Source organism: Legionella bozemanae, assembly GCF_900450575.1.
Taxonomy (GTDB): Bacteria; Pseudomonadota; Gammaproteobacteria; order Legionellales; family Legionellaceae; genus Legionella; species Legionella bozemanae.
Window position 1 is genome coordinate 1 of the sequence record NZ_UGGY01000005.1, and the last position, 57196, is coordinate 57196.

Sequence of the window (57196 nt, forward strand, 5' to 3'; positions counted from 1 at the left end):
ATGAATAATATTAGCCTTGTAGGTATTGATTTAGCAAAAAATATATTCCAATTGCATGGGATAGATAAGCAAAGAAAAACGATCATAAAGAAAAAAATTAATAGAGCTAATTTGATGGATATTATAAGAAACATAAATCCTTGCAAAATTGCAATGGAAGCTTGTGCAGGATCAAATTATTGGGGAAGAATCTTTAGAAGTATGGGGCATGAAGTAATGTTGATTAGCCCGCAGCATGTTAAACCTTTTGTTCGAGGAAATAAAAATGACGCGAATGATGCTCAAGGTATAGTAACCGCAGCGATGCAGGATGGTATGCCATCGGTTCCTATTAAATCACTAGAGCAACAAGACATCCAACTAATTCATAGAAGAAGAGAAGAGCTTGTAAGAAGAAGGACGGCCTTAACGAATCAAGCGCGAGGTTTTTTGACAGAATACGGTATTGTCATGAGGCAAGGAATGACTTTCTTTACTAAAGAAATCCCAGAAATTTTGGAGAATGCTGGTAATGAATTAACACAAATAGCTAGAGAAGAAATTTATGAAATTTACCAAGAAGTATTACATCTAATTAGGCTAATTTCTCAATATGATAAAAAATTAGAAAATATATGTCTTAGAAATGAAAACTGTAAACGCCTTATGAAATTAAAGGGTATTGGACCCTTAACGGCTTCTTTATTAGTAGTAAAAATAGGCGATGCTAAAAACTTTAAAAATGGGCGCCATTTCGCAGCTTTTGTGGGCCTTGTGCCTAAAGAACATTCAAGCGGAGGAAAACAATGTTTAATGGGAATAAGTAAACGAGGTGATATTACTTTAAGAAATCTTTTAATCAATGGCGGACGTTCAGTGGCAAAGATTTCCGATAAAAAAATAACTCCTTTAAACTCTTGGGTAAATAGAATAAAACAAGATAGAGGGTTTAATAAAGCATGCGTTGCGATCGCTAATAAAAATGCGCGGCATGCCTGGGCAATAATGTATTATGGTGAAGAATATAAATATCAATTAGCAAGTTAGTTTTATATATTTTGTTTGTAATTAAAGAAAAGTGATTATCTAAGTTTTGCAAAATGCGATGATGAAAGTAAGGTAAAATCTACTCTGTTTATACCTGAGGAACTTGCTGAGCTATTATGTTCGACGGCGCGATAAAGGAGACAGAGGACGAATCACATCAAGGTATGAGTTAATTTAATACTCTAAAATATTACCGGATATACAAATGCAAACCTCACTACATTAGAACATATTGCAATCCCGGATGAGTCCATATACAAGTTCCGGAGCGCTAGGCCTATTCGCAGCATTCCTATTCCATCATCATTATTTGATAACACACCAAGAAAATTAATCAAAAAATATTACCAAAGAATCATGGAGGCCTCACCCAGCAACGTTCTTGAGTTTGTCCATAATGCACGAGTGGCTTCTATGGCTTGCTTTGTCTACATGCGATCATAGTTATTGACGGATGATGTAGCCGATTTATTTATTAAATTAATTCACAATATGAAATCATCAGCAGAGGTTTATGTTAATAAAAAAATCATCTCTGAAGTCAAAAAAGTTAACGGTAAGTTTGATATTTTATACTTAATTGCAGAAGCGGCTCTTGAAAATCCGAAAGGTGTCATTGAGGATGAAATCTATCCTTTAGTGAATCAGGACACTTTAAAAAAATTGGTAATAGAGCTGAAAAATAAGGGGAACAGATGGTATCAGAACCAAGTTAACCTCAAAGTGCATTCACTGTATTCACATGCTCACCGCAAAGCGCTTCTGCAACTATTAAATGCATTTACTTTCAAAACCAATAGCCAAGAAGGACGTGATTTATTGGATGCGATTGCATTCATTAAAAAAATCAGAAGTCGACTGATACCTATTATCCTGATGCTGCACTTGTCCCTATAGCTAATGTTATTCCTGTATCATGGAAGTCAATGGTTTTTGAAACGGATGATTTCCCTGTTACTGTTGCGATGGTAGAGGATGGTCCCACAAGTGGTACCGAAAAACAGGCCAGTCTCGTCAAAATTAACCGATTTCATTATGAAGTCGCTGTCCTTGAAAGTTTACGAGAAAAACTACGTTGTAAATTAATCTGGATTGAGGGTGCCTATCGTTACCGTAATCCCGATGATGATTTACCCGCTGATTGGGAAACATCTCGCGAAGCTCGATACCTACAGCTTGGATTACCTCTAGAAGCCTCGGATTTTATTAAAAAGCTTAAACGCGAGCTACACCTTAATTTACAAAACCTAAATGACACCATTTTGCATAACAAGAAAGTTAAAATCTTGGATAAAAATGACGGCCATATCAAAGTAACGCCATTAAAGGCACAGGCGTTACCCCCGTTTCTTGATACGTTACAGCGAGAAATTAATCGTCGTTGGGTTTTACCGCATATCCAGCCCAAACTGGCAATGAACTTTAATCTGTTCTCTAAATTCCCAAATATTCTCTAATTAATTCAACTTGGTGTTTTGTTGAATCCATACCATTTATAATGAAATCGGCTTTACTCTTAAACTCACGATCTTCAAATAAAGGTCTTGATTCACTTAAGTAAAATTCTAACTCGTCTAAAAGATCTTCTTTAGTTTTATCAGTATTTTTATAGTTTCTAAGTACCCAGCGACACAAAGATACATCTAATGGCACATTAATATGAATCCAAGTATCAATATAGATGCCAGTCTGCTGGTGAAAACGTCCTAAAGGTGCATCAAAAATGATATATTGCTTGGGATTAACAACACTATTCTTTACTGGATGAATAACTGCTTCCCCAGATTTAAGGACTTTAAGAACTTCAGCTAATTTTGGATAGTCCCATTCAGTGTAATTTTCTCCCCTTTTGTACCAATCGATATAATCTTCAGGTCCATTTGAGATCTCATCAAAATCATCCCAAGATATAAAAGGACTATGTAAATAACTGGCTAATTCTAGGGTAAGTGTTGTTTTTCCAGCGCCCATGTTTCCACTAATACCAATGATATGAGGGGTTGAGATTTTATTCATTTTCTGTAAAGTCTTTCGACAACTCTTCTTCTATCTGCTCTATTGTGGGTAATGCAGTCTTAATATCATTAGGCAATGACTCAGTAAGTTTATACTCTGCAAGTCCAATTGGTTTAGTCATATCGCGAAGAGCATACTCAGCAACAACCCCAACTTTTGAACGACATAAAATTAACCCTATAGAAGGGTTGTCCCCTGGTTGGCGTAACAAATCATCTACAGCTGATAAATAGAAATTCATTTTACCGGCGTATTCTGGTTTAAACTTACCTGATTTTAAATCAATCACAACAAATGCCCTTAACTTGATGTGGTAAAACAACAAGTCGATATAAAAATCTTGATCTTCAATTTGAAGATGGTATTGACGTCCCAGAAAAGCAAAGCCTTCTCCAAGTTCAAGCAAAAATCGTTCAATATGAGCAACCAATCCTTTTTCTACTTCTCTTTCATGAGCATCTTTCCCTAAACTTAAAAAATCAAATAAATATGGGTTTCGAAGTGTTGCTTGTGCAAGATCAGAATGAGGAGATGATAATTTTTTGTTAAAGTTAGTAATAGCTTTCCCTTCTCGTTTATATAAATCGGATTCAATTTGCATTGATAATACATTTCGAGACCAGCTGTATTCTTTTGCTTTTTGGATGTAGAATTCTCTTTCCTTTTTATCTGGCACTTCATACATCAGTGTAATGTTATGCCCCCAGGGTAATTGGTCAATAGCTTGTTGACCAATTTCATCTAGGTTATATTCTTCAGCGAAACGTCGCATATACTTTAGGTTTTGCGGACTAAACCCTTTCATTTCTGGAAATTCACTACGTAAATCACGACTTAGCTGCGTAATAATTTTAGCCCCCCACCCATGTTGCTTCTGAGAATTGATAATTTCTGTTCCAATATGATGGTAAAGCAGAATAAGTTCTTTATTTACACTCAGAGCCGCTCTGTACTGACTTGCAGCAACTTTCGTCTTAAGATCATCCAAGAATTGAGTGTAATTGATACCAGTAATGTTCTTTTCCATATTAAGTTCTCTTTGGTAATTTCATTACCATTAAATGAGTTTTATGGCCTGTAAAAAAACCGCCTTGCATCGAGTATTCACCTACTGGTTCGAATCCAGCTTGCTCATAAACATGCTTAGCTCTAGGATTGTTTTCATCAGGATCAATGAAAAAAGTATCAGCCAGATTATCGATCTGATTGTGGTAGAATGCAGTAAATTTCTTCAAGGTTGGTGCAGCCAATCCTCTTCCTAAAAAATCCCTATTCCCTATGCCAAAATCAAGAGAGACGGTATGCCCATCTTTTGATAAATAATATTTATGAAGATCAGTTACATCATTTTGTGACTCTAATATTTCGTCGCTTAGCAGAAAAGCAAATGGCTCATTATTAACAAACCCTACCCAATATTTAGTGGTACCGTAAAAATAGTGTTGCTTACGTCCATAGATAAAGTTGAGTATGTCATCTTTATGTTCTTTGCTGTTATCCCAAAAATCTTGTATATGGGGTAAGCTAAGCCAGTCAAATATAATTTTTTCGTGTTGAAGATTAGCTTTCTCAAAACATATTGAGTCGATTAAATTTTGATTCATGAAAAATCCCTGCATTTATTGATAAAAGCTTTTAGTGATAAATACTTGCCATAGCCTAAGTGTGTTGCAATAATCTTTTGAATAGGAACACCCAGTTGATATAGATGTAAAATTTTATCTTTGTCTTTATCGTACATTGAGGCTTGTATTATCCCTTTCGGTTTACCAAGCTTAATACCTTTAGCAACTCGTGCGCGTAACCCTTCCTTGGTTCGTTCTGAAATAAAATCTCGCTCCAATTCAGCCAACATTGAAAAGATCGTGATGAGCACTTTATTTGCCACATTATTCTTGGCATTAGGATTTAAATCCAGATTTTGTTTGATAAGTATCAACCTGGACATTTTATCATGAATAATTATTTCTATAGTATTCAACGTTTCTTTTATTGATCGACCAAGCCTTGATAATTCAGAGGCAATAACCACATCATCAGGTGATAATTTATCTAACAACTCATCGATACGACGTAACTTAGTAGACTTACGGGAGGACATCTCTAATTCAATCCATTCGTCAACCATGAGTTTTTGCTCAATGCAGAAACGACTAATGCTGTTTTTCTGACTTTCAACACTTTGATCCTGAGTACTCACCCGAACATATCCATAAATCATGCTAATGCCACCTAATTTTCACTGGGTTTTGTATTAAGGTATTTTGCACATATAACACCATCATATTGTTAATCGTTTATAATGCACCTTAATGATATAATTTATCGCCTAATAAAACGAGCGTTAAAAGAATTAAATTTGATGTCCCGGATGTACCTTAATGGCAAAGCTTGAAATAATGACCCCTGCAGAACAAATTATTTTTAATAGTCCGCCAAATTTTTCCCCTGATGAACAAAATAAATATTTTTGTTTACCACCAGAGTTAGCCGTCTGGCTGAAAAGCGTGGATAGCGTCACCAATAAAGCTGGATTTATTTTATTGTTTGGGTATTGCCTGGTAGGAGCGCGATTCTACCAACCAAGACAGTTTTATGAATCTGATCTCAAGGCCATATGCCAGCTATACGGCTTTGACAACAATGAAGTGCAACTAAAAAAATATAATCAGCGGACGTTTAATTACCACAAACAGATAATTCGTGAATATCTGGCGATAAAACCCTTTGATGAAGAGGCGAAAACATTATTCAGGGAGAGTATTCATGATCGCGTTGCCCGTCGCTACCCACCAAAACAGATTTTACAGGATGTATTCGATCTGCTGAAAGCCAGGCGTATTGAGATCCCCCGCTATAATCGATTTGCCCTGAACATCACAGAGATAATCAGTGATTATGATAAACATCTGATTCATTTGATTGAGGATCAATTATCCGATGGTCACAAAATCAGTATGGATGCTCTTCTAAAAATAGATGATGCTGATTCTTCAACCATTGCCAGACTTAAAACCATCAGTCACTCAAGAAAGCCAAAGGAGATTAAGAAAAGTATCGAGGATTTTCAACTAATCCAAAGTATTTATAACAGTGTTAGTCCCTTGCTCGATAAACTAAATCTGCACAATGACACCGTCAAGCATTATGCAACCTGGGTTCGCAAGGCCAGTCTGTTTCAGATTAATCAGCTTCAGCCTGATAAACGCTATCTCCATATCATTTGTTTTCTGGTTCATCAATATCAGTTAAGACAGGATAATTTTGCAGATATTTTACTCAACTGTGTGAAGGCAACAGAAAACGCCGCTACAAAAAATGAAAAGGAACAGATCTTTAAACAGAAAGACCAGCAAAAGGAAACCCTGCAATTATTATCAGATGCAAGAATATCCTATAAGGCTCAACTGAAAAAAATTGAAAAGCTGGCAACATCACCTGTTTTAAGCGATTCGGAGAAAGTTCAGCAAATCAGGCAATTGCTGGAGGACTATCACCAGCACCTGGAAATCTATCCACCGGAACCAAAACTGGATGAATATACAAAACAGGCACTTGATGAAATGAATGCACAGAACTATTACCAGATATTGGAGGATTTGTCCCTTAAATTACAGAACAGGGTGGCTGATATCTTGCGCAATATTGCATTTGATATCCCGGAAAATCAGGATATTCCTGCCATTTTAGTGGCCATCAAACACTATCAGGCCAAAACAGGTAATGTGGGGAAAGAGGCGCCAGTCAGCTTTTTATCTGAAAATGAACAGGCTGCACTTTATTCCAGTGAAGGTAAATTCAGGATCTCCCTTTATAAGGTGTTGCTGTATTTTTATACGGCTGATGCTTTAAAAGCGGGTGTTATCAGTCTGAAGCCAGCCTATCGCTATCTGTCACTGGAAAACTATTTACACCCCAAAGAACATTGGCAGGCTAACAGGAACAGGTTACTGGAAGAAGCAGGGTTACTCGATTTTGCAGACATTGATCAATTAATGGAAACCCTTCATAAAAAGCTCCACGGGGCATACCATAAAACTAATCGCCGTATCAAGGCAGACAAAAATCCTCACATCAAATTTGATTCAAAGGGACGAATGGTGCTGGCAACACCCAAAGTCGAAAAAATAAATACGCAGTCAGTATCTTCTCTGTTTGCTGATCAGAAATATACATCGGTACTAAAAATGTTGAGTGATATTCAGCGGTTAACTGGTTACCTTGATTGCTTTCGCCATCACAGCGTTAAAGACAAGAAGATCTTGCCCAAAACATCCATATTTTATGCATCGATTTTAGGAATGGGATGCAATATAGGCATCAGCAAGATGGCCAATGTCTCCAAAGGGATTACGGAAGATGCCCTGGAAAACTTTGTAAACTGGCACATGAGTCTTAATAATATTAACGCAGCAAATCAATGCATTCTTGAGCTGCTCGGCAAGCTATCATTAGCCAGCATCTATCAAAAAAATCCTGGTGAATTACATACATCCAGCGATGGACGAAAAGTCAGCGTAGTTGTTGAGTCATTGAACGCCAATAAATCATTCAAATACTTTGGAAGCGGCTCAGGATCTTCACTTTACAGCTTTATTGATGAGCTAAACCGCCTGTTTTATACTACGTCCATCAGTAGTTCTGAACGAGAAGCAGCCTATGTTGCTGATGGATTATTACATAATCTTTCGATCAAGAGCACAATCCATTCCACTGATACACATGGTTATTCTGAAGCAATTTTTGGGATATTGAACATGCTTGGGATTTATTTTGCACCCAGAATTAAAGGTCTGAAGAAAGCCACCCTATACAGCTTTAACTCCAGAAGCACCTATGAAACCAAAGGATATAAAATACTCCCGCATCGCTATATTGACACTGATTTAATTAAAACCCATTGGGATGATATTTTGCGTTTGATGGTTACGATTAAACTTAAAGCCACAACGGCATCACAACTGTTCAAGCGTCTCAGTTCATATTCAAAACAACATCCATTGTACTGCGCCATAAAGGAATTTGGACGGATTATTAAAAGTCTGTTTATTCTTCGATATATTGATGATGTAGAATTACGACAGGCTGTTGAAAAACAGTTAAATCGTATTGAGTTATCGAATAAATTCTCAAAAGCCATTCTGTTTGGTAACAACCAGGAAATTCAATACAGCAGCAAGGAGGAACAAGAAATGGTTGTTGGTTGCCAGCGCTTAATCCAGAATGCAATTGTATTATGGAATGAGCTATACCTTTCGCAAAAATTGGCTCTGTTAGAGGATGAAGCAAGCAGGAAAGCACTACTAACCATTATTCGCAATGGATCGACTTTAATCTGGCATTATGTCAATTTGCATGGGGAATATGATTTTACCCAGGATATTGAAGAGCAGGGTATGGTGTTTGATATGGACAAAATATTGGCACTTAAAGTCGCTTAGCTATCTCATTGCCAGTTTGGGCTGGATATGCGGTGAAACCCGTCGTTGGTCAACCATTAATTTAATCGATATTTTAAAGGAATCTGATTTTCGTGTTAATTTTACCAAGCAATTTCACTCGGTAGGCAATCGAGAAATTTTAGATGGAGAGCTCTTGCAAAAAAGACTGCTTCTTTGTCTTTATGCTTTAGGCAGCAATACAGGGTTAAAACGAATTAGCGCTGTTAACGAAGATGCAAGTCATTCCGATTTTAAATAACATTTATTCAAAATTTAATCCACTATACAATGAATTTATTTTTACAATATGACCCTAGAGTCTCTCAATTATAGACTTAATACTTGTCGCAAACCATCATCAAGAGAATTTAAATCATCATCTGACAGCGTACCTATGAAACTCTTTAATCTACTTTTATCAACAGTTCGAATTTGATCGCAAATAGCCGTTACCTGTTTATTAAGACAATAGACTGATATTGTTATGGGAGGTCTAGCTTTTGCTGATGTGGAAAGAGGAACTACCACCACTGTATGCCGCGCCTGATTTATTGGTGTTGCGCCTACTAATACACAAGGACGTTGTTTATTAATTTCAGATCCAGTTGTTGGATTAAGATCAATCCAATAAATATCACCACGATTCATCAGTTAGTCCATCTTTAAGGGTGACATCCCATTCGGTCATTTCATGATTTAACTCATTATCTTGCTCAACAGCAACAGCACATTCATAAAGTGCTTTTTCACGCTTTTCTATTTCCTTCTCTATTAATTGAACAATAACTCTACTGCGTTGCTTTTGTGGTATAGAAGCTCGCATTCTAGAAGCAATTTTATCGGGTATTGAAATAAGAACTTTAGTCATAATAACCTCCAACCATATACAATATAGTATATCCTATATCTTATATTAATCAATAGTGAAAATAAACGGGACGGCCTGTTGAAAAATATGCTCAAAGTTGGATAAAAATTAGAGTTGTTCCATAAAGGACAAAAAATACCAACCTTTTGATATTCAAAGCCATAGCCGCAAAATAGGCCTGAATTTGAGTGTTTTCTGATCCTCTGTATTGAGCTCGTTTTAAATCATGGTAATTTTTTAATTCATTCATGATTCCTTCTAATTTCCACATTCGTTCCTATAGTTTTTCCTTAAAATATTGTTGTTCCATTTCGTCTTTCATTTGCATATAAAGCTCAGCATACTTATTCCGAGTCACATATCGAGCTGACCCTTTATTTTTGAGCTTTGCTAAACAATGTGGGAGCAGGAACAACAACTATAGAAGCTACTTTTAATAATGTGAGTGGAAATGCATCGCTGAACGTGTCTGCAGCAACGCTTCTTTCAATTAACGTAACACCTCAAAATCCTTCTATTGCGATTGGCGTTAATCAAAAATTTACTGCAACCGGTACATACAGTGATGCGTCTACTAAAAATATAACCAGGACAGTAACCTGGACTTCTTCAAATACTGCAGTTGGAACAATTTCAAACGCACTATTATCAAAAGGCGTTGCTACCGGAGTTACGTCAGGTTCGACTACGATTCAAGCCATCAAAAATGGCGTTAGTGGGTCTACAACTTTGAATGTGAATAATAGTGTAAATAACTGTGTTGTTCAACGTAGGGAAGATTCGAGCAGTTATTGGTTAGGCTATGATATTTTTTCTAACGGTGCGCCAATGATATTAAATTTTAGTGGAACAGGTATTAATTTAACTGAAATTATTGTACAAAACGGAGTATTTAGTAATGTGCAAGTTTTAGATCAAAATCAATTATTAATCGGAACAAAGCCTGAATGGGTCTCTATGACAAACCCAGGGTTTATAGATTTTTATGGCCCAAGTTATGGCCCTTATGAACCGTTCAACTCGCCCACGATAGCAGCTTGTCAAATCGTGAATTAAAAATTAATCGAAATATAGTAAATTTAGAGAAATTAATGATCGCGGCAGGTAGTATAGTCACCTACCGCGATAGCTCCCTTTAAAGATAGGAGTAAAGGTTAAACGCTGTTGCTGCTTCATCATCCATCACTCATTCGCAATCAATTGCTTTAACGCAATGAATAGGGCAATGCAAGGTGGAACACAGGAGTGAAACGACGAGTAGACCTTGTGTTGATTATTCATGAAGTTAATATCCACAGCGAATGAGTGATGGATGATGAAGCACTTCTATAAAATTACTAGTTCTTGATCTCGATACCCAACCATTTTACCCTATATGAAAGGCCTAGAAAAACATTAGGATTTCAAACTCCTAATATGTGTCACAACAATTAGCTTAAAGCGTAGTTGCATTAGCTAGTTGAATCTGCTGTTAATGTAGTCAACGATAAATATCTTTCTTTGTTATTCCTTATTAAGATTAAGCTCTTTTTCTATAATTTTTTGCATCTCTTCTTTCTTTGGCAGCTCTAACATATATTTAGACACGAATAAGTTATTGTCCATACCAGCGAGAGCATATTCTGCTAGGGCATGATTTTTATCTGTACATAATAAAAGAAAAAGATTGGATAATTTGAGTATTAGGAGAATATCAAAAAAGACACAATGAAAAGAAAAAAATGCATAGACATAAATTTTCTCAGGTATCAAAAAAATTATCTCCTAATTAAAACTATAGCTCCCCATTTTTATATAGACGAGTAAAGCTCTTCTTTTTTCCTATCTCCTAGAGCTCATCATGTTAGCCAACATATCCCATATATGTTTAGTTACCAAACTCTAATGGTTCAATTAGGCATATTTCATTATATATCTCTAATAATAAGCGTTTAATTTTTCCTCTTGAATAACTCAATATATTTGTACCCTCATAGTTGTTTTCTGTCACCAAACAAAATATTTGCAAAAAAGCATTTTTATAAAATTTTTCATTTATCAGATCTAATGTGTTGTGATTTTCCGCATCTTCCATTTCATTTAAAACCAAAGGCTCAAGTCCATCGATACAAATAAATGTACAATGAATTGATTCTTGGAGAAGATAATATGATTCCTCTATAGCTTTTGTAGTTAATTCAATATCTTTTTGTATACTATATATAGCCGTTCTCAATAAACTCATAATTTTTAATTTATTATTGAAACGAGTTTCTTTCGACTCGTTAATTATTTCTTGTCCTGCTAAATTCAATGCTTTCATTTTAAATTTAAATCCCTTTCTAAAAACCATTAAAAATATGTGAATTACTTTCTCTTGAGATCTCGGTAGAAGTTTTCATGAACTCCCAGTGCGAATAGGATCCTTAATGCTGGATCCCATTCATAAGCTAAAAGAAATTGTTGATGATTAATTTTAAATTTATACACATATACTCCAATTAAATCACCTTTTTTCTCTTCTCCAATTTTAGGATTATTGACAATTGTACGTATAGCCTCATTAACGATGGACTTATGTGAGGCTGGCAATTTTTTATAGACCTTCTTAAACGCTGGCATTTGTCTTATTTCGATATCACTCACTTTCGCCCTCGAATTGAAAAGGCTCAGCTAAAGACTTATCTTGAAGCTTAGAAAGCAAAACATCTTTTATAAACTCAATTGGTAAATCAGGATTATCCAAGGCACACTTTCCCAACTTAGCCCAATATTCTATTTGATTCGGAATAGAACGAAATTCTGCAGCAGCAACTTTTTTTGCCTCATAATAAATATTTTCATCAATTCTTATTGGGATTCCCATTATTTTCACCTACAATAGTATTGTTTTGCTACATTTGTAGTATAGCATAGTTCCTGGCTAAATAAATTTAAATCGAATATTTTTCTTCTGGTAGATAAATCGAGGTTTACTACTTCCCTCACAATTATACCGAAAGGATGAAACATCCCTATTCATCAGAGCAACAAGTTAATTATCATGCCAATTAAAAATTTATAGCTGAAAAAAATTTAATAAAATTTAGAAGCAAGTATATAAATTTATTAGTAACTAAAAAAATGATGGAAGAAGAAAAGTGATAATGTAACTTTTTTGTATCTCATTTATTATCTAAGTTGTGAAACGAGATTGTTTAAATTTTCTTAATATAAGATCGAGATACGGATTGTGTTTTTAAATGAAATTGTGTGATTTCAATTGTCTAATTATACTGAATATTGTGTTTTACACGCCACACAATAATCTATCCTAGGCCCGTATTGTTTTGTAACAACACGAAACTTCTTAAAATCAGCATCCCAACACCGGCAACAATATACTCCATCATCTCCTTCAAACTTATATCTTCCATGAATAAATTGGGGTTTATTTTGCGAATTAAGGTATGCAAGTTGTTCATTCAATTTCTGAATTTTTTGCTCTTTCTCAAGAATAGCTATCTTTAAATCCGCGGCTAAAAGCTTTTGGGATGCCTGTGTATCAATCAAACCGGCTATCATTAAATTTAATTCCGCTTTTTTTAATGAATGAACTGACTCTTTAATACTCTTCGCAAGATTTATAGTCGTATCAATCGCTGCTAATAAAGCACTAACCATAGCGATATCTGTCATCTATTCATCCTTTTCACAAATTCCACAAAAATATATTACAAAGTGCTCGTTAAGTAAAACTTATTTATAGATTATGGACTGACGAAATTGATAATCATCTTACGTTCCAAAGTCAATTTTACATATTTAATAAACACTTTTCCTATTAATCAATTAAATAGACAAAAACTACTCGCTCGCTATATGTAACTTTGATATGGGTGTTTGGGACACATTTGTTTTCCTAGCAACATTCTACTGGGAAGAAAAACGGGAGTTTTATTAACTTATTAAATAATCTCTAAAATATTCCTAATAATATTGAAATTGCCAGGTAACGAATATGGTTAAATATTCTTAGTTAATTTATTATCTAATTTATTGAAAGGTACTTAGGCAATTGAGTCGCTCTCTTAAAAATTTAATTGAAATTATCTCTTTGACTGACTCCAAAAAAAATTGGCGTGAAAAGTGTTAATAGGTTCATTAACACTTCCTCAGACGGAAAATTAATTTTTCGTATTTTGGCTCCTGGCAGAATTTTAAAGAAATTTAATTCGTGAGAGAGCTTATACTGGACTTGAAGCAACAAGGGTTATCGGCGGAAATGGGGAAGGCATAAAAAATTACCTCAATACAAAAAACCATTAGCTCGGGGAGTTTTATAATGGGAAAACAAAGAAGCATAGATAAAATATGTAAACTTCTTAGAATTCCAAACGAACGTTAATATAAATATATAAATCAAAATCCTAAAAAGAAGAATCTAGAATATTGAGTATTATATGAAGAAAAAAACTCCTGAAATTAAAATTGTTCTTGATACAAATGCGCTTTATACAAAAGATGCTTATTATTTATGCAAAAAAGCTATAGGTGATTTGATCACAGAAGAATCCGGCAGAAATGATATTAATATAGCTTGGCATTTACCTCAAACCGTAATAAATGAAAGAAACTATCAAATGATAGTTGCTATTGAGCAATTGTGGCCAAATATAGAAAAATTGCAACAAATACTTGGCCATAACCTTAATATCACAAAAGATCTTTTAATTAAGAGGATTCAAGAATGCATAGAGGATCAAATCAAAGCATTTAACATCAGTGTTATTGATATTGATGAGTCTCAAGTTAATTTAAAAGAACTCATCCAAAGAGCTTGTTTTAGGCTTCCTCCTTTTTCTTACGGGAAAGAAGAAAAAGGATTTCGAGATGCACTAATTGCCGAAACTTTTTTTCAATTTCTTAGTAATACTCCTAAATCAGTAGATAAAATTATTTTTGTTACAAATGATGGTTTGTTAAAAAAACATCTTGAAGATGGTATTAAAGATAGAAAAAATGTTCATATCCTCTCTGAAATTGAAGAGTTAATAGGACTTTTAAATACACTTGCATCACATTTGGATGAAACTACAATAAAAAAATATCAACAATTGGTCTCAAAATATTTTTTTGAGGAAGAAAATAGGGAGTGTATTTATTATAAAAAGAACATTTCGCAGCAGATTCAGGACAAATTTAAAACTGAACTATCAATGATACCCGAAATGAGCTCTTTAAAAAGGAAAAATAATACTTGGTATATAAATCAACCTCAGTTTTTGGAAAAAAATAAAACAACTATAAAGTGGGCAACCCGGATTGAAATGCAATTCGAATTATATACTGAAGAGGTTGTTCCAAAAGTAAAGGAAGTAAGAACCTCACCTTCCATTTTTAGAAATGACAAAGGTCTTTTTAGTATTCCACCAAAGGGTTTTGTATCCATTTTTGACTCTACGTCTAATGATTATGAGGTAAAGAAGGAAATTACTTCCCAAGGAAAAACTATATTTGAAGTTCAATGGGAGATAAGAGTCTCAGCGAAAAATAAATTAACTCATTTAAAGATATTAGACATAAACTATATTGATACAATTTGGGAAGTTATCTGAATTAGTTCGTATACTCTCAGAAACCTACGATAGGGTCTAACCTATCAATAAGGTCTCCTTCGTTGCTTTTTTTATGTATTTCATATATTCGCTCCAGTAATACTCCTTACGGCACTATACCCACGGACATCAATTTTTAAAACGACTGAATCACCCTCTTTTTACCAATGGCGAGGATTTTACGAACTTTTCATGCGAGGAAAGAAAATCAAAACACTATATATATGCGCATATTTGTTTAACATACACCATATATAGTAATAAAGGTATTGATTTGTACATTCTGTTTATGCAAGAATAGTAATGTTTCCCATAATTGAAAAGGAACTCAAAATATGACCTTAAAATTAAATGATGTAATTAAACAACCTTTAGAGGCTGTGAAAGAAAACACCAATAAGGGTGCAAGTACTTCAGTCGAATTTGATCTTCTTATCTCTGAATCTACAGAGGATGGACTGTTAATTACCCCTACCCTAGGACAACATCAAGATGGTTCTAGATTAAAATTTAAACTAAGCACTCCATTAAACAATTAATTATCAACTGCTGGGCTTCATGCCCGGCTTCTTCCCAAAAGACTCGGCAAATCTTATCGCATCCAAACAAAGAATAGGGGCTGATAAATCCTACGTGAATTTTAATACTAGTTAGAAAAATTCTAAAAAAATTAGCTTTTTATCAACAATAATGCTTTTGAATAAAAATTTCATCTCTTCTTAACTCATCCTTTATGCAAAAAGCTCCTCTATAGACTCTTGCATTTCTTCTTGACTGGGCTTTGAGTAACGAAATATTTCTTTAATAGATACATTTCCACTCAGCTCCTGAGCATAATGAACTCCATGTTTATCAGTGACTTTCTTTAAAAAAGTATGCCGTAACTGATGAGGGGTGAATTTAAATTTTTCATCCTCAGACACAAAGGCCAAGGCTTGCTTTAGTAAACGTTGACAAACCCGATATACATCTAAGGTTTGTAAACGTGTGCCATACCGTGTAATAAACAAAGGCTCATCAACAACAGTATTTCGTTTTTCTAAATACTGCTCCAAATACTCCCTACTCTCTTGAGGTAAAGGAATTTTTTGGCTAATACGTTTTGATTTATGACGTAGCACTTCATACAGCCCTTTCTGTCGGTATTGCCCCACATTTAAAGACACCACTTCTGATTCACGAAGACCTGTTCCCATAAGCACATAAAATAAAGCCGCTTCCATCAATGGATTTTGGTTTTTACGGGTACAACTTTTAATACGTTGCTCACAGGCAGATTTTAATCGCATCATCTGCCTTGAGGATAAACCATTCCAATTGGGAACTTCGGGTTGTAAATCTTTGACTTGAGTAAGGGGATCGCCCGCTAATAAAGGACGTTGTTGATGAAGCCACCGTCCCACATGCCGAATAGTGGCCATAGTTCGATTAATTGAGGTTGCTTTATAGGGCTTTCCCGTTTTTTCAGAAATAGTTTTAATTAAATTTTTTTGGAATTGTTTACTAACAGCGGGCGTCCAACTATCTACACAATCATTTCCTACTTCAGATTGAAAAAATTGAAGGAACTTTGAGAGATCTTTCTTTTTGGCACTTTCAGTTTTCGCAGGAGACCCTTGCACATGTACCGTATAATAATAAGACACCCAAGCAGATAGTGAATGGGTATCAAAATGAACATCTAAAGGATGGAAAATCTTATCTATCACAAACTTTTGATTTTTCGTATTTTGATGCTCCAGTAAATCCATGATGTCCCTTTTTGATTTTTCCGCCATTATACCCTATTTGTGATAGATAAGGTACGTTATCCATCACAAATTATATTTTGTGACCAACTACAGAACAAAGAACAAAATATAATCTTTGTGATCTTATTAACAGTCATATTGATTAACACTATTCACAATGAAATTATTATGATAAATTTGTTTACATAATAACAAAATGTAAAAGGAAATTACATAAACCCCATTAATCCATTCGATCAAGATGCTATTTGTGAAATTGCACGCATACAATTTAAAATGCATGCATTAATAGAATTAGCTAAAGTAAAAGAAGATAAAGGACAACTTCTTGACGCTCTAGACCTATACCAAGAAGCACAACATGAATCTTACCATGTTGGAGAAGGGCCTAAAGTTACAATAATGAATGAAAACATTGATCGAGACAATTGGCACCAACTCAATAATAAAATCGAGACTCTAAATAAGATAATCAAGTGCTAGTATTTGATTCATCTGATACACCGTTAGTTATTTTGGCTTTTCTTAACGGTGTATTTAAATTTGACAACAGCAAGCTTTACCTCAATAGTTGCTTCCGTTTCAGATGACTCCAATTCATCTGGAACAATCAGATCCGAAATCAAATCACCAGTTTTTTGTATTAGCTCTTGATATTTAGGAGAATTTTGGGGTGTCTGTGGTAATGTTTTAATTGTTCGTGATATTTCGCGAACTTTAGAAAAGGTTTCGATAATAGAAATAGTTGTTTCTGTAGCCTTTGGGCTTTTTAAAATAGTAGCAAGCATGTACATGCCTTTCTCAGTAAACACTTTGAGCAATGTCGTTGAATGTTTTAAATTTTTATGTAAAAGGTAAAAAATGGAAAAATTCAGAATAAAGCATCCAGCTGTCATCACGGGTATCCCTGCCCGCCTGCTTCGCAGCATGAGTAAAATCATTGATGAGAATAGTGGGCGTATAATAAATGATGGAGATATTTTCTCTAAAGTATTGGGTACGATGCAGCCAGTATTTTTCTAAACAGGAAAAGGCCAGATTTATGGCGATTAAATCAAATTGCTCCTTCTGGATAAACGTTACTATTTCTTCTGCTTTGTCAACGTGCATGACACTATACCCCAGATAGCGAAACAAACGCAGGACAAGGACGGTAGTTGATGGATTGTCATCAATCAACAAAATATGTGGCGGCCAATTGAATGTGCGTTTCTCCATGGATAAGTTCCTTTCTTCAACAACACTCTGAAAATATTCCAGGAAACGCACCACGCACGCTGCACGAGCATATTCTGAGGGGAGAAATCAATAAAACGACAGCGGTGCTCTATTGATTCCTAACCAACAGAACATGCCCTGCACACATCATAAATGAGCACCGGTTAAATTGTAACCGATAATAAATATGATAGAATGTACTTAGCCATGATTCTAGTTCCAGCTAGGATTATGGTTAGTGCAGCGCTGGTGTTGATAGCACCGGCGCGGCACGCTTCAAGGTTAGTTTAGGTCTCTTTTCAACAAAAAGTCAACCAATCAAATGTGTTGGAACGAACCAATGAATTCCCAGGTTTTTTAATTTCACCCTGTAATACTATGGTTTAGGTGCGCTCTTTGTTCGCTAATAATGCCACAAAATAATTGCTACCACATAACGTGTTAACTTCCTCAAGACTCATGATTCAATCCAATAAAGGCAATTGAATGGGTTCATGAATTCGTTCTTGCTTCAATTTGATTCCGATACCTAACAATCTTACTGGTATCCGTTTTCTCAAAAAACCTTCGTTTTTGAAACATTGAAGATCTACTGCGTAATATTGCGAAAATTGCAGGTGAATGGAATTCAAATCGACTTTATCGTTGGTCTGATGGCACAGGAAATCTTCTCAAAAGCTGGAGGAAGATAGTAGATAACAATGTGTTAGTCGATGAAAGGCTTGGGTTGAAATTTTGCTATTTGGAAAGGATGTATAAATTTTTTAACCATTTTATTATCAGCTATCCCCACTCTTTAATAGATTTTCTAAATTTGTTCAGCGTCAGTTATCGTTCACAAAATAGATCTACTTTCAATCCTGCCCAAATATTTACATTAAATAAAAACTCTTGTAAGGTCATCTTCATTTTGATTTATAAGAATTAGCATGACTCACATCAAAAATTATTTACCTAATAGCGAAGAAGAATTGAACCAAGCTTTTATCAAAACAATGATTGATGCCACTCCTTTTAAGATTGGTGATAGCGTAAAAATTTCAGAGCAGAATACTGATGAAAAATGGGTGATTACTGATTTTTCTGTTACAGCGGACGGTGAACCAGCCGCTTTATTAGAAAATGATACATTTCATACTTTTGCTCTAATTAGAGACATTCACTTCTATTATTGCTAAGAGTACACATGACTAATAGCCATGGTGAATAATAATGAGTGTTTATGTGTTCAATACAGAAGCAATACAAAGTTTGTCCTCTGTAATTTGTTTTCATACAGGCAAAGAGCTGCTACCTCCTCTGTTGTTACAAATCACCTTTCGTAATTTTTTCCTAAAGGACTATGATGCCTGGGATAGAAGCGCAGACGGTGAAATTTCAATTGAAAAAATTGTTGATACTTTGACTCAAAACGTTTTGAGCTATGAGAAATTTCCCTTCATTGCTCAACTGGATATCCGTTGTCGCTGCTATGATTATCTAAGAACTAATAACTTATTACGCTATCCGAATGTCATTCCCTTTCAATCTGTGCCTTATCGCATGCCATCATTTTCAAAAGACTGGCCTAATCAAATGGCAACAATAATTCCCTTTCCCCCATTGATTTGATTCTTAAGACTACAACTCGCTATAGTTCTTCTATGTCAACTCTCAGTAAAAAATAGTGCACATGCCTGAGAAAATCTATTGAGTTTATATTTTGCGATGCAGCAATCAAAGCTATTACACAGGATATACAGACAATCTTGAAAAACGCTTTCAAGTAGTCAGGAACCTCTTTTTCCATTAAACCTTTATTAAATATTTCCAACGCATTAATAAAGTTATTAGGTTTTTTCGGAAGTTAGCTAATAGCACAAGAAGGATAGAAGCTTCTGTAAGGTTCATATAACGTGTGTTCTGCATCCAATTCCTCAAACCATCTGGTTATTATTGCAATCTTTGCTTAATACAATCATTATTGCAGATATCAGCCCATTCTCGAGGTTAGAGGCTCTATTTCGCAAGAGATCATCTAAACTCCACACAAGTCCCATTACATTGGAGCCTAAAATTGTGCGACTCCACGCGAAAACGCGTAGAGCCGACATGCGTCATTCTTATTTCAATCCGTACCCTAGGCCCATGCCATAATACTCACCATGATCCCGTGATTTCGCTTCCTTGACGAGGTGTTTTTGAGTCTCAAGAAATTGTTGTCTTGCTGTAGATACATTGCTGATGCCCTCTTGCGTCACTGTTTTATTATGATAATATCCTGCTTCAGTTACGCTTTTTTCCCATTCTTTTATCAACTTTAAATTATGTTTATCATCTATTTTATACGAGTGATAAGCTCTCTCAGCGGATTCAATTTTGTTGTAATAATAGTTCCAATCATGTTTTTTAAACATATTTTTTCTCTCTTTGTTATTAATCTAAATTCCCGAGAAAATTATATCTAAGTGCTAACTTCGGGTCTAATATTTAAACGCAACGACATTTTCCTACTCACACTCAGTTTATTATACTTCCATTCGCATTTGCCCCAATCCTGTAATTAAACCCACAAATAAGAACCTATTTGGTACTCATCGTTATAAAATGGCCGCAAGTAACCAACGTAAGCACCTGCTCTTTGCATGGAGCCAGTGGCAAGAAATTGTTGCGCGGGCGAGGTTTGCCTAAAATTTTAAATAGAACTCTTTTTGACCTGATTTGCCTTCGTATTAACAACTTGACAGTGCCAAAAAAAACTCAACAGAATTTGATAAAAAATCTGAGGAAGTTAATAGACGGGCTACTGATTTCTTAGAAAATAATCCGTCAGTCTTCTCATTACAGGAAGATACTAATGTCACAATAAGAAAAACACCAAAGTGATTCTTCTTATCGAGAAGCCATCTTTTGTGATACATTTTCTTGCCAATTGAGAATGTAAGGATTTTCATATCCTTCAATTGCAGCAACGTGCAATGCCCATTGTTTTTCCCAGGAACTTGGAGGAAATGTTTTATTCCAAACCATAAACAATTGTCTTTGTGATGAGCTTAAGGATAATCTATAATATTCCGCCATAAATAAATAAGCGCGTTCCACAACTCCTTTGGCAGAATCTGGCGGCTCAGCCCGCCGCAATTTTTTATCAATTTTCATCGTACACCCCAGATAATCGGGCTGTTCAGGCAACACACTAAACCGATAGTTCGAACGCGCCTGATTCACCACCCATACTTCGGGCCACAAGTTATAAAGCTCAGCTTCCACATGGCGAAACTGTTCATCGATTTTTTCACAACATCGTCGCCCTTTATAGGGTTTTCCATGTTTGTCCTCGCACATGAGTTCACGCCAACAGGCAAATTGCTGCCCAAAGTGTTCGGCAGCCATAATATGCTCCCACTCAATGCGATGTGCTCTTTTGATTGAATCTGCTGCTTGCATGCCACAACTGGATAAATTGACTTCTTTATCTTCATAACTGCATTGGCAATATATGGTTTGTGGGTGTTTCTGAAATAATTGCGCTGCAATTTTCTTAGATTGTGAAAAGGAGCCTGGGGATTGGGCATAACTTAGAGAGATACAGCACAGTAACAATAAGAATCGCAGCATAAGATACTATGAAGAAAAAATAGGTGTCATTATAAAATGGTTCTTTGTTTTTTCTATAGAAAAACTATCGCGGATAAAGACATCGAATAATAAGCCTTGAATGCCTTCACAACCTGGTCGTAAATCTCTGAAGTAGCCGTTTTTCCTATTAGAAAATATCAGTGCCTTGAAACAGATTAAGTATGATTCAGGTTTGCATACACCACAATACCACCTATTTTTTTTGCATCCAGAGCTATCAATAATTGCTTGAATCCTGAATACAAAATATCCCAAGCGTGTTGACCAAATTGCTGCTCAACCTGCTCACGCTTTTGTTCAAACGAACGCAATAACAACTTATACCAGTGTATAAAGTACTCACTGAGATCAATGCTTTCATTAAATCTCCATCCAGTTTCAGAGAGCTGTTTTTTTAATTCGGGTAAATAAATTGGATTAAAACGAGAGGCTGTTTTTGACCATGGAAAGGGGCTTTGAATTGGTGTCGCATCGGGTCTTGAGTAATCAAATAAAACGAGCCTCCCGTGGGAATCTGAAAGCTGTGATAATTTTTTTAACGCAATTTCTTGAGATGTAAAACAAAAAAGGGCACTGAAGCTATAGATACATTGAAATGATTTGTGGGCAAGCTTAGTGCTGTTCAAAATATCTTCGCATATAAATTGAACATCAGGATAGCTCGTCTTTGCGCGATCAATAAGATCACTATCGATATCAACGCCTGTAACTGTACCCCATCCTTTTTTTTGTACATAATGAGCAGTTCCACCTAATCCACATCCAACATCAAGTAAGCGTGCTTCACTGTTTTTAGCAATAAGTGACAAGGAAAGCTCGATTGCTTCAATTTCACCAGGATGCGCAAAATCCCCCTCTCTTAGCATTGCTAATATCTGTTTCGTATATTCCATTTTGCAACCCCACTGTTATCCCACAGAGTGATCAACAGAAAATGTGAATAACTTTATATTTGAGCATCAGTCATCAAATTCATTTTTTCAATCACTGAATCTATTCTTGAATCTGGAGTGTAACTTTCTCGCCGAATTTCGAATAGATACTTCTATTCAATTTTTCAAAAAAGTAGATTTTATACTCATGATCTTTCATTTAATTTGTACATTATATTTCATATTTAGATATCAATTAAGATAACTTACTAGGTATCTAATAATGTATCCCAAAGGCATCTCTAAAGATATCTAATTAAAATAATATTTTATTGACAAAATCCAATAAAGATATCAATAAAGATATCGCTAAATGAATTTTTAATGACTCATAAAGGTATCTTATAAGTATTACAATGGATATCAATGATAGACAATCAACTGCGTAAAATAAAATATTTAAATTGCTGTTGTTTAAATTTTAAGATCTTTATAAATCTTTACATTTGCTTTAATAACATGGAGATATCGCGAATAATACCTAAAGAGATACCTATTGCAATGCGCAGATTGATACCCATAGCGCTACCCATATGTTTAGGTATCTATATGGGTAGCGGTTAATGTGTCATTAAGAAACACAAAAGATCATCTTTAGGTATCAGCAAACTTTATAAAGGTACTTGTTTAAGTATCAATTTAGGTATCTCTTAAGGAATCACTTAAAACACCAAAAGTATAACGCTACAGGTATCGACGCTGATTATAAAGGTATCTATTTGAATAACGCTAAAGATATCAATCTAATTATGCGTAGAATTTCCTGAGGTTTACCCAGAGGGAATTCGTGTATCAAAATATACAGTAAATATAAAAGTAATTGATTTTTATATAATTAACCTATTTACTTGGTTTCCGATTTAAGTATATTATTGATTAAATTATCAACTTGGCCAGGGATAAAAATAATGAATAATCGCATCGAACAGCCAAAAAGATCTATATCTGATGTTGCTGAATATCTTGGAATTTCAACACAGGCAGTTCATAAGCAACTTAAAAGTAAAAATATAACCTGTGAAAAAATAGGCAATAAATCATATATAACTTATTCAAGTGCTAAACAAATTTTCAATTATAGTTTTAAAAAGAAAAAAATTGCTGTCCAGATTGTAAAAGGTGGCACTGGTAAAACAACATCTATATTTAATATTGCAAGTTGTGCCAATACTTATGGAGCAAAGGTATTGGTCATTGACGCCGATCCACAAGGAAATCTGACTGATGCAAATGGAATAGATGCAGATGAACTCCCAGTTTTAATAGATGTAATAAAATCAGAATGTTCGATTGAAGACAGTATTGTAAATCTTGCTGAGGGTTACGATTTAATTCCTAGTAGGATTGAGAATGTGATACTTGATAATGAAATTGTAAACAAGAGACTTCCACTAGATAAGCTATATGAAAATATTTTAAAACCAATTCAAGATAGATATGACTTCATTTTTATAGATTGCCCACCAACTATGGGGCAAGCAGTCACTGCCGCAACTCTTTATGCAGATATTATATTAGCTCCACTTAACCCAGATAAGTTTAGTGCGAAAGGATTAAAAATTCTTAAACAAGAAGTAGATACGCTAAATAGAAGTTACCATAAAAATATCAATTACAAAGTCTATTTGAATAAATTTAGTGGAAAAACGATTTTATCAGATAAAGCAATAGTATCTTTAATATCCGACCCAGAGTTAGAAGGAAAAGTACTGTCAACCACAGTACAATATGCTCAAGAAATTCCAAATGTAACTGATGATAATAAAAATGCTTTTAGCTCGTTAAAAAAATCCAGTGTACGCGATGATTTTGATAGTTTAACTCGTGAATTATTACAAATATCACCTATTCAAGTGCTCAAGCAGGAACTAAACAAATCAACGAATGAAAGTATGGAAACTGCTTAAGAAATAGGGAGCTTGAGTTATGCCAAATTTAGAAGACGTTCTAAAAGAACGCAATAAAAAGAAATTTGTTAAGAAAAGTTATAGACCTTGGGATTTATCAGGCGATAACGGTACTACCACTAATGATGCACCCAATAACGCTGATGAAAAGTCTTCTGTTCCTGAACAAAGCAGAGAAATGGATAACTCATTTCAATTATTGGAATTTAGACATGAGAAGCCAGATTTAGATATTGATTTAGGTAACAATGAGGTAACAATAGAGAAACAGCAAGATAACAATAGTGTACCTATAGAAAACAATATAGGTAGCAATAAGATAGTCCCTCAAGCATCAATTAGATACCAAATAGATAGCACAATAGATGCCACGTCGTTATATAACAGAATATTACGTTTGACAGGTATTCAAAAAAGTATTTTAAACTTCATTGCTGATGTATGTACGATACGTAATAGTTTAGAAACAGGACCAATAGAAACCATTACTATAGCCACATGGTCTAAAACCACCATTGGTACAGTAAAAACCTCATTGAATAGACTAATCAAAAACGGCCTGATAATTAGAAATATGGGGAAGAAAGCCCGAATGGGTTATTTAAATCTAGGACTAACAGAGGAAGTCTTCGATACAATTCTGGAGCAAAGACAGAAATACAACAACATTTCAAACTCAGCGGAGTTTATAACAGCCTTTAGATATCAATTAGATAACAATGTTCCTAATAATAGTAATAATATATTAAAAAATACTACTACTAAAAAAATAGAAGTAACAATTCCAGAAGAATGGCAAAAAATTGACTTCGAGCCATTGATTCATATTGGATTCTCTAAAACTCAAATTAAACAACTCGTAGAAAGAAACGAGCCTGATGTAGTTCAGGAGTCTATTAACCACTTTGCTTATGGATTAGATAACAACCCTAAGTATAAAAAATATGAAGATCCGTTAACTGTATTAATGGGAGTTTTAAGAAAAGGGCAGGGGTGGTTTGAAAAAGATTATCGTTCACCAAAAGAAATTGCGATGCAACAACTTTTAGAGATGAGAAAAGCACAAACAGAAAGGCAAAAACAACTTGAGGAAGAAACTTTTAAATGGGCTCTCAATAATTGGCATGAAAATCTGTCGTCAGATGAGATCGAAAAAATTGCGCCTAACAACAGGAAAAATGGAGATATTACACCTCAATCAGCGAAACTTAGTTTGCATTTTAAGGAAAATGTTTGGCCTAAATTAAAAAAAGAACTGATACCTAATTAGGTATCCAATTGGTTATCTAATTTGATACCTAAATTATTTCTTATTGATAATAAATAGTTATCAAAAATCTGATCCAAAAATGATAAGGTATAGTGATAAGTAGATAAGAAAATATAGGCTGATTATTGTTGAATCTGCTAGTTTTTGTTTCATTCCAGAGCAATTCTTCGGAATAAAAAAACAATAATTTACACTGATGAAGTCAATTATGCTCTTTATTACTCGTTAAGAAAAAATTTCTAGTATAGAAGTTCATCTATCTTAGTTTATACAAAGTAGTAAAAATAATAACTAAGTGAATAAAGCATGTTAGAGGCAACTTGATAAACTCTATTGCATTATCTATCATGAAACTAATTTTTCTTTAATGCTATAAGAATATATGACTGTAGACTGCATAAATATCAGTAATGTTTTAAGTCGACTACTTAAATCCCATAATATGAGTGAGTCGGAGTTTAGTCGTCAGTCAAATATTCCACGAATTACAATAAGTCGTCTAATAAACAGAAGAACTCCAGATCCAAGATCTTCAACTTTAGAAGCAATTGCAAAGTTTTTTAATATATCGTTGGATCAACTTTTAGGTAAAAAACCTTTAAATTTACATTCAGATACAAAAAAAATAGATGATATATCGTATATCCCCATATTAGAATGGCAAGATAGTAGCAATTGGATAGATAAATATAATAATTATCTATCTTCGGGTAGAGTAGTATTTGTTTCTGGTAAAAAAGATAGTTTATTTGCTTTGAAAACAAGCGGCGATGCAATGTGGCCTAACTTTCCTGAAAATACAATATTAATTATTGATCCTATAAAAGAAGTTAAAAATAAGAGTTTTGTTTTGGCCTATATAGAGAAGGAAAAAGAAATTTTATTTAGACAAATTTTTATTGAAGGGAGTTACAAAATATTAAGAGCCATTAACAGTATTTTTCCACCAATACAAATAGAAAATAATGACCAGATTATTGGTGTAATAATAGAAACACGACATTGTTATGATTAATGTTCTTTCTAAGAAAACAAATGTATTTATGTGAAGATGCTCTTCTTAAAAAAGAAGATTTATATTACAAATTGCTCTCCTTATTTCATATGGGAAGCATATTAATTGGAATGGCCTTAACTTCAAGAATAGTTTCATTAACCTTACCCAATATAAGTCACACACTTTATATAACTGGTGGAATTTTTTTTATCCCAATTGTCTTCTTTATACAAGATATTGTTACGGAGATATTCGGGTATGACAATGCGCGTGTGATGTTAAATACAAACATATTGGTTTTTATAATTTATGTGTTGATTTTGGTTGTTTTATTGGTATCAATAAATAATATAAATAATTCATATGAAAATTTTTATTCAGTAGTTAATACTTTGCCTCGCCATGCTTTATCTTTTGTTTTATCTTTGTATGTTGGAGGCAGGATAAATAACTATGTTTTATCAAAAATGAAATTACATTTTAATCAAAAGTTTCTTGCCTTTAGATTTATATCTTCAACTGCGATTGGTGAGGCATTTTTTCAGTTCATTGCAGTTTTTATATCTTGGTATGGATCATTTACTTCTCAAGATATGTTTCTTATCGCATTTATCTCATATACATACAAAATCTTATTTGAAATTTTAGCTACACCTTTCAACATATGGATTTGTAATTACTTAAAATCTTTAAAATTAGAGAGAGTTCAGAATGTTTTATGATCCAAAGACAAACAATTTTTATTTATCCAGTAACAAGATTTTTGATATGGATACTTTTAACTGGGTTGAAGTGAATGAACTACCTGACACATTAGAAATATGCACATATGAGGGTGCGGTAAAAAAATTACAAAATTCTAGTAATAAAATTAAACAACCGATTGGAGTTATAGGTGCAAATATGCCAGAAGAAGACCAATATCAAAAAGCTTTTGAAATTGGTAGAGAACTTTCTAATTTAGGGCTTATGGTAATATGCGGTGGTAGAAAAGGTGTGATGGAAGCTGTTTGCAAAGGAGTTAGAGAAAATAATGGTATTAGCATAGGTTTATTGCCTGAATATACGATAGAAAGCGCAAACCAATATGTTTCAATTCCCTTAGCAACTGGAATAGGTTTTGCGCGAAATGCACTTATCGCCTCATCTTCTTTTTGTTTAATTGCCATTGGAGGTGGTAATGGCACGCTATCGGAAGTTGCATATGGGTTGCAATTTGGTAAAAAGGTCTTTTCAATAAGCTGTAATTTAAATGTTGATGAATTAGTAAAATGTAATGATGTAAAAACTATAGTCGAGAGTATCTGTAAGTTGATTTTTAAGTTATTGTAGTGGATAAAATCTATGATGTGGTACAAGAAAAATCTAAAAGAATATGCGACAAAATTAGATGGATATTACTTTGATAAAAATTTAAAACAAACAATACTTGTTCTGAAAATTAGAAATAAGAGAACTATATTTCACATTTCTATTAAAGAGATCTTTACCTATAAAGAGTATTTAAGTACCTTACATCCAATTGATTTGTGTATTATAGGGATATTAGCAAACGAGAAAAACATTGAATCTACTGCAAAAGATTATAAATTTATTACGGTGCCAGATAGTTATCTTATGGTAAGAATACAGCCATTTCTTGAAATTCAAGGACGACAATTTCAAGGATCCAGTGAAATTATTAAACTTAAAGTTAAAAATATAGATAAAAAAATATCAGTTTCTGCGAAGGAATTATTTAATAATAAAAAACTAATAAGTGCTCTTCAATATCAAGATGCATTATCATTAGGATTCTCATTATCTGCCTCTGAAACAGATACCTCTCAAATAATAATGCGGAAGAGAGCGACCTATAGTTATTTCCAAACAATTCAAAATAGCATTTTTTTAACTTTTTTTTTCTTATCCATTCTTTTGGTGGGGCAATCTTTTTTAGTTCAAGAAATAAATTTTCATGGTGAAATTTTATTTTTACCTTTTTTAATTCTGTTATTTTCACACATTAATGACAATCTTTTCTTGTGGGAGTCAAATAAGATTTTGATGATTGTAATTATAATAGTTATTGCTTTTATGTTATATTTTTCATGGATAATAGAATTGCCCTTTCCTTATGATGACCATAAAGTAGACGCATTTCGTATGTTGCATCATATAATTATGAATAACTCGATTAAGTTTATTTTTCCCTTTGTATTATCTTCCATAGCAGATACTTTCATAAAAAGAATTCCAAAAAAAATATCTTTTTATTCTCAAAATAGGCTGTTTTCTATCAATATGTATACGTGTTTATTTTTTATATCAGCATTTTGCATAAGCCATATATTAAATATATCGAGTTACTCAATTGTAGATTTTATATATACGATTATAAGTCTCTTCGTTTTGAGTTCATTCAAAAATTTATCTAAAAGGTAATACCAATAAATATTGTATCACATATGATACAAGCTGCATTGACATTAAATCTATAATGATTCATTATTGTTTTATTAAAAAATTATTATGAATATTTGTATCTTTTGTGATTCGTTTTTAAAAGAAATAATTGAAACAATAAAAATTTTTACAGGAGTAAAAATTGGAATCGAAAAGCAATAATAAAAAATATCCAAAAGTTTATATTTCTTTCCAGCTTTCAGAGGAGGCTAATAAGCTTTTATCCGAATCTTGTATGAGATCTGGAAGAAAAAAGATTCCAGAAGCGGCATTACGTCTTGAAGATCACCTCATACGATATCGCTCTATCTCCGAATTAAATCAAACCATTCCAAACCAACCAGAAGCAATGGACGCAGATCATGGCAGTACTTCGAATTCATAAAAAACAACAAAACTTTGTAATTCTCGATAAGACGTGTCTGAATGATGACTCCTTATCATGGGGGGCTAAAGGACTACATGCCTATCTGATGTCATTACCTGATGATTGGAAAGTACGAGTTTCTGATTTAAGAGAAAGGGCTACAAATGGAAGGGATGCAGTTCGAGGATTCCTTGGCGAATTAGAACAAGCCGGCTATATTCAAAAATCTGCTTGCCGAGATGATGCAAGTGGTCGTTTTGGTGGGATTGAGTACTTTGTTTTAGAAATTCCAGAGTGCCAAAATCCCGGTAGAATCCCAGAGCCTGAAAAGCCGTCTTCGGTAAAAAATGAGCAAACAACACCGAGCCCTGAAAACCCGTCTCCGGTAAGCCCGGCGACTGGAAACCCGACGCCGGAAAATCCGACACTAATAAATATTAATAGAATAAGTAATAAGAAACTAAATAATAAAACAGCAGCAGCAAGCAATAGTGCTCCGGGTAAAGCAACGACTGTTCACGCTCAACCACAAGCTGCTGCTGTTCTTTTTTCTCAATCATCAAATCATGAAGAGAAACCATTTGCTAAAGTCGTTAAGGAACAATCTCCAGTTGATCGCTTATCGCAAGAGGATGCATTGATTGGCATTGAACTTACTCAAGCCCAGAAACACCGTGTAACCAGCCTGGTTAAAAGCCTCAACTCTCCGCAAAAAGAAGATTTAAGTGCAGAGATTGAATTTTGTTTGCTTAATCCCAAGCATTTCACTGCCTGTGGTAATGACTTTAGTCGAAAGCTCAATGCCATCCGTGGGGTCATTTTGAGGGGAGGTTGGCAAACACCTGCGGGTATGGTGCGCGACGTTTCCACAACGAAAAAATCAAACACTTCAATTGTGAAGCAACTTGAAAATGAACTTAAGGAGGCCCATGCCGAAGTCAGTCATTTTCAAAAGTTGCTTACAACTGCCAGGGAACATACACGAGCCCATTTTGAAACGATTATTAACCAGGCTAAAAACAAAATTCATGACATTGAAGAACAGTTAAGACAAGTGATGTCTTCACAACAAGAGGCACCCTGTTGAGAACCTCTGGGGTGATTCGGGTACAGAAAAGAAAAAAGATAAGGAATAGCATGAAAAAAAACAGCAGAAAGTTATTCAAAGTGTTCGCAGTAAGTTCCGCAGCAGTGATAACAGGTTGTGCTGCAACACAAACAGCATTAGAGCATAGGTCACTGCAAGTCAGTACGAAGCAAAGTGAGACTATCTTTTTAGATCCTGTTTCTAAAGCGCAGAAAACAGTGTATTTGTCAGTGAAAAACACATCAGATGAAGAAATCAATATCGCGCCACAATTAAAAACAGCCTTGATGAAACATGACTACACGGTAGTCAATAATCCAAGTTCGGCGCACTACCTATTGCAAGCTAATGTGCTCAAAGTGGGTAAGATGAGTGTTGCTGCAAGTCAATCTGCACTTGGTGGCGGCTATGGTTCAGTGATTGCAGGTGCTGTGGCAGGAACAGCGGCAGGAAGCTTAACTCAAACAGGCACGGGAATGATTGCTGGGGGCCTTACAGGTGGCCTTGTGGGTTTGGCTGCGGATTCGTTAGTGAAAGACGTCAATTACACCATGATTACCGACATTCAAATCAGCGAGAAAGTAGGGAAGGGGGTTAAGGTAAACGAACACTTCCAATCACGTTTAAAAAATGGAAATAGCACAATGACCTCTCAAACCTATTCGCGCAAGACGCAATATCAGCGTTATAGAACACGTGTCGTTTCCAATGCAGACAAGGTCAATTTGAAGTTTGCCGATGCCAGGGGGGCATTAGAACAAGGATTAGTTAAAGTCATTTCGGGAATATTCTAATGAACCATCTAACCTAAAAGACGATTTAATTCGCAAAACTTATAACTTTAATTGGTGTTAAAAATTAGGCCATCCAAGTGCTTAAGGGATTTGTACAACCTAAAAACGGAGAAAACAATGAAAATAGGTAAAAAAAGATTCAGTTTGATGAACAGAGTAAGCTCAGCTCTTGTCGTTTTTTTGCTGTCAAAAAACGTACTGGCAAATGATTTATTGGCAAAAGCTTTGGAAGGGGATGTCAAAGATTCATTAGGAAGTGGCTCCATGTTTTGGAAAGTTTTTATTTTAGTAGACATCATTTTAGCCACCGCCATGGCTGTGAAGAGTAAAAATCCTATGGTGTTTGTTGGAGTAACTGCTGTTGCTTTTATTCCAGCCTTTTTACTTAAAACGTTTGTATTTTGAGAGGAAGGGAAGAATGAGCAACATGAACTATCAATTCTTAAACCATATTGATGCGCCTAAGAGAATCTTAACGTTAACCATGGACGAACTGGTGGGGGCAGGTATTGGCTTTATGCTGCTCATTATCTCGAATCAAAAGGTATGGGTTTCTCTATTTGGATTCAGTTTGTTAAGTGGGTTGCGGTATTTGAAGAAAGGGGAGGGTCCAAAAGCCCTCTTAGTGTTGGCTTACTGGTATTTGCCAAGCATGGTTACCCAGTTTTTTCTGCCCAAACTCCCTTTATCCCACCACCGTGTGTATGTGGCTTAAGGAGAAAAAAATGGATTTTAAAAGTTATCAAAGCCGCTTAAGCCAACTCTCTGCACGATTTAACTTGATGGTGGTTCTGGTGTTTGGTCTTTTAGTATCTAACGTCTTGTTGTCTTGCTTTATTAACACAGTCTGGAACCATCATACCATTGAAGTAACGCCATTTTCTGGAAATCCGGGTTATTTTAAATCAGCAACCCGTGTCGATGGTCATTATCTTAGCCTCATGGCTGAAAACTTCGTTAATGAGCGTTTAAATGTAACCCCTGAAACAGTCGATGCCAACCACAAGCGCTTACTCTCTTTTGTGAACCATCAAAAGTACACCCAGATGCTTCGGTTTTTAACGAATGAGGCGAAAGTAATTAAAGCCAAAAAGATGTCTTCTACCTTTGCTATCACCCAAATTAAAACGAATCCCAATCAACTGACCGCTGTTGTTTCTGGGGTATTGAAACGCTATGTCGGGCTTCAACCGCTAAACGATGAACGTAAAACCTACCTGTTGCAGTTCCAATATAAAGACAGTCGCTTATCCATCATTAAGTTTTCGCCTTTTAAGGAGTTCAATCATGCGTAAACCATTAAGTGTCGCATTAGCATTAATATCTACGATGACTATGGGAGCTAATAGTATCTCGGTGAAAGAGAATAGTGACATCGCATTGACGCTTTCTCAAATAATTACAGCCGCATTGTAGTGAAGAACGATAAAATCATAGAAGCCAGTATTTCCACCCAATAGCATGGCCATCAAACGCGACGAGCAAGATGGTTCGGTTTATGTGATGTTGTCTGCGACTAATCCATTTACTTTGGTTCGAGGATTCCTTGGCGAATTAGAACAAGCCGCTATATTCAAAAATCTGCTTGCCGAGATGATGCAAGTGGTCGTTTTGGTGGGATTGAGTACTTTGTTTTAGAAATTCCAGAGTGCCAAAATCCCGGTAGAATCCCAGAGCCTGAAAGCCGTCTTCGGTAAAAAATGAGCAAACAACACCGAGCCCTGAAAACCCGTCTCCGGTAAGCCCGGCGACTGGAAACCCGACGCCGGAAAATCCGACACTAATAAATATTAATAGAATAAGTAATAAGAAACTAAATAATAAAACAGCAGCAGCAAGCAATAGTGCTCCGGGTAAAGCAACGACTGTTCACGCTCAACCACAAGCTGCTGCTGTTCTTTTTTCTCAATCATCAAATCATGAAGAGAAACCATTTGCTAAAGTCGTTAAGGAACAATCTCCAGTTGATCGCTTATCGCAAGAGGATGCATTGATTGGCATTGAACTTACTCAAGCCCAGAAACACCGTGTAACCAGCCTGGTTAAAAGCCTCAACTCTCCGCAAAAAGAAGATTTAAGTGCAGAGATTGAATTTTGTTTGCTTAATCCCAAGCATTTCACTGCCTGTGGTAATGACTTTAGTCGAAAGCTCAATGCCATCCGTGGGGTCATTTTGAGGGGAGGTTGGCAAACACCTGCGGGTATGGTGCGCGACGTTTCCACAACGAAAAAATCAAACACTTCAATTGTGAAGCAACTTGAAAATGAACTTAAGGAGGCCCATGCCGAAGTCAGTCATTTTCAAAAGTTGCTTACAACTGCCAGGGAACATACACGAGCCCATTTTGAAACGATTATTAACCAGGCTAAAAACAAAATTCATGACATTGAAGAACAGTTAAGACAAGTGATGTCTTCACAACAAGAGGCACCCTGTTGAGAACCTCTGGGGTGATTCGGGTACAGAAAAGAAAAAAGATAAGGAATAGCATGAAAAAAAACAGCAGAAAGTTATTCAAAGTGTTCGCAGTAAGTTCCGCAGCAGTGATAACAGGTTGTGCTGCAACACAAACAGCATTAGAGCATAGGTCACTGCAAGTCAGTACGAAGCAAAGTGAGACTATCTTTTTAGATCCTGTTTCTAAAGCGCAGAAAACAGTGTATTTGTCAGTGAAAAACACATCAGATGAAGAAATCAATATCGCGCCACAATTAAAAACAGCCTTGATGAAACATGACTACACGGTAGTCAATAATCCAAGTTCGGCGCACTACCTATTGCAAGCTAATGTGCTCAAAGTGGGTAAGATGAGTGTTGCTGCAAGTCAATCTGCACTTGGTGGCGGCTATGGTTCAGTGATTGCAGGTGCTGTGGCAGGAACAGCGGCAGGAAGCTTAACTCAAACAGGCACGGGAATGATTGCTGGGGGCCTTACAGGTGGCCTTGTGGGTTTGGCTGCGGATTCGTTAGTGAAAGACGTCAATTACACCATGATTACCGACATTCAAATCAGCGAGAAAGTAGGGAAGGGGGTTAAGGTAAACGAACACTTCCAATCACGTTTAAAAAATGGAAATAGCACAATGACCTCTCAAACCTATTCGCGCAAGACGCAATATCAGCGTTATAGAACACGTGTCGTTTCCAATGCAGACAAGGTCAATTTGAAGTTTGCCGATGCCAGGGGGGCATTAGAACAAGGATTAGTTAAAGTCATTTCGGGAATATTCTAATGAACCATCTAACCTAAAAGACGATTTAATTCGCAAAACTTATAACTTTAATTGGTGTTAAAAATTAGGCCATCCAAGTGCTTAAGGGATTTGTACAACCTAAAAACGGAGAAAACAATGAAAATAGGTAAAAAAAGATTCAGTTTGATGAACAGAGTAAGCTCAGCTCTTGTCGTTTTTTTGCTGTCAAAAAACGTACTGGCAAATGATTTATTGGCAAAAGCTTTGGAAGGGGATGTCAAAGATTCATTAGGAAGTGGCTCCATGTTTTGGAAAGTTTTTATTTTAGTAGACATCATTTTAGCCACCGCCATGGCTGTGAAGAGTAAAAATCCTATGGTGTTTGTTGGAGTAACTGCTGTTGCTTTTATTCCAGCCTTTTTACTTAAAACGTTTGTATTTTGAGAGGAAGGGAAGAATGAGCAACATGAACTATCAATTCTTAAACCATATTGATGCGCCTAAGAGAATCTTAACGTTAACCATGGACGAACTGGTGGGGGCAGGTATTGGCTTTATGCTGCTCATTATCTCGAATCAAAAGGTATGGGTTTCTCTATTTGGATTCAGTTTGTTAAGTGGGTTGCGGTATTTGAAGAAAGGGGAGGGTCCAAAAGCCCTCTTAGTGTTGGCTTACTGGTATTTGCCAAGCATGGTTACCCAGTTTTTTCTGCCCAAACTCCCTTTATCCCACCACCGTGTGTATGTGGCTTAAGGAGAAAAAAATGGATTTTAAAAGTTATCAAAGCCGCTTAAGCCAACTCTCTGCACGATTTAACTTGATGGTGGTTCTGGTGTTTGGTCTTTTAGTATCTAACGTCTTGTTGTCTTGCTTTATTAACACAGTCTGGAACCATCATACCATTGAAGTAACGCCATTTTCTGGAAATCCGGGTTATTTTAAATCAGCAACCCGTGTCGATGGTCATTATCTTAGCCTCATGGCTGAAAACTTCGTTAATGAGCGTTTAAATGTAACCCCTGAAACAGTCGATGCCAACCACAAGCGCTTACTCTCTTTTGTGAACCATCAAAAGTACACCCAGATGCTTCGGTTTTTAACGAATGAGGCGAAAGTAATTAAAGCCAAAAAGATGTCTTCTACCTTTGCTATCACCCAAATTAAAACGAATCCCAATCAACTGACCGCTGTTGTTTCTGGGGTATTGAAACGCTATGTCGGGCTTCAACCGCTAAACGATGAACGTAAAACCTACCTGTTGCAGTTCCAATATAAAGACAGTCGCTTATCCATCATTAAGTTTTCGCCTTTTAAGGAGTTCAATCATGCGTAAACCATTAAGTGTCGCATTAGCATTAATATCTACGATGACTATGGGAGCTAATAGTATCTCGGTGAAAGAGAATAGTGACATCGCATTGACGCTTTCTCAAAATAATTACAGCCGCATTGTAGTGAAGAACGATAAAATCATAGAAGCAGTATTTCCACCCAATAGCATGGCCATCAAACGCGACGAGCAAGATGGTTCGGTTTATGTGATGTTGTCTGCGACTAATCCATTTACTTTGTTTGTAACTACTGAGAAAGGCACTCATTTTTCAGTCACATTAAATGGTGAAGAGTCATTAGGCAAAACGATTGAGTTGGTTTCACCACCACAACCCAAAGTTGTCGCCTCTCAAGCTAACACTATAAAAGAAAATCCGAAAACGATAACTCATGAGGCCGTACCCGAAGCAATTCTTGCCATGCTCACCCACATGGAGCACCACAAACCTTTTGCCGATGTGCGGGTAACACGTCAATTTGGAAAAGCACAGCGCTGGTCAAAAGGATTAACCCTCCTCCCTAAAGAGTCCTGGGATGGTAAGCTCTTGAAGGGTGAAACCATGGAGTTATATAACGGTGGTAAAGAGCCATTGGAGCTATCTCAAGAATGGTTTGCAAAAGACGGAATTTTGGCGATTAAATTTTCCAAAGCCTCCATTAATCCTGGAGAAAAAGCCATGCTGTATCGTGTGGAAGCGAGTCGTCATGGCTAACTGGCAATTCAATAAAAAGGTTAAAGAGAATCAGATTCGCACTTTAATTGGTGTGGGATGCATCGTTTTCTTCATCATCGCCATGATGATTGTCTTGTTGGCAGAGGGACGTCTTAAGAAAACAGCCACTACAAAAAAATCAGTCGATTTAACAGGAATCGTAGACGATTCATTTACCGATGCCGTTGCAGACCAAGCGTTAACCACCCAGCAAACAGAACTTGAATCATTAAAAAAACAAATAAGCGAATTAACACAAAACATTAAAACGATGGGGGAAGCGTACCAAAAAGAATTGCAAGCACAAAAAGAAGAACTCACAGCACAAGTACACGAGCTGGCTTTAACCAATCAGGAAAAACAAAGTCATTTGGAACACCAAAACAATCCTTCTGAATTAAACGAAGTACAAAACCCACAACTGTGGCATAATCCCAATACCTATGCCATGAACACAATGATGAATGGTAACGGCACTATTTTATCGAATGCAGCTCCTCGCATTCACACGGTGTCGTTTCGACCTAAACGGCATATTAAAAAAGCACATCCTAATTTTTATCTTAACCCCGCTCATTATGTCCCATCCAATACCTCGGTACGCGCGGTGATTTTAGGCGGGGCCGATGCCGATGCATCAGTTAATGGCCAATCGAAAAATAATGGCGTAATGCTCTTTAAATTCTTGGAAGATGGCACACTACCTAATGGCGAGCGCTCACGCTTAAGAGGATGTCGCGTCAGTGCCAATTCCTATGGAGATATTTCCAGTGAGCGCGCTTTTGCCACATTGTATCGTCTGTCGTGTGCTCATCCTGGCCAGCCCATTATTGATAAGGAGGTTACTGGGTGGGTGTTTTTCAATGGCAAGGTTGGAATTAAAGGAAAGCCCTTGATGCGAGATAACAAGGTCATGACTTGGGCGGGTATAAGTGGTGCTTTATCGGGAGTTGCGTCTGCTGCACAATACGCCCAAAGCGTCCAAGCCATTGGGCCATATGGTGCAACATCGGTTGTGCCTAGCAGTCAAATTGCGCCCTTTGCAGCCTATGGAGGTGCCTCCAAAGCGGCAGATACCTTGTCGGCATACTACGTCAAACGCGCAGAGCAATACCATCCTGTCATTCAAGTAGGCTCGGGCAATGTCGTTACCGTGGTTTTTAAAGACGGATTTTACTTAGAGCCCGATGAAGACAAGAGTCAGCATGCAATGAATCAAGTAAAAGCACAACACGAAACACAAGGATTGATTGCATCTCAAGACGAAAATCCAACTTCTGAGATGAACTTTACAGTTCCTCCCGAAGTCTTGGGGCGTATTGACCGCCTCAATACCTTAAACCGCAATGAAATGGGAGGTTTACGATGAGGTCTGGTTTACTTTGTTTCATTTCAATACTGAGCGCATTGCTTACAGGATGCGGCACGATGAACTCCAATTTCAGTTGTAATGCCACAGCGGGAGATAGTTGTTTGACCATTGAACAAGTCGATGCCATGACCCGTTTCGCCGATGAGGTAAAGCCCAATTCTGCACGGCGGGGCATGATGAAAGCAGAACACACTATCCCAAACCACCAAGGGAAAATCATCCAACAAAATAACGGTCAATCGTTGTGGGTGGCAACAAACCTTAAGGAGCAATCATGGGCGTAAATTTCTCTGTTTGGCGTGATAAAGCAAGGAGCTTATTGCACCGGTTTAGTCATCAACTGGGAGAAACCCTAAGCAGTGAACCGCAATCTCTCTTTGAGTATCAAAAGGGTAAAGAATCGTTGCACTTGGACTTGCCCTCATTCAGGAGTTTACTTCCCTATGAAACGATTAATGAGGAGCTTTTATTTATAAACCAAAATTCCATTGGGTTTGGTTTAAGTGTCTTACCCAGTTGCGGTGCTGATGAATCACTAATGCACTCACTTGCAGAGCTTTTTAAGAATAAGTTGCCAGCAGGTGTTGATTGTACCGTGATGCTTTACAAGCATCGTTATTTATCTCATAGGCTTTCAGAGAGCTTTTCTCCTATTTTAAAACGCGGGGGAATCTATGCAGAACTTGCTAAAATGAGCATTGATTTTCATCTTAAAGCCATAAAAGAGGGCTACAAAAATGGCCGTAATGTTCCTGCCCAGCTTGCGGATTACACCGCGTACCTCTTCATTTCAAGGCGACACCATGCAGGGAATACGCACGATTTAAGTCGTTTGCGCGAGGACTGGGAGTCAGAATTAAAAGTAGCAGGATTTGGTTTTTATCGAATGGAGAGGCTTGAGTTTAAATCCTTGATGCGAACTCTTGTATCGCCATCTTTAGATGAGATTGCATGGCCATTAATCGATAATAACGAAGATGGATTGGTTCGTGATTCTATCCCAAATCTAACGAGCGTGTATGAGATTCATGATAAATGCATCGACATTTCAAGCCATAACTTAGAGCATGAAGAACAAAAGGTGAGGGTCGTTAATTGCCAAATCAGTAAATGGCCTGACGCACAGGATAAAAAATCACAATTTGCCTTATGGCAAACATCGGACTTATTTGCCAATCTGTTACGTCCTGAGCATGGTATTCAATGTCCTTTTTTAATAAGTTTTACCATTCGCGGTGTTAATCGTGAAAAAACAAAAAAAATCGCCAAAAGTCGCGCAAAAGATACGAACAGCAACAACAATTACGTACAAAATTTCTTAGCACCTGGTACGGCTGAACAAGCCGCGCAATGGAGTCTTGTTCATCAGGAAGTGTCACGAGATAACATGGATTTATTGCCTACCTTTTATAATCTCATGCTGTTTACAAGCATTGAAAACGAGCGTGAGCACGTGGCGAAGGCGATCAGTAGTTATCGCCAACACGGCTTTACGCTCACACAAAGTCATGGCACGCAATGGCTTCGCTTTTTAGGTTCACTGCCTTTTGTGTTAACGGAAGGATTGTTTTCGCGTCTGGAGTTAATGGGGCTGACTAAGAGGCTCAGTAATTATAATGTGGCGAATCTTCTGCCTTTGGTTGCTGACTTTAAAGGGTGCAAGGAAGGCTTGTTAATGCCCACCTACAGGCATCAATTGTTTTTTTATGATCCTTTTGATGATCGCAATTTATCCATTGCTAATTATAACCGCTTGACGGTTGCGGCACCTGGTGCGGGTAAATCCTATTTACAGCAAGCACTACTTTTAGACGGATTATCTCGTGGTCATCAAATTTTTGTTATTGATTTAGGAGAATCTTACAAACATTTATGTCAGATGGTTGGTGGTACTTATGTCGATGCAACAACTATTAGCTTAAATCCGTTTACCCTGTTTGATTTTGAAGGGACTACGGAGATTTCAGGGAAGCAAGTTAACAACTACATTCAAATTAGAGATTTACTCGCCATTATGGCAAGTCCCGAACAAGGATTGGATGAAGTTCAAAAGGACTGGCTACTCGATGCTTTGTTAATGGCTTGGAAAGAAAAGAAAAACCAGTGTTGTATCGATGATGTGTTGGATGCTTTAAAGGGGATTTTGCAAAAACCGGAAGGAAAAAATGACAGACGCCTCAAAGACTTGTTGGTACTTTTAGGTAAATATGGAAAGGACGGTTTATATGGTTCCCTTTGTAATGGTCAAACCCCATTATTCAACGAATCCATGTTCACGGTTTTCGAACTCGGAGGATTTGAATCCAATCCCCAATTACTGATTATTGTGATGTTTGTGATGATCATAATTATTCAAGGTCAGTTTTATCATTCCGACAGACGATTAAAAAAACAATGTAACTTTGATGAAATCTGGCGTCCGTTGATGAAAAGTTCCAACCCCCTTATGGCGAACTTTATTGAACAGGGGTGGCGTACAGCAAGAAAATACCTTGCAGGGTTTTCAGGGGTTACTCAACAATTATCCGATACAAAAAATACGGCGCAAGGACAGGCGATTGCAGCGTGCTCTGATACCAAATTTATTATGAAGCAAGGATCATTCAAAGAGTATATAGAGCAGCATCCTACTTTGTTTACCCCATTACAACAACGAGTGATTGAGTCATTTGGTGAGGCCAAATTACAGGGATTTTCTGATTTTATGATTCAGTGTGGCGGTGTGTATTCCTTTCATCGCTACTTTTCCGATCCGTTCTCCAGGGTTTTATTTTCTACATCCGGCGATGAGTTTGGGGAAATCGAAGCATTGATAAAGTCGGGTATTTCCTTAAGTGAAGCAATCAAGCAAGTTGCACATAAATACTATGGAGCGTCATGATGCGAGTAATTCATGCCCTTAGCGGTTTAGGTGCCATGTCGTTCACTATTGGAGCGATATTCTACCTCGCGCCAAATACCGAAATTGTCCTTTTTGATAAAGAGGTGGTGCAGGGACAATTCATTCGCCAATTGGCAGAAATAAAGGCGACCGAATCCCAGGTGCAGCAGTCTACTAGAAGATTTAATGAGGTACTTAATAAGGTACTGGTTGATACTTCACAGCAAAAGAAGGTCATCATTTTAAGGAAGAATGATGTTTTTGCTGGAGGGGTAGATATTACCGATGAGGTGCGGATTAAGTTAAGTAAAGCCATGAGGAACAAATCGTGAACATCCTATGTTGCTTGATTCTTCTTATGATTTCCATGGGTCAGATTCATGCCAAATCCTTTGGAGTGATTGGCGAGGTCTTTCCTGTGGGTGAAAAGAGCTTTTTAAAGCTCATTGAAGAACGGTTGACGGCTTTGAATATCAGTGGAGAACTTGAGGCAATGAATCAGCGCTGGATTCAAACGGCAGCCGAGCATGCCAACAGGCCATCAGCCTTAAATCTTCCACGCACCAATCATTCAATAACACATCATTACGTGCCCGAAATCACTTTAAGTCAGGATATAAGCGATGCGCGAGGTCATGTTTTGTACCCCAAAGGTATGAACGTGAATGCGCTGTCGCAGTTACCTTCCTATCAACCCTGTTGGTTGTTCTTTAATGCGGATGATGAAGCGCAGATGAATTGGGCGCAGCATCAAAAAACAAGCTGTCCGAATCCTAAATTGATTCTGACGGGTGGCGCCATCAATACCGCCGAAAAAAAGCTGCACGCAGTCATTTATTTCGACCAGGCAGGAAAAATTACAAGCAAACTCCATATCACTCACATTCCGGCAATCGTTACTCGCAAAGGCAATCGTCTTGTCATTGTCGAGCAGGCAATCAAGGAGAATGGCGATGTTCTTTAGAGTCTTTTTTGTCGCAATCCTCTTCGTTTTTTCTTATGCAGGATGGAGCAAGCAATGTATCGGACATTTCGTCAATCCCATTCGTGATGTGTGTTGGCGATGCTTATTTCCTTTGTCGATAGGCAACATTAAGGTAGTGAATTCATCCCTTCCCGATACCGACAATGCAGCAAGTCCCATTGGTGTATGTCCAAGTCCTATGGGGTTGCGTGTGGGACTCAATATTGGTTTTTGGGAGCCAGTGGCACTCACCGATGTTACCGACACGCCTTATTGCCTGGTGAATCTTGGAGGCATCAAGCTCAATTTGGGTTTGAAACAGAGCAGGGGAGGGCGTCATGTGGTTGGTAATGGCCAACAGCGTGCGTTTTTTCACGTCCATTGGTATAAATACCCGCTTATGAGCTGGCTTAATCTCATCACTTCAGTGGGTTGTATGCAGGGTGGAGATTTTGATATTGCCTACCTCACGGAACTTGACCCTACCTGGCAAGACTCCGAAATGAGTTTTGTCCTAAGTCCTGAGTCGGTGCTGTTTGGTAATCCTGTGGCAGCAAGTTCTTGTGCCGCGGATGCGCTGTCCTCAACACTGACTAAGAAGCCCATCGATAGCCTTTTTTGGTGCGCAGGAAGTCAAGGTACTCATTATCCGCTAACAGGGCATGTGCATGCCCCACTTTCTCCCGTACAAACCGCATTACTTCTTACCGAGCGCATGAACTACAAAATGCACCGCGAATTGTTAGTATCTGATTCAAGTCCTGCGTCGGGTGCGATTTGCAAAGAACATCACTATTCAGTAACCCCTAAATCCCGTTACCGCTATGAGATGGTAAATCAAGTAGCCGATGGCAAACACTGCTACCCAGGGGGTTTAAGTACTTTGGCTTGGGAGTTTGGAAAAATTAAACCGCACACTCCCGACCAATATGGGTTTCTGGTGTGGCGAAAGCGCAACTGTACCTTCCTTTAAACGGAGATTGAGATGCTAAGAAAGGGAATTATTTTATTGCTGGGATGTCTTGCAAATACCGTACTTTTTGCCTCAACGGTCTTGGTGTTTGTCAGTTTTTCCATGCCCGATAGGCTTTTGGAGGAGACACTCAAAGAAAGCAGCCGTTTACGCATTCCTGCCTATTTAAACGGACTTTATCATGACTCAATGAGGGATACCGCTCTCAAAATCATGGAGTTGAGCAAGCAAGTCCCCAACTTGAATTTGGCCATTGACCCCACCTTATTTGAACGTTTTGGCATTCAGCAAGTACCTGCACTGGTAGTTGACGAGGGAAATGCGTTTGATGTGATTTATGGTCATTTGACCCTACAAGAAGGATTGTCGCGCATTGCAGGACATGGAGACACCCACTTTTCCAGCCGTGATGCTCGGAGGATAAGCGGTGAATAAATTCATCTTGATGTTATTTTCGAGCGCGTACTTTACCGCAACGTTTGCACAAACTCCAACTGATGCGCTAAATGCGCGCGAGCAAGCGATGCAAGCTTTGAATGGATTTAATCCTGCCAATATATTGAAGGGGTATACGCAAAACCCCAAAGAGACAGGCCTTCTCCCACAAGAAGGAACGGACACTTTGTCCTCTTCAGGCTTAAATGCCCTGTCCAACACTCCAGATGCTTTAGAGGTGTATCAACAGGCAGGAACCCGCACGAAGGGGCGCTACAATCCCAATAGCCCAGAGATGCGTTATGCAGAACAATTGCTTGAACATCCAGAAGATGTAGTAAATGGCGTCTGCTATAAAGAACCAGGTTTTTGTGAATCGAATCCAGAGACCAAAACTTGCGAAGAAACCGTGGGCTATAAAAATGTCTCTTGTGGGGATGTGCTAAAGATAACGCTAAAATCTTTCACACAAAACTTTACTCGCGAGGTTATGTTTCCTCATGGAAGTGCCAACTTTCATTTGAGCGAATGCGGCAAACACAACAAAGGATGCAGCAAAGCAAATCTTGCCGAGATAAAGCCTGCGTGTGAAGCATTAAATTTTGAAGTGAGGTATAGAAATAAAGTGCTGCAGCTCCTAAAAAATCCTACCTGCAAAGACCCCACAGTGACGGTATCTTTAGGAAAAATAATTAAGGCGTCCATACCGCTTAAGATGACGTTAACCCAACAGGTAAGTGAAGAGTCTTGGGTGACTCAAGCTTGCGAAAAAAAACCTTCGGATTCATGTATTTTAACGAGCAGCAATTCATGTTTAGAACCTAATGCCACAAAAATCATTGAGGGTATTGCCATTACCAGGCCGTGCTGGGGTCATGCGTTAAACTATCAATGCTCTTATTTAGAAAACAGTTATTGCATGCCGTGGCTAGAAGCCGGATGTTCGCAAGTGGGTTCGAAGTGTCTTAATGCATCCAATGGATTGTGTACCCGTTTCTTACAAACCTTTTCCTGTATGACGCAGGTGTGTTTTCCAGAAAAAACTATTTGTCCTGACAAAATATCCTGCAGCGATGGAGCGTGTGACCTATCTTTTGCGGAAGAAAGTGATGATGCGGCAGAAGGATTGTCACGCCTTGGTGTTCTTGCTGGTGCAGCCTCTGATGTCGCGGCCAAGCAGGTTCGCAGTGGGATGCCTGCTATTTTTACCGGAACCAATTCAACCTGTCGCAAAGTAAAAGCAGATGTACGCAATTGTTGCGGTGGCAGTTACCATATGACCCATTGCAGTGACGATGAAAAACGTCTGGCCAAAGCCAAGGAAGAAGGGCGTGCATTTAACGTAGGAACGTTCTGTGCCAAAAAAGAATTAGGAATTTGTCTTGAAGAAAAAGAGTCATGGTGTGTTTTTCCTACCAAACTGGCTGCCATCTTGCAAATTCAAGGACGTTTTTACCAGTTAGGCATTCACTTTGGTTGGGCAAAAGATGAAGACAATAAGGCCAATTGCCGTGGTATTACCCCAGAAGAGTTGGAACGTATTAACTTCTCAGCTCTTGATTTATCCCCGATTACTCAAGAGCTCATGAATCGTAAAGTACTGCCCAATGAGGGGCAAGTCTCTGCAGTCAATCAGTCCCATATCGAGCGCTTAAAACAGATGGGGCGTGCACATGATTAAATGGGGCGTTTTTCTTTTGATATTCCTTAATTCGCTTGGTGTGTTCGCCGAGAAACCGGTCGGTTTTCTTTGGTACAGCATCGAAAAGGAACAGAAAAAGACAAGGCAACCAATCACCCGAGGTACTGCCTTTAACCAGCTTAGTTTTACTGAACGCGATGCGGTGCTTCGTTTCTATACCATGGAAGCTTTGCATAAAGCGCGGTATACCAAAAAGGTGGAGGACATGCGGGTTTTTTTAAGCCTTCAGGATTACTGGCTTAAAGAATCCTCACGGTTTAAATCGTTGTTTCAACAAACGATGTTGGCACATCCTGAATATGATTACGCGGTGACTCATCCGACCTCCAATCTCGGTGCCAAAATCACCGATGAGGTGCGCGAATCCCAAACCGTAGAAATTATAAACCGGTTGTCCCAAACGCATGGTTTGTTGTTCTTCTATCGCGGAAAAAGCGCTTATGACGTGAAACAAATCCCTATTATTGTTGATTTTTGCAGGCGTTTCCATATTTCAATGTTGCCGATTAGTGTTGATGGCGTCACCTCTTCCGAACTTAAGAATTCCCGAATGGATAATGGGCAAGCCAACCGACTGGGTGTCCGTTATTTTCCCGCATTACTTTTGGTGAACCCAGAAAACCAACGTGTTTCACCTATAGCTTATGGCCTTACGACCCAGGATGTCTTGATGGAGCGCATCAAACAAGTAGCCACACAATTTAAAGGAGACGAATGATGAGCGCGCGTGTATTTTGGTGCTTGGTTTTAGCTTTTATTGTTTCATGTGCACAGGCTGAAGAATCGAAATGGCTTACCAACATGATTGCGGAGAAGGAAGGGGCAGCAAAACAACAACGTCAAGAGACACTCAATAAAAAGGGGAAGGGATTTTTTAGCACCCATGGATTGATTTTGTTCTATGGCAGTCAATGCCCGCATTGCAAGCAATTCGCACCAATATTAAAACGCTGGGTAACTCGTAACAAAGCAGAAGTGTTGCCTTTGTCGTTGGATAATCAACCGTTACCTGGCTTTCCCAAATTTTTACCGGCGACTACTGAATGGATTAATTCTGCCTTTGGCGGGAATGCGATTAATTACCCAGCACTTTTTGTGGTGAATCCTAATACCAAAGCTTTATATCCGGTGGGATTTGGTTCAATGACGGAAGCTGAACTCAATGACCGCATAAAAACACTCATCCCTAAAATTAAGATGTATGAAAACAAGGGGATAATGTAATGCAAAAAGGTATTCTTACCCTTTGTTTATTGAGTTTTTTCTCCACTGCTCAGGCGAATGTGAGTACCGATTTGGATAATTTTTTTAACGGGATGGGCTATGCCTCGAATGTCACTTCGCCTGCTGCCTTTGAAACCCAAGCCGCAGGATTTTTTGGTGGCGGTTCCCTCTATGCCCGTAACCAGGTACGGCAATACCAATTAGTGCAACTGGATTTACCCAGCTATCGCGCAGGATGCGGCGGCATCGATTTATTCACTGGGAGCATGAGCTTTTTAAGTGAACAAAAGCTTGTTGATTTAGGTAAATCGGTAATGACCAATGCGGGTGCTTATGCAGTGGATGTGATGTTGGCATCAACTGTGCCCGAACTGAAGCAAGTACGCGATTATCTCCAACAATTAGAGCAGATGGCCAATCAAGCCAGCATCAACTCCTGTCAGCTCTCGCAAAATATGGTCGGTGGCATCTGGCCAAAAACAGCCGAAAGCCAGCAAAAAATCTGTAAAGACCAAGCGGCCATGGGTAAAGAGGGACTTTTCAGTGATTACGTCAAAGCAAGGATGGCCTGCTCTGGAACTGGTTTTGATAATGTGATGAATAAAGCGTCCCTTGACCCTGAGCGTAAAAAGCAAGTGGTTTTAAATAAGAATCTCGTGTGGTCCTTGTTGCAAGCCAAATCGTTCTTAAATAGTGATAGGGAGCTTGCTGAGATGGTAATGAGTCTAACAGGCACATTGATTATTGATAAAGAGGGCAAGGTGACCAATGTGCCTTCATTGGCGGGTAACGCTGATTTAATTAATGCACTGATTGGCCTAGGAAATGGTGCTCGAACTGCCAAAATATGGCGTTGTAAAGATGCAGGCAGCAACAGCCAGTGCATGCAGGTGGGTTTACAGGATATCACCATCCCAGAAACTTCAACGCTTACTTATAAAGTACGTGAGATTATTCGCACCATCAATACAAAGCTCATTAATGATGAAAAACCCGGCAATCGGGAGCTTAATTTTTTAAGCATGACGTCTTTACCTGTGATGAAGTTTTTGTCGGTGTTAAACAGCATGCACACAGGCCGCAGTGCCGTAGACATTGAAGAATATTCGATGCTAATCGCCCAGGATTTGTTAACGAATTATCTCACTGAATTAGTGCGTGAGGTCAGCGTGGCCACAGCAGGTTCTGAGTTAAATAGCGATTTAGTCAAAGAAATTCAAAAGCGCATCAATGAGGCAACTTTGCTCCTGGCTTCCATTGATCCAAAGGTAGGCCGCAAACTACAAGAAAAACTCATGCTGATTGAACGCATGGCGCAAATTGAAAAACAGGTAGCCTCGCAAATGAACAGTACAGCGGGTTAAGGAGAGAGGCTCATGATAACGATGCATGTGTTGGCTGGTGGTGAATTATTCCAGCATGTTTTAAATGCGATAACAGCCTTTATGAAACAGGACAGTTTTTTCGGATTGTTACGCATTACCGCATTAATTGGCATAGTCATGGCAGCAGTTGGTTTTCTGAAAACTCGTGACCCAATGGCTTTTGCACGCTGGTTTTTAGGTTATGTGTTGTTTGTAAATGTGGTGTTATGGCCTAAAACCTCTGTACTGATTGACGACATTTCATCGCAAACGCCGAAACTCGTGGGTAATGTGCCGGTAGTGTTTGCACTAGGAGCAAGTCTTGTAACAATCATCGGTTATGGTTTAGCGCAATCCTACGATGCGTTACTAACCATGCCTGATGATTTGCACTACACCAAAACAGGTGCATTATTTGGGTCACGCCTGATTTCTGCTTCAACCTCTTTTCGCATTAAAGACCCAGTGCTTAAAGAGGAGATTAATGAGTACTTTCGAGCGTGTGTGGTAGGAGACATTCGGTTAAATCGGAAGTACAGTGTTGGGGATTTAGCTCATTCCACGGACATTTGGAATCTTATTACTGCGAAAGCTTCGCCGCTTCGCATGATTTCGGTGAATGGTAAATTAGTGGCTTGCCAGGAGGCCTCCAAACCTGATGGGCAATACAGTTTGCGCAAAAAGCTGGATGCTGAAATTAAAAAGGCATACAAATTTTTTGGCGTGAATTTATTTGGTAAGCCTAAGAATACCACCTATGAAGCGTTATTTAGCACTCATCTTAAATCAGCCTTTGATTATTACCAGGGCTTAACTGATTCTTCCAGTAATATTTTTTTACAAAGCATGATGATTAATGCGATGAGCGATGGTGTGGCGCATTATCAAGCGTTTACGGATGCAACCGCAGGCATTGTGAACCAACAATTTACCAAATCCCAGGTACAACACCGTTGGAGCTGGGAAGTGTTAGGGCAAAAAGCGTTGTGGATTTTGCCGATTACCCATACCTGCTTAACGCTTTTATTGTTTGGCGTGTTTCCACTAATTATTGCTTTAACCACGTTACCGGGCGGAATACGAATTCTTTATGGCTATATGCAGTTTTTCATGTCGCTGCAATTTTGGCCGGTGCTTTTTGCAATTCTTAATGCAGGTATGACCATTTATGGTGCTTCATCATCGGCTGAATATGGCCAGTTTACCATGGTTAATCTTGATAAGATTGATGAATTGCACGCCGACATTTCGGGTACCTGCGGTTATTTGATGATGCTCATTCCTTTTCTGTCCCATGGTTTGGTCTCTCAATTAGGTGGCGCATTCAGTAATCTCGCAACCAGCATGATGAGCCATATGCAAGGCTCCAGTATGTCAGTGGCAGGGGAGGCTGCTAGCGGCTCTTTTGGGCTTGGTCAAACCAGTTTTTATAACACAACGGCCAATAATTTCTCGGCGAACAAACATGATTCCAATTGGACACACATGCATGGTATGCAGACCGAACAATTGAGAAGTGGGGTATTAAAAACATTGACAGGAAGTGGCGACGCTGTTTTTGATGTCAGTCCTGGTATGACTAAAAGTCATATTCATATTGCCGATGCCAAGGCATTAACAGGCTCATTGAACCAGGCGTATGAGCAATCAACTCAAACAGCTGCCAATGAAAGTAAAGCGTATCAATCCGCCCTAAGTAATTTTGCTCATCGCGCACTAGCACTGGCTCAATTATCAGGACACGATATGCGCCTTGGCGATGGAATCAGTTCTTCCGATTCAGCTCACTATTCCAGTGCGCTCTCTCAAATGTCACGGATTGCGCAAGATGTTGCTAATCGTCACGGCATCAGCAAAGAAGATGCCTTTGCGGCGATGACCAGTGGCGGGCATGGGATTTCAGGAGGGGTTGATCTTCAAAAAAGTATTGCTGGAAAAATCTTTGGCATTAAAGGCGGGTGGGATGCTCATCTTAAATACGAACGCGCATCAACTAATGCGTATCGTGCGCATGAGGGTTATGACAAGGTCATTTCTGCTCAAGAAGCCGAGGATTTTAATAAAGCAAGCCAATATGTGGCCCAATTTGCTAAAACACATCATTTTGATGACAGTCATTCCGAGGCAGCATCGCTATCGAACCAAATGGGAGTTGATATCAGAGAGGCTGAAAATAGAAGCCATAGCTACGATGTATCACAAACTCGCGCTATGCGTATTGCAGAGGCCAAGCACTATGTGGAATCAAAATCGGAGCAAATTACAGCCGATCTCAATCAAGCGTTTCCATCTTTTGTTGCATCGAAGGTGGGTGGTTCTCATCGCGATGAATTATTTGCACGCCCTGGAGATATGAGTTCAATACAAGAGTTAGAAGAATTGGCCGGTGCCTTTGTTACTACCAAGCGCGAACAATTAATCGCTGAATTCAGGCCGAAAGAATCGTCTTCTTCAATGGATGCCTTTTATCAGAATGAAAGCCAATCCTTAAACCAGAAGAGCAATAACATTGGAACGAATTATCAAAAAAATCATGATGCGTTAACCGATAGCGCCAAAACATTGAGTGTTGGTATTGCTGATAATAGGAAAAATAACTTAGTGAATCAGGTGGATGAAAAAGTAAATGATATTCAGAGCACGCATCAAAATACTGTAGAGCTAAGTCCACCCGATCATATTTTAAAAACTAAAGCTGATCGAATGAACAAATACAAAGAAAAAGAATCTGATGGGAAGTATGATGCTAAAGCTGGAGTTATCCCAGGACATGCCGTGGATAAAGGGAAAGAGACTCTAAAAGAGCTATTTGAAGGAGATAAATGACATGACAATCGATTTAAAAAAAGCACTGGCAATGGATTTAGAGACGCTAAGACATCTGGATCTAGGTATTATTTCCGCAGGAGCGTATTACAAACGCTTGTTTGCAAGCTGGTTCTTCTTATTTGTTTTGCTCCTGGCGATTCAATCTGCAGCCTGTTTTTTTGCCGTTCGAATCAATGCCTGGGACTATGCGCCCCATGCTGAGCGGTGGGAAAAATCCAATATGGACGATGCTAATAGGGAAGAGTCTACGCTACACAGTCCATCCAGTCTTTATGATTTGGGAGAGCAGTTTCCTGATGCCAGTCAGGAAGAGCTTAAAATGATCCAAAAAGAAAAGGAGCGCAAATGGCAAGAAGGTTTTCTTAGGCGCAAGAAAGAACGTGAACTCAAATATGAAGAGGCACGCCTTGATGAGCATGCTTTGCTAAGAGCAAAAATGGTGTTTGGCGTGTCTTTTTCCTCATTGCTGATGTCGCTGTTTGGTCTGGGTTTCATTAAAAATTACATCATTTTCAAACTCCAAATTAGCCCAAAGCTTCAAACAGGCACCTACCTTGTTCAAAAAACGCAATGGGCTCTCGCAGGATTCTTTTTTATTTTTGGAATGTTCGCGTTTCTTTTTATTCCGCTCTTTGAACAGGATGTCGTATTTTTTTCCGCCATACCCTGTTTGATCCTAGCAGCCATTGCAATCAGCATTGCTGTTAATATGGAGGCCAGCCGAATCGGGGTGAGTATCCTATCAAAAGCTATTTCCGATTACTTCCATAAAGAAAAAAACGAGATTTCCAATGCGTAAACAACCTAATTTCAAGCATTACACACGTGGCGGGATAATTAGTTTTCACAACGTTCGTATGTGGGATCAAATTACGCTTACATTAATGTTTCTCTGTCTTTTTCTTTGGGTAATACTTACCGGAATTATCACCTGGTTAGTTATCTCCGCGGAGAATCTACAACAAGCAATAGCTTATTACTATGCTCTTTTTTTGAGTTTAGTAGGACAAAAACACACATTTGCTCTTTCGTTTCATGGTAAAGAGTATCACCAATCAGTAGAAGCCATTCTTCACTATCCTTATTATGCAGAGAATGCTAAGCACGTGATCAATTCATTGGGTAGAGCAACACTGAGTGCATTTGCTGTAGCGTTTCTTTCAGGGTTAGGGATTGCCATTTACTTCATTAAACGTGGGAAAGAGCAGAGCGAAAGTCAATTTGTTCGAGGCAGCCAACTCAAAAGTTCCAATGAGGTGAAGAAACAAATTCTTCATGATAAAGCGCATTCTGATATTACGATTGATACATTTCCCCTTATCAAAGACAGTGAAGTCCAGCATGTGCTGGTACATGGAACTGTAGGCACCGGAAAAAGCCAGCTCATTATGAAAATAATGGATTGTCTTCGTAAAAGAGGCGATCGGGTGATCGTCTACGATAAAGGGTGTTCGTTTATTCCTCATTATTACCAAGAAGATTCAGATGTTATTTTAAATCCCTTCGATAAGCGTTGTGCCAATTGGGATATGTGGTTAGAGGCACCTCGTGATTCGGATTTTGAAAATATGGCCGAAAGCTCTATTCCCATGCATGGAGAATCTGATCCCTTTTGGGTTAACGCGTCGCGAACCGTTTTTTCATGCCTAGGTTCAGTGATGCGACATCATTCTGAGCGCTCACTTGATAAACTATTGAAATTGATTTTAACCGATGAATTTTCTGCTTTGGAAGAGTATTTACAAGGGACTCCCGCAGCAACCCTTGTCAGTAGTAAAATTGAGAAAACGGCTATTTCTATTCGTGCAACGCTTACCACCTATTTGAAATCATTTTCGGCATTAGCGGAACTGAATCAGGAAGGGAAACCCCCTTTCTCTATTCGAGACTACATTCTTGATGAGCAACAAAAAGGGTGGCTTTTTATTTCATCCAATGGTGAAACGCATAAGTCACTCAAACCTTTAATTTCTATGTGGTTAGCCCAAGCTTCTTTGGCTCTTTTGAGCCTAGCGCCTGATAGAAACAGACGTATTTGGTTTATCTGTGATGAGTTGCCAAGCCTTCATAAATTGCCTCTGCTTGATGAAACGATTGCCGAGGTACGCAAGTTTGGCGGTTGCTTTCTTCTTGGCATGCAAAGCTTTTCACAGCTTACCAAAGTCTATGGTCAGGCAGGAGGCAGAGAAATTTTTGATTTGTTAAACACTCGCTTTTTCTTTCGTAGTCCGAGTAGCGATATGGCGCGTCTTGTGGCCTCGGAACTTGGTGAAGAAGAAATCGAGGAGTCACGGGAAAATTATTCCTATGGCGCCAACAGTATTCGAGATGGGATTTCGTTAGGCGCACAACGAGTTACACGCCCCATAGTTTCCTATCCGCAAATTATGGAGCTTAAAGATTTGCACTGCTTTGTCCGTTTGCCAGGAAACTATCCCATTACCCAGTTAACACTTGATTTGGGTTTTAGGAGAACAAAAGTCAATGGTTTTGTTGAACGCTGCATGCCAAAAACGTTTAATTTCTCTCAATTAACATCAGTTGATAATGATTGGGAGTCGGGTGCCGACAGTCATATGGGGAGCGAACCACTAACGAAGAACAAAATAAATGCGAAGCCACAATGCATCAAGGAGCTTAATCTTGAGCCTTTGTAAATTGTTACATCTCTGCAAGTTTCTGCTGACACACACAATTGATTCATTTCCAGTTTCGCTTGGATATGCAGAAAAATCAGAAGCCTATATTGTTGTAAAATAATCCAAGATCATCGATTTATGCAACAACGCCCATAAATTCGCCTAAAATAACTCCGTTCCTGGTAAAAATATTTTTGTGACAGACCTTATTGCGAGTCCATTATCTCAGTATAGAGCTCATGAGATAGAATGGTATTTTTCGGATAGCCTCTTACTGCAACGTATCCATTACGTACACCGTAACGGCGGGTCAGATTGGGATCCCGAGCATGCCTACTATTTGATCAACCGGATAATTATTAATACACTTTAGATTATAATGGTTATTTAAAAGATTATTCATGTTTGCCTATATTGAGAACTTCTTTTCATCGGACTCAGAAATTAATTTTACAAAGGACAAATTAGATAAAACTGCTACAAGTAAGCTAATTGACTATTTTAGTCGCCAAAATACATTGCCGCTGTTTCTACCTGCAGGCAAATATTCTGGCATAGTCTTACAGCAATCTTTGGTGTTAATTCCTGGAGATAGACAAAATCCCCAAACCTGTTCTTACCTTGTTGTAGGCGAGGTGATCAATAAAACAGGAACAACCGGTTTGATTCATAAAGTTGAAGGTACTTTAAATATTAATTTTTCTAATAAAACAATTACTTATAATGCCGATCCTCCTAATAGCCCAAGAGTCGCAAAGATTTCCAAAAATGAGAACCAAAACGTATTTGACGAGCAATATACTATTGGGAAAAATTTCCCGCACTTGAATATAATTGAACCGATTTTCGATCCTAAACAACACAAAGCAATTTTGGTAATGAATTTCATTTCGGGCATGGACTTTGATCAATCACTTGATAACTTATGGGAAATAGATGACTTAACAAGTAGATTAGATTTTATTAATGAATTTTTCATTGCTTATAAAGCTCAACTTTATGATATAGGAAGGACTCATGGAGATTTACTCTCCACAGGAAATTTCTTGTATGATTTTGAGAAAAATAAAACTAATTTTATTGACTTTGAACATAGTCAAATAAGAGATGAAAATAGTTATTTATCTGATTTTAGTTCATTTAGAGTTATAATTAATCAAGTGCTCCAGCAACTCTCAGACAAAGAACTCACCCAAGAACATAGGGAAAAGATTTTGCAATTATGCAATAACCTAAGAGCAGTGGTTCCTAAAAATAAGGAAGTAAACGAAGCGATCGCGAAACTCGAACATGAATTACCTAATCTTACGCGAACTAAAGAGGTTATTGGGCTGATAACTTCATCAATATATCAAGCCCTTGTTAATTCAGAGAGTGAATATCTTAGCCAGTCCGCGCAACCGAGGTTTTGAGAGAGGAAGCGTCTCCAAAAGGCTTGAATGTGATGAATCATCCTGATTCAGCTTTTGGATGGGAATATCTTTTCTTGTTCGGCTTTAGTTAATTTGTTCCATGAGCGCATTAAAGCTTCTCCTGCGGCCAACTTCACTTTAATCTCTTTAGATGGCGCTGTTAAATAATGGAGAGTAAAACCGCTTACAACACCTCCTAATAATGCCGCAGATAGGAATAAGGCCGTACTCCATCGTCTTGAACTTTTTAGTTGTGCTCGGTGCTCCGTTAATTCTTTACTCAACTGACATAACGAATTAATGCTGTGATTAATGGGCTCATAAGCAAGATGCGTCACTTCTTGGGCTATTGTTTGGGCGCTCTCACGGATATTTTGTTTTAACTCAGTCTTAATACGCTCAATCACACTTTGTTTGCATGTTTTTTCAAAAGATTCGAATTGAATCAGATGCTGTTCAAATTGCTTGACAGAATGTGCCATTTGGCCGGACGCCAGTGTAATGACTTCACGTTCTTCATTCATTTGCCCATAAAGCCCTTTTAACAAAAGAGTTACCGATTTAAGGGTTTGCACTGCTTCAAAAAATTCCTTATCAGCACCTTTTGGATGCTCATTCGTTACCTTATTGATTAATGTTACTTCGTCCTCTTCTCTATCCAACATGGCTCACCCTTATATGTCTAATTCTTTATCAATGATTCTTATCCGGTGCACTTCCTGCTCATTCCTTTTTATAAAGTGCTCAGCTTGCTTTGCAAACTCAGGATAATCCTTTTTAAATGCATTCATTAACTGAGAATCACCCGGTAATTGCCCCATTAAACGGACTAATTTATCTTGTTGCTCTGAAGTGAGTCGATTTTGTGCCAAAGCCTTACTGTAAGGCTCAAAAGAACGTGCTAATGATTTGGCTTGACGTTCAGCAATAGATAATAAACTATCGGCAATGTGCAGGACTTGGCTTGGGTTTTCTTTCAAACACTGCTGCTCAAACGCATCAAGCTTTTGTTGCTCTTTTTGCAAGTCTCTGCCCATCACCTGATTCAGCAAGGATTCAATAGAGCGTTCTGATGTTCTGACGCGCTCAGATGAAAGGGAAAGGGCAGGGGACTTATCCAGAATAAGCCCGCGCTGTCGTGCAAATTCCCCCTGCATGTGGGTGTAATCTAAGGTGATGTCTTTCGCACGATTTCTACTCAGGGCGTGAATGAGTGCTTTATCATGGGCAAAAACTTCGCGACTGACAAAGACATCACAGCTTTTGCGATGGCGCGTCATGGCCACGTAGGTGGAGTGAGCATCGTAATGCGCTGTAGGCAAGACATACGCTCGGTCAACGGTCACTCCTTGCGCTTTATACACAGTAGCCGCATAGCCATGCTCCATGTGTTTGTAGTAATTGGTGTTTACCTGAACGATTTGCGGCTTTGAATTTAAATCATCTGCGTCAAGAGCGACGGTGATGAGACCCGATTTGGCATCAATGCCTTGAATGGTACCTAAGGTGCCATTAATCACTGAAAGACTGTCTTCTCGTTTTAAGAAGTACACGCGGTCATTCACTGCAAAGGAGCGCTCCCCGCGCTCCATATTGAAAACAACATCCTCACCAAGTTGTCCGTCTTTTCGTTTCATTGCACGCGCCATTTCATTGAGTTCTTTCACATCCTTGCGGGTGTAGGCAAGAATGATTTGAGAATCTGAGGGGCTTGCAATGCGCACATCGTTCCATTGCTCAATCAGGGCGTGTTTTGCATCATCTGTAGTTCCGAAGCGATGAACATGGTCATGAGCATCATAAGCGAGAAGGGCTTTACCCACTGCGCCTTGGGCTAAATCCAAGGAAGCATCCATTTGCCAAGGGGTTGTTTGTCTTCGGATTTGATTGAGTTCAACGTACTGGTAATTTTCTGCAATCGCTCGAAACGATGCGCCTGCTTCAATAGCTTGCAGTTGCTGCCAGTCGCCCACCAATACCAGTTTTGCACCTGCCTGTGCTACTTCACGCGTCAAACGCTCCATGGTACGCGAGCCAAGCATTCCCGCTTCATCCACCACTAAAATATCGCGTGACGTGAAATGAAACATGCCCTTATCCAGGCGATAGAAGAGGCTAGCAATGGTACGTGATTCAATACCTGAGCTGTCCCTTAAATTAAGTGCTGCAATCCCCGATAAAGCCGCTCCATGCACCCGGTATCCTGATTGCTCCCAAATTTCCCGCGCAGCACCCAAGAGATAACTTTTTCCTGTTCCGGCATAGCCTAAAAGGGATTTTAAATCACCTGGCTGGGTTAAATAACGAAGCGCTGATTCTTGTTCTTCTGAAAGTGTTCGACTCGATTGTGCAAACAAAACCGTCTTCTCGCACACCTCATGACCTAAACGATGATAAAGCACATCGGATTGGTGCATCATTGAGGATTCTATGTGCAACATATTCTGCGTTGAAAATCGTTGTTTTCCTTCTTTATCCAGCCCTAGATATACTATCTCAGAAGATGATTTAACCCGTTCGAACACCAAATTAAATTGTGCTGCATTTTCCGTATGGCGGTTAATGAAGCGAGCCAAATCTTGATGGGTAAATGTCGATTGGCCTCGAGTAATTGCATCCAAGGCGATTTCAGGCTGCTCAAAAATTAATTGCCCATTTTCACGGGCAATGCGTTGGTGGTCTGCAAGCCGCGCCATGCGCTCTTGGGCGTCCTTGGGTCCAATTTTATATTGGGGCTCTAAGGCAATGCCTTGTTCTTTATAGCTGCGATGATCTACCTTTTGGTCAATACCCTGCAAAGCCAAATGACGATTTTCACAATTCGCCCATTCTTCACGCCAATGTTCT

65 protein-coding genes and 2 pseudogenes (1 of these 67 cut by a window edge) are annotated in these 57196 nt (G+C 38.1%); 47 read left to right on the forward strand and 20 right to left on the reverse strand.

Annotated elements, in window-relative coordinates; translation table 11 throughout:
- From DY223_RS18245 to DY223_RS18255, 3 genes are all read left to right on the forward strand, one after another.
- On the forward strand, positions 1–1026 hold the full coding sequence (locus tag DY223_RS18245) for an IS110 family RNA-guided transposase (RefSeq protein WP_058460659.1): 1026 nt from the start codon (positions 1–3) through the stop codon (positions 1024–1026).
- Positions 1027–1518: 492 nt separating this feature from the next.
- Positions 1519–1923: a hypothetical protein gene (locus DY223_RS18250; RefSeq protein WP_131744531.1), complete on the forward strand. Its 405-nt coding sequence runs from the start codon at positions 1519–1521 to the stop codon at positions 1921–1923.
- Between the two features lie 29 nt (positions 1924–1952).
- The gene (locus tag DY223_RS18255) at positions 1953–2483 is read left to right on the forward strand and encodes a hypothetical protein (protein ID WP_058461006.1); all 531 of its coding nucleotides are present in this window, start codon (positions 1953–1955) and stop codon (positions 2481–2483) included.
- On the opposite strand, the gene DY223_RS18260 is transcribed toward DY223_RS18255, so the two are convergent.
- From DY223_RS18260 to DY223_RS18275, 4 genes are read right to left on the reverse strand one after another with little or no spacing between them, the layout of a single operon-like run.
- Positions 2461–3042, reverse strand: coding sequence for a nucleoside/nucleotide kinase family protein (locus DY223_RS18260; protein WP_058461005.1), 582 nt, complete (start codon positions 3040–3042; stop codon positions 2461–2463). The genes DY223_RS18255 and DY223_RS18260 overlap by 23 nt on opposite strands.
- Complete coding sequence (locus DY223_RS18265) at positions 3035–4069, reverse strand: PDDEXK nuclease domain-containing protein (protein ID WP_058461004.1); 1035 nt, start codon at positions 4067–4069, stop codon at positions 3035–3037. The genes DY223_RS18260 and DY223_RS18265 overlap by 8 nt, the downstream gene beginning before the upstream one ends.
- Before the next feature lies 1 nt (position 4070).
- Complete coding sequence (locus DY223_RS18270) at positions 4071–4646, reverse strand: GNAT family N-acetyltransferase (protein ID WP_058461003.1); 576 nt, start codon at positions 4644–4646, stop codon at positions 4071–4073.
- The gene (locus DY223_RS18275) at positions 4643–5263 is read right to left on the reverse strand and encodes a recombinase family protein (protein ID WP_058461002.1); all 621 of its coding nucleotides are present in this window, start codon (positions 5261–5263) and stop codon (positions 4643–4645) included. Before DY223_RS18275 ends, DY223_RS18270 begins: the two co-directional genes overlap by 4 nt.
- Positions 5264–5423: 160 nt before the next feature.
- On the opposite strand from DY223_RS18275, the gene DY223_RS18280 reads away from it, so the two are divergent.
- Together DY223_RS18280 and DY223_RS18285 are read left to right on the forward strand one after the other, a co-directional pair.
- Positions 5424–8483, forward strand: coding sequence for a Tn3 family transposase (locus tag DY223_RS18280; protein WP_058461001.1), 3060 nt, complete (start codon positions 5424–5426; stop codon positions 8481–8483).
- 37 nt (positions 8484–8520) lie between these two features.
- Positions 8521–8742: pseudogene (locus tag DY223_RS18285) on the forward strand (Tn3 family transposase); the annotation flags it as partial.
- A 68-nt stretch (positions 8743–8810) separates the two neighbouring features.
- Here the strand turns inward: DY223_RS18285 and DY223_RS18290 are convergent.
- The 3 genes and pseudogenes from DY223_RS18290 to DY223_RS18300 all read right to left on the reverse strand — a co-directional run.
- Entirely contained in the window at positions 8811–9131 is a 321-nt protein-coding gene (locus tag DY223_RS18290) for a type II toxin-antitoxin system PemK/MazF family toxin (protein ID WP_058460999.1), read from the reverse strand.
- Positions 9118–9351 carry a hypothetical protein gene (locus DY223_RS18295; RefSeq protein ID WP_058460998.1) on the reverse strand — a complete coding sequence of 78 codons (234 nt, stop codon included), beginning with the start codon at positions 9349–9351 and terminating at the stop codon, positions 9118–9120. Before DY223_RS18295 ends, DY223_RS18290 begins: the two co-directional genes overlap by 14 nt.
- Positions 9352–9472: 121 nt before the next feature.
- A pseudogene (locus tag DY223_RS18300) lies at positions 9473–9661 on the reverse strand (transposase); the annotation flags it as partial.
- Between the two features lie 89 nt (positions 9662–9750).
- Here DY223_RS18300 and DY223_RS18305 point away from each other — a divergent pair.
- Entirely contained in the window at positions 9751–10407 is a 657-nt protein-coding gene (locus tag DY223_RS18305) for an Ig-like domain-containing protein (protein WP_058460996.1), read from the forward strand.
- 447 nt (positions 10408–10854) lie between these two features.
- On the opposite strand, the gene DY223_RS18310 is transcribed toward DY223_RS18305, so the two are convergent.
- From DY223_RS18310 to DY223_RS18330, 5 genes are all read right to left on the reverse strand, one after another.
- Positions 10855–11103, reverse strand: coding sequence for a PDDEXK nuclease domain-containing protein (locus DY223_RS18310; protein WP_058460995.1), 249 nt, complete (start codon positions 11101–11103; stop codon positions 10855–10857).
- A 115-nt stretch (positions 11104–11218) separates the two neighbouring features.
- Positions 11219–11653 carry a hypothetical protein gene (locus DY223_RS18315; protein ID WP_131744492.1) on the reverse strand — a complete coding sequence of 145 codons (435 nt, stop codon included), beginning with the start codon at positions 11651–11653 and terminating at the stop codon, positions 11219–11221.
- Positions 11654–11697: 44 nt separating this feature from the next.
- Positions 11698–11976, reverse strand: coding sequence for a type II toxin-antitoxin system RelE/ParE family toxin (locus tag DY223_RS18320; RefSeq protein WP_202972307.1), 279 nt, complete (start codon positions 11974–11976; stop codon positions 11698–11700).
- Positions 11969–12196 carry a TA system antitoxin ParD family protein gene (locus DY223_RS18325; RefSeq protein ID WP_058460993.1) on the reverse strand — a complete coding sequence of 76 codons (228 nt, stop codon included), beginning with the start codon at positions 12194–12196 and terminating at the stop codon, positions 11969–11971. Before DY223_RS18325 ends, DY223_RS18320 begins: the two co-directional genes overlap by 8 nt.
- Positions 12197–12600: 404 nt before the next feature.
- The gene (locus DY223_RS18330; RefSeq protein ID WP_058460992.1) at positions 12601–13008 is read right to left on the reverse strand and encodes a hypothetical protein; all 408 of its coding nucleotides are present in this window, start codon (positions 13006–13008) and stop codon (positions 12601–12603) included.
- A 764-nt stretch (positions 13009–13772) separates the two neighbouring features.
- Between DY223_RS18330 and DY223_RS18335 the strand changes: the two genes are divergently transcribed.
- Positions 13773–14927: a PIN domain-containing protein gene (locus tag DY223_RS18335; protein WP_058460991.1), complete on the forward strand. Its 1155-nt coding sequence runs from the start codon at positions 13773–13775 to the stop codon at positions 14925–14927.
- Between the two features lie 335 nt (positions 14928–15262).
- The gene (locus DY223_RS18340; protein WP_058460990.1) at positions 15263–15466 is read left to right on the forward strand and encodes a hypothetical protein; all 204 of its coding nucleotides are present in this window, start codon (positions 15263–15265) and stop codon (positions 15464–15466) included.
- 192 nt (positions 15467–15658) lie between these two features.
- On the opposite strand, the gene DY223_RS18345 is transcribed toward DY223_RS18340, so the two are convergent.
- Positions 15659–16705, reverse strand: coding sequence for a tyrosine-type recombinase/integrase (locus tag DY223_RS18345; RefSeq protein ID WP_064115125.1), 1047 nt, complete (start codon positions 16703–16705; stop codon positions 15659–15661).
- 249 nt (positions 16706–16954) lie between these two features.
- Between DY223_RS18345 and DY223_RS18355 the strand changes: the two genes are divergently transcribed.
- Positions 16955–17161: a hypothetical protein gene (locus DY223_RS18355; protein ID WP_058460989.1), complete on the forward strand. Its 207-nt coding sequence runs from the start codon at positions 16955–16957 to the stop codon at positions 17159–17161.
- A 23-nt stretch (positions 17162–17184) separates the two neighbouring features.
- Here the strand turns inward: DY223_RS18355 and DY223_RS18360 are convergent, their stop codons facing one another.
- Together DY223_RS18360 and DY223_RS18365 are read right to left on the reverse strand one after the other, a co-directional pair.
- On the reverse strand, positions 17185–17466 hold the full coding sequence (locus DY223_RS18360) for a DNA-binding protein (RefSeq protein ID WP_082642509.1): 282 nt from the start codon (positions 17464–17466) through the stop codon (positions 17185–17187).
- Positions 17467–17521: 55 nt separating this feature from the next.
- Positions 17522–17896 carry a response regulator gene (locus DY223_RS18365; RefSeq protein WP_058460987.1) on the reverse strand — a complete coding sequence of 125 codons (375 nt, stop codon included), beginning with the start codon at positions 17894–17896 and terminating at the stop codon, positions 17522–17524.
- Positions 17897–18825: 929 nt separating this feature from the next.
- On the opposite strand from DY223_RS18365, the gene DY223_RS18370 reads away from it, so the two are divergent.
- From DY223_RS18370 to DY223_RS19355, 3 genes are all read left to right on the forward strand, one after another.
- Positions 18826–19074 carry a hypothetical protein gene (locus tag DY223_RS18370; protein WP_058460986.1) on the forward strand — a complete coding sequence of 83 codons (249 nt, stop codon included), beginning with the start codon at positions 18826–18828 and terminating at the stop codon, positions 19072–19074.
- A 34-nt stretch (positions 19075–19108) separates the two neighbouring features.
- Positions 19109–19507 carry a hypothetical protein gene (locus DY223_RS18375; RefSeq protein ID WP_058460985.1) on the forward strand — a complete coding sequence of 133 codons (399 nt, stop codon included), beginning with the start codon at positions 19109–19111 and terminating at the stop codon, positions 19505–19507.
- A gap of 91 nt (positions 19508–19598) precedes the next feature.
- On the forward strand, positions 19599–19688 hold the full coding sequence (locus DY223_RS19355) for a GIY-YIG nuclease family protein (protein WP_235810603.1): 90 nt from the start codon (positions 19599–19601) through the stop codon (positions 19686–19688).
- Positions 19689–19998: 310 nt separating this feature from the next.
- Here the strand turns inward: DY223_RS19355 and DY223_RS18385 are convergent, their stop codons facing one another.
- From DY223_RS18385 to DY223_RS18395, 3 genes are all read right to left on the reverse strand, one after another.
- Positions 19999–20292 carry a hypothetical protein gene (locus tag DY223_RS18385; RefSeq protein WP_058460984.1) on the reverse strand — a complete coding sequence of 98 codons (294 nt, stop codon included), beginning with the start codon at positions 20290–20292 and terminating at the stop codon, positions 19999–20001.
- Between the two features lie 475 nt (positions 20293–20767).
- Positions 20768–21493, reverse strand: coding sequence for an endonuclease (locus DY223_RS18390; RefSeq protein WP_058460983.1), 726 nt, complete (start codon positions 21491–21493; stop codon positions 20768–20770).
- A 176-nt stretch (positions 21494–21669) separates the two neighbouring features.
- On the reverse strand, positions 21670–22407 hold the full coding sequence (locus DY223_RS18395; RefSeq protein WP_058460982.1) for a class I SAM-dependent methyltransferase: 738 nt from the start codon (positions 22405–22407) through the stop codon (positions 21670–21672).
- Between the two features lie 947 nt (positions 22408–23354).
- Between DY223_RS18395 and DY223_RS18400 the strand changes: the two genes are divergently transcribed.
- The 35 genes from DY223_RS18400 (at position 23355) to DY223_RS18565 (ending at position 54349) form a co-directional block, all read left to right on the forward strand.
- Positions 23355–24353: an AAA family ATPase gene (locus DY223_RS18400; RefSeq protein WP_058460981.1), complete on the forward strand. Its 999-nt coding sequence runs from the start codon at positions 23355–23357 to the stop codon at positions 24351–24353.
- Positions 24354–24372: 19 nt separating this feature from the next.
- On the forward strand, positions 24373–25623 hold the full coding sequence (locus DY223_RS18405) for a hypothetical protein (protein ID WP_058460980.1): 1251 nt from the start codon (positions 24373–24375) through the stop codon (positions 25621–25623).
- 382 nt (positions 25624–26005) lie between these two features.
- Positions 26006–26638, forward strand: coding sequence for a helix-turn-helix domain-containing protein (locus tag DY223_RS18410; RefSeq protein WP_058460979.1), 633 nt, complete (start codon positions 26006–26008; stop codon positions 26636–26638).
- A 20-nt stretch (positions 26639–26658) separates the two neighbouring features.
- Positions 26659–27342 (forward strand): queuosine precursor transporter, encoded by a 684-nt coding sequence (locus tag DY223_RS18415; RefSeq protein ID WP_058460978.1) that lies wholly within the window; start codon positions 26659–26661, stop codon positions 27340–27342.
- The gene (locus tag DY223_RS18420) at positions 27332–27952 is read left to right on the forward strand and encodes a TIGR00725 family protein (RefSeq protein ID WP_058460977.1); all 621 of its coding nucleotides are present in this window, start codon (positions 27332–27334) and stop codon (positions 27950–27952) included. Before DY223_RS18415 ends, DY223_RS18420 begins: the two co-directional genes overlap by 11 nt.
- Before the next feature lie 12 nt (positions 27953–27964).
- Positions 27965–29044, forward strand: coding sequence for a hypothetical protein (locus DY223_RS18425; protein WP_058460976.1), 1080 nt, complete (start codon positions 27965–27967; stop codon positions 29042–29044).
- Between the two features lie 163 nt (positions 29045–29207).
- Complete coding sequence (locus tag DY223_RS18430; protein ID WP_058460591.1) at positions 29208–29450, forward strand: TraY domain-containing protein; 243 nt, start codon at positions 29208–29210, stop codon at positions 29448–29450.
- On the forward strand, positions 29428–30519 hold the full coding sequence (locus DY223_RS18435; RefSeq protein ID WP_115684403.1) for a replication protein: 1092 nt from the start codon (positions 29428–29430) through the stop codon (positions 30517–30519). The genes DY223_RS18430 and DY223_RS18435 overlap by 23 nt, the downstream gene beginning before the upstream one ends.
- 50 nt (positions 30520–30569) lie before the next feature.
- Positions 30570–31313 carry a complement resistance protein TraT gene (locus DY223_RS18440; RefSeq protein WP_115684404.1) on the forward strand — a complete coding sequence of 248 codons (744 nt, stop codon included), beginning with the start codon at positions 30570–30572 and terminating at the stop codon, positions 31311–31313.
- Positions 31314–31430: 117 nt separating this feature from the next.
- A complete protein-coding gene (locus DY223_RS18445; protein WP_115684405.1) occupies positions 31431–31718 on the forward strand; it encodes a hypothetical protein in 288 nt (95 codons plus the stop codon).
- Positions 31719–31731: 13 nt separating this feature from the next.
- Positions 31732–32028, forward strand: a complete 297-nt coding sequence (gene traL, locus DY223_RS18450; RefSeq protein ID WP_058460593.1) for a type IV conjugative transfer system protein TraL — start codon at positions 31732–31734, stop codon at positions 32026–32028.
- A gap of 10 nt (positions 32029–32038) precedes the next feature.
- Positions 32039–32608, forward strand: coding sequence for a type IV conjugative transfer system protein TraE (traE, locus tag DY223_RS18455; RefSeq protein WP_058460594.1), 570 nt, complete (start codon positions 32039–32041; stop codon positions 32606–32608).
- Entirely contained in the window at positions 32601–32729 is a 129-nt protein-coding gene (locus tag DY223_RS19605) for a hypothetical protein (protein ID WP_259293223.1), read from the forward strand. The genes traE (DY223_RS18455) and DY223_RS19605 overlap by 8 nt, the downstream gene beginning before the upstream one ends.
- Positions 32730–32774: 45 nt before the next feature.
- A complete protein-coding gene (locus DY223_RS19610) occupies positions 32775–32951 on the forward strand; it encodes a hypothetical protein (RefSeq protein WP_259293224.1) in 177 nt (58 codons plus the stop codon).
- A 352-nt stretch (positions 32952–33303) separates the two neighbouring features.
- Positions 33304–33753 carry a hypothetical protein gene (locus tag DY223_RS19320; protein ID WP_176580216.1) on the forward strand — a complete coding sequence of 150 codons (450 nt, stop codon included), beginning with the start codon at positions 33304–33306 and terminating at the stop codon, positions 33751–33753.
- 50 nt (positions 33754–33803) lie between these two features.
- Complete coding sequence (locus tag DY223_RS18470; RefSeq protein ID WP_115684404.1) at positions 33804–34547, forward strand: complement resistance protein TraT; 744 nt, start codon at positions 33804–33806, stop codon at positions 34545–34547.
- Positions 34548–34664: 117 nt separating this feature from the next.
- The gene (locus DY223_RS18475; protein ID WP_115684405.1) at positions 34665–34952 is read left to right on the forward strand and encodes a hypothetical protein; all 288 of its coding nucleotides are present in this window, start codon (positions 34665–34667) and stop codon (positions 34950–34952) included.
- A 13-nt stretch (positions 34953–34965) separates the two neighbouring features.
- Positions 34966–35262 carry a type IV conjugative transfer system protein TraL gene (gene traL / locus DY223_RS18480; RefSeq protein WP_058460593.1) on the forward strand — a complete coding sequence of 99 codons (297 nt, stop codon included), beginning with the start codon at positions 34966–34968 and terminating at the stop codon, positions 35260–35262.
- A 10-nt stretch (positions 35263–35272) separates the two neighbouring features.
- Positions 35273–35842 (forward strand): type IV conjugative transfer system protein TraE, encoded by a 570-nt coding sequence (traE, locus tag DY223_RS18485; protein WP_058460594.1) that lies wholly within the window; start codon positions 35273–35275, stop codon positions 35840–35842.
- Positions 35835–36554, forward strand: coding sequence for a type-F conjugative transfer system secretin TraK (traK, locus tag DY223_RS18490; RefSeq protein ID WP_058460595.1), 720 nt, complete (start codon positions 35835–35837; stop codon positions 36552–36554). The genes traE (DY223_RS18485) and traK overlap by 8 nt, the downstream gene beginning before the upstream one ends.
- A complete protein-coding gene (locus DY223_RS18495; protein ID WP_064115131.1) occupies positions 36547–37923 on the forward strand; it encodes a TrbI/VirB10 family protein in 1377 nt (458 codons plus the stop codon). The genes traK and DY223_RS18495 overlap by 8 nt, the downstream gene beginning before the upstream one ends.
- Entirely contained in the window at positions 37920–38210 is a 291-nt protein-coding gene (locus tag DY223_RS18500) for a TraV family lipoprotein (protein ID WP_058460596.1), read from the forward strand. Before DY223_RS18495 ends, DY223_RS18500 begins: the two co-directional genes overlap by 4 nt.
- Complete coding sequence (gene traC, locus DY223_RS18505) at positions 38201–40807, forward strand: type IV secretion system protein TraC (protein WP_058460597.1); 2607 nt, start codon at positions 38201–38203, stop codon at positions 40805–40807. Before DY223_RS18500 ends, traC begins: the two co-directional genes overlap by 10 nt.
- On the forward strand, positions 40804–41139 hold the full coding sequence (locus DY223_RS18510) for a TrbI F-type domain-containing protein (protein ID WP_235810571.1): 336 nt from the start codon (positions 40804–40806) through the stop codon (positions 41137–41139). Before traC ends, DY223_RS18510 begins: the two co-directional genes overlap by 4 nt.
- Positions 41136–41771, forward strand: coding sequence for a type-F conjugative transfer system protein TraW (traW, locus tag DY223_RS18515; RefSeq protein ID WP_082642484.1), 636 nt, complete (start codon positions 41136–41138; stop codon positions 41769–41771). The genes DY223_RS18510 and traW overlap by 4 nt, the downstream gene beginning before the upstream one ends.
- Complete coding sequence (traU, locus tag DY223_RS18520; protein WP_058460600.1) at positions 41761–42744, forward strand: conjugal transfer pilus assembly protein TraU; 984 nt, start codon at positions 41761–41763, stop codon at positions 42742–42744. Before traW ends, traU begins: the two co-directional genes overlap by 11 nt.
- 12 nt (positions 42745–42756) lie before the next feature.
- Positions 42757–43179 (forward strand): type-F conjugative transfer system pilin assembly protein TrbC, encoded by a 423-nt coding sequence (gene trbC, locus DY223_RS18525; protein ID WP_058460601.1) that lies wholly within the window; start codon positions 42757–42759, stop codon positions 43177–43179.
- The gene (gene traN / locus DY223_RS18530) at positions 43172–44860 is read left to right on the forward strand and encodes a conjugal transfer protein TraN (RefSeq protein ID WP_058460602.1); all 1689 of its coding nucleotides are present in this window, start codon (positions 43172–43174) and stop codon (positions 44858–44860) included. Before trbC ends, traN begins: the two co-directional genes overlap by 8 nt.
- Positions 44853–45599, forward strand: a complete 747-nt coding sequence (gene traF / locus DY223_RS18535; protein ID WP_058460603.1) for a type-F conjugative transfer system pilin assembly protein TraF — start codon at positions 44853–44855, stop codon at positions 45597–45599. The genes traN and traF overlap by 8 nt, the downstream gene beginning before the upstream one ends.
- Complete coding sequence (trbB, locus tag DY223_RS18540; RefSeq protein ID WP_235810573.1) at positions 45596–46105, forward strand: type-F conjugative transfer system pilin assembly thiol-disulfide isomerase TrbB; 510 nt, start codon at positions 45596–45598, stop codon at positions 46103–46105. Before traF ends, trbB begins: the two co-directional genes overlap by 4 nt.
- Entirely contained in the window at positions 46105–47469 is a 1365-nt protein-coding gene (locus DY223_RS18545) for a conjugal transfer protein TraH (RefSeq protein ID WP_058460605.1), read from the forward strand. Before trbB ends, DY223_RS18545 begins: the two co-directional genes overlap by 1 nt.
- A 12-nt stretch (positions 47470–47481) precedes the next feature.
- A complete protein-coding gene (gene traG, locus DY223_RS18550; protein WP_058460606.1) occupies positions 47482–50295 on the forward strand; it encodes a conjugal transfer mating-pair stabilization protein TraG in 2814 nt (937 codons plus the stop codon).
- Between the two features lies 1 nt (position 50296).
- On the forward strand, positions 50297–51097 hold the full coding sequence (locus DY223_RS18555) for a hypothetical protein (protein WP_058460607.1): 801 nt from the start codon (positions 50297–50299) through the stop codon (positions 51095–51097).
- Positions 51090–52955, forward strand: coding sequence for a type IV conjugative transfer system coupling protein TraD (gene traD / locus DY223_RS18560; RefSeq protein ID WP_058460608.1), 1866 nt, complete (start codon positions 51090–51092; stop codon positions 52953–52955). Before DY223_RS18555 ends, traD begins: the two co-directional genes overlap by 8 nt.
- A gap of 383 nt (positions 52956–53338) precedes the next feature.
- Complete coding sequence (locus DY223_RS18565) at positions 53339–54349, forward strand: hypothetical protein (protein WP_058460609.1); 1011 nt, start codon at positions 53339–53341, stop codon at positions 54347–54349.
- 47 nt (positions 54350–54396) lie between these two features.
- Here the strand turns inward: DY223_RS18565 and DY223_RS18570 are convergent, their stop codons facing one another.
- A complete protein-coding gene (locus tag DY223_RS18570; protein ID WP_058460610.1) occupies positions 54397–55014 on the reverse strand; it encodes a hypothetical protein in 618 nt (205 codons plus the stop codon).
- Between the two features lie 9 nt (positions 55015–55023).
- Positions 55024–57196, reverse strand: the 3' portion of a protein-coding gene (gene traA, locus DY223_RS18575) for a Ti-type conjugative transfer relaxase TraA (RefSeq protein ID WP_259293225.1). It continues 563 nt past the right edge of the window; only the last 2173 of its 2736 coding nucleotides appear in the window; its start codon lies beyond the right edge, outside the window — the gene reads right to left on this strand; the stop codon is at positions 55024–55026.

Excerpts from the sequence above, each read along its gene's own strand:
- DY223_RS18245 (WP_058460659.1), top strand. The coding sequence starts at position 1 with ATGAATAATATTAGCCTTGTAGGTATTGATTTAGCAAAAAATATATTC.
- DY223_RS18250 (WP_131744531.1), top strand. The coding sequence starts at position 1,519 with ATGAAATCATCAGCAGAGGTTTATGTTAATAAAAAAATCATCTCTGAA.
- DY223_RS18255 (WP_058461006.1), top strand. The coding sequence starts at position 1,953 with ATGGTTTTTGAAACGGATGATTTCCCTGTTACTGTTGCGATGGTAGAG.
- DY223_RS18260 (WP_058461005.1), bottom strand. The coding sequence starts at position 3,042 with ATGAATAAAATCTCAACCCCTCATATCATTGGTATTAGTGGAAACATG.
- DY223_RS18265 (WP_058461004.1), bottom strand. The coding sequence starts at position 4,069 with ATGGAAAAGAACATTACTGGTATCAATTACACTCAATTCTTGGATGAT.
- DY223_RS18270 (WP_058461003.1), bottom strand. The coding sequence starts at position 4,646 with ATGAATCAAAATTTAATCGACTCAATATGTTTTGAGAAAGCTAATCTT.
- DY223_RS18275 (WP_058461002.1), bottom strand. The coding sequence starts at position 5,263 with ATGATTTATGGATATGTTCGGGTGAGTACTCAGGATCAAAGTGTTGAA.
- DY223_RS18280 (WP_058461001.1), top strand. The coding sequence starts at position 5,424 with ATGGCAAAGCTTGAAATAATGACCCCTGCAGAACAAATTATTTTTAAT.
- DY223_RS18290 (WP_058460999.1), bottom strand. The coding sequence starts at position 9,131 with ATGAATCGTGGTGATATTTATTGGATTGATCTTAATCCAACAACTGGA.
- DY223_RS18295 (WP_058460998.1), bottom strand. The coding sequence starts at position 9,351 with ATGACTAAAGTTCTTATTTCAATACCCGATAAAATTGCTTCTAGAATG.
- DY223_RS18315 (WP_131744492.1), bottom strand. The coding sequence starts at position 11,653 with ATGAAAGCATTGAATTTAGCAGGACAAGAAATAATTAACGAGTCGAAA.
- DY223_RS18325 (WP_058460993.1), bottom strand. The coding sequence starts at position 12,196 with ATGGGAATCCCAATAAGAATTGATGAAAATATTTATTATGAGGCAAAA.
- DY223_RS18330 (WP_058460992.1), bottom strand. The coding sequence starts at position 13,008 with ATGACAGATATCGCTATGGTTAGTGCTTTATTAGCAGCGATTGATACG.
- DY223_RS18335 (WP_058460991.1), top strand. The coding sequence starts at position 13,773 with ATGAAGAAAAAAACTCCTGAAATTAAAATTGTTCTTGATACAAATGCG.
- DY223_RS18340 (WP_058460990.1), top strand. The coding sequence starts at position 15,263 with ATGACCTTAAAATTAAATGATGTAATTAAACAACCTTTAGAGGCTGTG.
- DY223_RS18345 (WP_064115125.1), bottom strand. The coding sequence starts at position 16,705 with ATGGCGGAAAAATCAAAAAGGGACATCATGGATTTACTGGAGCATCAA.
- DY223_RS18355 (WP_058460989.1), top strand. The coding sequence starts at position 16,955 with ATGCATGCATTAATAGAATTAGCTAAAGTAAAAGAAGATAAAGGACAA.
- DY223_RS18360 (WP_082642509.1), bottom strand. The coding sequence starts at position 17,466 with ATGCTTGCTACTATTTTAAAAAGCCCAAAGGCTACAGAAACAACTATT.
- DY223_RS18365 (WP_058460987.1), bottom strand. The coding sequence starts at position 17,896 with ATGGAGAAACGCACATTCAATTGGCCGCCACATATTTTGTTGATTGAT.
- DY223_RS18370 (WP_058460986.1), top strand. The coding sequence starts at position 18,826 with ATGACTCACATCAAAAATTATTTACCTAATAGCGAAGAAGAATTGAAC.
- DY223_RS18375 (WP_058460985.1), top strand. The coding sequence starts at position 19,109 with ATGAGTGTTTATGTGTTCAATACAGAAGCAATACAAAGTTTGTCCTCT.
- DY223_RS18385 (WP_058460984.1), bottom strand. The coding sequence starts at position 20,292 with ATGTTTAAAAAACATGATTGGAACTATTATTACAACAAAATTGAATCC.
- DY223_RS18390 (WP_058460983.1), bottom strand. The coding sequence starts at position 21,493 with ATGCTGCGATTCTTATTGTTACTGTGCTGTATCTCTCTAAGTTATGCC.
- DY223_RS18395 (WP_058460982.1), bottom strand. The coding sequence starts at position 22,407 with ATGGAATATACGAAACAGATATTAGCAATGCTAAGAGAGGGGGATTTT.
- DY223_RS18400 (WP_058460981.1), top strand. The coding sequence starts at position 23,355 with ATGAATAATCGCATCGAACAGCCAAAAAGATCTATATCTGATGTTGCT.
- DY223_RS18405 (WP_058460980.1), top strand. The coding sequence starts at position 24,373 with ATGCCAAATTTAGAAGACGTTCTAAAAGAACGCAATAAAAAGAAATTT.
- DY223_RS18410 (WP_058460979.1), top strand. The coding sequence starts at position 26,006 with ATGACTGTAGACTGCATAAATATCAGTAATGTTTTAAGTCGACTACTT.
- DY223_RS18415 (WP_058460978.1), top strand. The coding sequence starts at position 26,659 with ATGTATTTATGTGAAGATGCTCTTCTTAAAAAAGAAGATTTATATTAC.
- DY223_RS18420 (WP_058460977.1), top strand. The coding sequence starts at position 27,332 with ATGTTTTATGATCCAAAGACAAACAATTTTTATTTATCCAGTAACAAG.
- DY223_RS18425 (WP_058460976.1), top strand. The coding sequence starts at position 27,965 with ATGATGTGGTACAAGAAAAATCTAAAAGAATATGCGACAAAATTAGAT.
- DY223_RS18435 (WP_115684403.1), top strand. The coding sequence starts at position 29,428 with ATGGCAGTACTTCGAATTCATAAAAAACAACAAAACTTTGTAATTCTC.
- DY223_RS18440 (WP_115684404.1), top strand. The coding sequence starts at position 30,570 with ATGAAAAAAAACAGCAGAAAGTTATTCAAAGTGTTCGCAGTAAGTTCC.
- DY223_RS18445 (WP_115684405.1), top strand. The coding sequence starts at position 31,431 with ATGAAAATAGGTAAAAAAAGATTCAGTTTGATGAACAGAGTAAGCTCA.
- traL (WP_058460593.1), top strand. The coding sequence starts at position 31,732 with ATGAGCAACATGAACTATCAATTCTTAAACCATATTGATGCGCCTAAG.
- traE (WP_058460594.1), top strand. The coding sequence starts at position 32,039 with ATGGATTTTAAAAGTTATCAAAGCCGCTTAAGCCAACTCTCTGCACGA.
- DY223_RS19605 (WP_259293223.1), top strand. The coding sequence starts at position 32,601 with ATGCGTAAACCATTAAGTGTCGCATTAGCATTAATATCTACGATGACT.
- DY223_RS19610 (WP_259293224.1), top strand. The coding sequence starts at position 32,775 with ATGGCCATCAAACGCGACGAGCAAGATGGTTCGGTTTATGTGATGTTG.
- DY223_RS18470 (WP_115684404.1), top strand. The coding sequence starts at position 33,804 with ATGAAAAAAAACAGCAGAAAGTTATTCAAAGTGTTCGCAGTAAGTTCC.
- DY223_RS18475 (WP_115684405.1), top strand. The coding sequence starts at position 34,665 with ATGAAAATAGGTAAAAAAAGATTCAGTTTGATGAACAGAGTAAGCTCA.
- traL (WP_058460593.1), top strand. The coding sequence starts at position 34,966 with ATGAGCAACATGAACTATCAATTCTTAAACCATATTGATGCGCCTAAG.
- traE (WP_058460594.1), top strand. The coding sequence starts at position 35,273 with ATGGATTTTAAAAGTTATCAAAGCCGCTTAAGCCAACTCTCTGCACGA.
- traK (WP_058460595.1), top strand. The coding sequence starts at position 35,835 with ATGCGTAAACCATTAAGTGTCGCATTAGCATTAATATCTACGATGACT.
- DY223_RS18495 (WP_064115131.1), top strand. The coding sequence starts at position 36,547 with ATGGCTAACTGGCAATTCAATAAAAAGGTTAAAGAGAATCAGATTCGC.
- DY223_RS18500 (WP_058460596.1), top strand. The coding sequence starts at position 37,920 with ATGAGGTCTGGTTTACTTTGTTTCATTTCAATACTGAGCGCATTGCTT.
- traC (WP_058460597.1), top strand. The coding sequence starts at position 38,201 with ATGGGCGTAAATTTCTCTGTTTGGCGTGATAAAGCAAGGAGCTTATTG.
- DY223_RS18510 (WP_235810571.1), top strand. The coding sequence starts at position 40,804 with ATGATGCGAGTAATTCATGCCCTTAGCGGTTTAGGTGCCATGTCGTTC.
- traU (WP_058460600.1), top strand. The coding sequence starts at position 41,761 with ATGTTCTTTAGAGTCTTTTTTGTCGCAATCCTCTTCGTTTTTTCTTAT.
- trbC (WP_058460601.1), top strand. The coding sequence starts at position 42,757 with ATGCTAAGAAAGGGAATTATTTTATTGCTGGGATGTCTTGCAAATACC.
- traF (WP_058460603.1), top strand. The coding sequence starts at position 44,853 with ATGATTAAATGGGGCGTTTTTCTTTTGATATTCCTTAATTCGCTTGGT.
- trbB (WP_235810573.1), top strand. The coding sequence starts at position 45,596 with ATGATGAGCGCGCGTGTATTTTGGTGCTTGGTTTTAGCTTTTATTGTT.
- DY223_RS18545 (WP_058460605.1), top strand. The coding sequence starts at position 46,105 with ATGCAAAAAGGTATTCTTACCCTTTGTTTATTGAGTTTTTTCTCCACT.
- traG (WP_058460606.1), top strand. The coding sequence starts at position 47,482 with ATGATAACGATGCATGTGTTGGCTGGTGGTGAATTATTCCAGCATGTT.
- DY223_RS18555 (WP_058460607.1), top strand. The coding sequence starts at position 50,297 with ATGACAATCGATTTAAAAAAAGCACTGGCAATGGATTTAGAGACGCTA.
- traD (WP_058460608.1), top strand. The coding sequence starts at position 51,090 with ATGCGTAAACAACCTAATTTCAAGCATTACACACGTGGCGGGATAATT.
- DY223_RS18565 (WP_058460609.1), top strand. The coding sequence starts at position 53,339 with ATGTTTGCCTATATTGAGAACTTCTTTTCATCGGACTCAGAAATTAAT.
- DY223_RS18570 (WP_058460610.1), bottom strand. The coding sequence starts at position 55,014 with ATGTTGGATAGAGAAGAGGACGAAGTAACATTAATCAATAAGGTAACG.